We start from the raw sequence: 56,074 nt of genomic DNA, 5'->3' as shown, positions 1-56,074 counted from the left end.
GATTTCGATACTGTTGACACCGGTTCCGACCACCGGCGCCAGCGTAAGGCCTGCGCCAAGACCGACCGCCAAGGCGAGCCCCGCAGCCAGGGGAAGTTTCCAGACCGGCATTTGCTGTGAAGTCCGGGGCTTTTGCGGGAAGGGGATCACGTCATCGTCCGCACTCGACCCATCACGCTGCTGCGCGGCCAGGTCATGAACACGCTGAACGAGATGCTCTGGCACCGGCGTCTCTAAGTCGGACTCCAGGGCACCCCGCGCCAGTGCGCGGGTGTCGATAAAGAGAGCGAGGCGGTCAGCAAGTTTCCGGTCGTTGGACAAGGCGACATCCATCTCCGAGGCACGTTCTTCCGTCAACTCGCCATCGGCATAAGCCATCAGTTCTTCATCACTAAATTCAGGACTTTGCATCTCAGCGGTCTCCCTCGTTGTCAGAAGAACGTGGGGCTGTTTGATTTATTCCAAGTTTTTTCGCAATGGCCAGCCGCGCGCGGGCCAGTCGGCTCATGACCGTCCCGATTGGGGTGTCCAGCACCGTTGCAGCTTCTTTGTAACTCAATTCTTCCACGCAGATCAGCATAATCACGTCACGCTGGTTTTCCGGCAACGCGTCGATTGCCGCCTTTGCGGACTTGAGCATCAATGCGGTCTCTGCGACCTTTGTCCCATCCACGGTGCTTGCGTCCGGCGCGTCGTCGATATCGATCTGAGTTCCCCGCGTCTTGGATCGGCGGGTCATGTCGATCCATGCGTTCCGCAAGATCCTGAAGAGCCAGGCGTCCAGTCGCGTATCGGGGTCGAACTGGTGGCGTGCTGCAAACGCACGCTCGACCGTAATCTGGACCAAATCGTCGGCAGTGTCCGCCGATCGGCATAGCGATATCGCGAAACGCCTCAAATTGGGAAGGAGCGTAATGATGCCATCTGCGAAACTGTCCGACATCTTTTTGAGGTCTTTCCGATGAAAGCGTGGAATATTATGAACGACACGTCGTTACCTCTAGGGCAATCACAGACGGCGACGCAACATCCGACGATGTTTCAAATGCCGAACTTGCAGATTGCAGCTTAGATGGAGATCGGGAATGAAACGATATCTGCTTTATGTTCTCTTGGCGTCTGCATTGGTCTTCGCGCTTCCGGCGATTTGGCATGATAGCCCGGTTACTGCAGTCGCCTGGGCTGACGACGATGACGACAGCGACAGTGATAGTGACAGCGACAGTGATAGTGACAGCGATAGTGATGGCGGCGACAGCGATGACGACGACCGGGATGATCGTAGTGGCCGGATTGGGCACGGAGGCGAAGGGCGATACAATCGGCCCGGCGGTGGTCCGAATGCCGACGGGAACCTGTTCGACTGGCTCTTTGGTCGGACGCCACCGCCTCAAACAGCCCAGCGAAGCGCACCAGCGCCACGGCCGACTCGTGCTGCTGCAGAGATCGTGGTTCTCGATCTATCGGACGCCGATCTGGCGACCTTGACGGGGCAGGGCTACGAGGTCATCCGGACGGTCGAGATCGCGGCCTTGGGAGAGACGCTTCGGCGTTTGCGTGTGCCCTCTGGCACTGCACTTGACGCGGCTCTTGAACAAATCCGGGAATTGCCGTCCGGAGAGGCCGCAGATTTTAACCATTTTTATCGCACCAACGAAGGCCTGGAGGAGGTGTGCGAGGGGTTGCATTGCGGATCCTTCGATTTGGTCGGGTGGCGGTCGGGTTCCGGCGCTGCGGCCACCTGTGGCCGTGTCACCACCCGCATTGGTCTGATTGACACCGGCATCAACCCCGACCACGAAGCGTTCGATGGGGGAAGGTTGTCTCTTCTGAAACTCGATGGTCAGCAAGACCGCGGCTCTGGCGCACAGCACGGAACTGCCGTCGCTGCAATACTGATCGGGTCCCGGTCCGGTCGGGCCCATGGCCTTTTGCCGGACGCGGAACTGCTTGCCATCGACGCCTTCCAGAGAACCTCAGGAGACGAACGCAGCGATGTCTTCGCTCTGGTGCAAGCCATGGATCAACTGGCAGGCGCTGGAGTGGACCTCATCAACATGAGCCTTGCCGGCCCGCATAACATCTTGCTGGAAGAAATGGTCTTGAGGCTCAGCAGCGAAGAGGTTCTCATTGTGTCGGTCTCGGGCAACAACGGTCCGCGCGCGCAGCCTGTATTCCCGGGGGCCTACGCGCCTGTTCTGACTGCGACGGCTGTCGATGCCTCGGGCCGCATCTATCGCCGTGCCGGTAGAGGGCCGCATGTTGATCTGGCTGCCCCTGGCGTCGAGGTCTGGACCGCGGCATCGATCCGGGGCGTCAGATCGAAAACAGGAACCTCCTTTGCGGCGCCTTTTGCAACGGCTGCTGCTGCCGTTTTGATGTCCGCAAAACCGGACTTGACCATCTCTGAGGTGAAATCCTTCCTGCGCTCCACGGCACTGGATCTAGGTAACGAAGGGCCAGATGACACTTTCGGCGCAGGTCTTGTGCAGTTCGCGCCGATTTGCAGTGGACGGTCGCCTACGGAGCCCGCGCTCCTGGAGTAACTCCTCGGTCAAACAACCTTCCAGTCCGGAACACCTGAGCCGCCACAGCCCGGCAGCATTGCGTTTTTGGTCTTACGCGCCCTCGGCTCTCAAAGCATGCCATCTTTCGCAAATCAGAACCCTCTGGAGAGTGGCTTAATCGACTAGCACTGCGGTAAGAATAGCGGGGACAAATAGGGAGGGAGCACGCTGGTGCGCATTATGGACCGACACTCAAAAAGCCTGACCACGCATGATGCCGAAGAAGACCCGCGCAACAGAGCGCTTCAGATATTCGTTAACGGTGACATAGTTCCACGGGAGCAGGCTGTCGTTTCTGTTTACGATTCGGGTTTCATGCTCGGTGATGGCATGTGGGAGGGACTGCGTCTCTACGACGGTGTGTGGGCGTTTTTCGACGACCACATGGACCGACTTTTCGACTCCTGCAAGGCTGTGTCGATTGAGATAGGCATGAGCCGGGATGAGATTCATGCGGCCCTCAATGCGACCGCTGCGGCCAATCAGATCACGACCGATGCCCATTGTCGCCTGATGATAACGCGCGGCGTCAAAGCAAAACCTTTTCAACATCCAAAGCTGAGCCAATCTGGCCCGACGGTTGTGGCAATCGTGGAGCATTCCAAACCTTCGGAGAGCTTGCTTGAAAAGGGTATCCGTCTTGCAACTGTCCCACAGATCCGAGGGCTGCCAATGTCGCAGGATGCCAAGTATAACAGCCACTCAAAGCTGAACTGCGTCATCGCGTACCTCCAGGCAGAGCAGGCCGGCGCTGATGAGGGCCTCATGCTGGACCCGCATGGCTTTGTAAACACAACCAACGCCTGCAACTTCTTCATCGTACGCAGAGGCGAAGTTTGGACGTCTACCGGAGACTACTGCATGAATGGTGTCACGCGACAGAAGGTCATCGATTTATGCAGGGCAAACGACATCCCCGTTCGCGAGAAGAACTATTCGCTCTACGAGGCATATGGGGCCGAGGAGGCCTTTCTGACAGGGACTTTCGGAGCACAAACACCGGTCTCTGAAATCGACGGAAAGCCGGTGGGTGAACACGCGGCTGCAGGCCCCGTCACCCAGCGTATTCGTGCGCTGTATAAGGATTTGATCGCGCGCCACGTCACTCAGATGAAGGTGAGGCAGGACTGACACGTTCGGGTGGCTGCGTCGTTTGCCGCCCTATCTGCTGATCAATTGCTCATTCAGAATAGTGGAAAGGGTTTTGACTTCATCTGATGATCGTTTCGGGTCGCGGTAGAGGGACAGCGCGACGTCTGTCAGCGGTGGTAACCCAAGGTGCTCGCCAAGGTCTGACAAAGGCGGTGCGACCGCAGTCGCTGGCATGACGGTCATCGCGAGGCCAGCCAAGACGAATGCGCGAACGCCAATAGGGTGCGGGCTGAGATGCGCCAGATATCCAGACCGGTCGACGCGGTCCAAAGCTTCGAAAGCGTAGGCGCGCAGGTCGCGACCATCCGTCAAAAAGACCAGCGGCACATCCTGCGCACTATTGATTTCAAAGGCGTCCGTGCCGACCCATACCAAGGGTGTCGCTTCTACAAATTCTCTCCCTGCGCGGCGTCCTTGGTCCATCATGAAGGCAACGTCGATCTCACCAGCGTCGAGCAAAGCCAGCAAAGCATCGCTGCGCTCGCACTGGATGTGGATCTGCACGTCCGGTTCAACCTCTGCAAAGGCCCGCAGTGCCTTGGTGACGACAGACATCGCGAGCGTCACCGTCGTTCCCAACCGAACGCGTCGCAAGGTGCGCGCGCCGCGGACTGCTCTGATCGCTTCATCGGAGAGCCCGAGAATGCGCCTGGCATAGACTGCGAAAGCTTCGCCTTCCGCCGTAAGCGACATCGGCTTGCCACGGCCCCGTTCAAAGAGCGCGCACCCGATTTCGGCTTCGAGCTTGCGGATGTGAGTACTGATAGCGGACTGCACCGTATTCCGACGATCTGCGGCCACGGAAAAGTTCAACGTGTCGGCTGCAACGATAAAGCTTTCCAAGGCATTCAGGTCTTTCATAAATCCCTTATTGCAATTTTTTTGATCTTATAAAACCGTTTTTGAGATTTATTTGAGTTCGCTAAATGTGTGATGAACTGATTGGATTTCGTCATGGACCTGAGCGCAACTTTTTATTTCGTTGCAGCGACTGCGGTATTTATCACCGGTATCTCCAAGAGCGGCTTTGGCGGTGGTCTTGGTGTCATGTCAGTGCCCTTAATGAGCCTTTACGTCGCTCCACAGTTCGCGGTGGCCGTGCTTATGCCGATCCTCCTGGCGATGGATTTCATTATCGTCTGGAAGTACCGGTCCCATTGGAACCGGCGCGTCGTGTCCATGTTGCTTCCGGGCGCTGCAGTTGGCCTGGCCGTTGGAGGGATCACCTTTCAGTGGATGAGCGCCGACGTCATCCGCTTTGCCATAGGGGTTTTGGCGTTGCTCTTCGTGGCCCAGTTTGTGCTGGCTCAAAGGAGGGAACGCACACCGGCGACGTCATCCACTTTTGCGATTTTTGGTCTTGGTGCGCTCTCCGGGTTTGCAAGTTTCGTTGCCCATGCCGGTGGCCCGCCCGTCAAAGGAATACTCTTGCGCCAGAACATGGATAAGTCGGTCTTTGTGGGCACAAACACGATGTTCTTCTTTGCGATGAACGCGGTGAAAACACTGGCCTATGGGGCCATGGGGCAGTTCTCCCAAGAGAGCATTTCGGTCAGTTTTGTACTGGCTCCGATGCTGTTTGTGGGAATTGGGCTGGGCTTGTTGCTCCACCGTTTCTTAGCTCCCGCTGTTTTCATCCGCTTGGTCTATGGATTTCTCTTCTTGGCAGGCTCAAAGCTGCTGTTTGACAGCGCGGGCATTATTTGGACGGAATGGATTGCGATCGCACGGTATTGAAAGTTCTGCCACGATCCTAAACCGCGCAGTCAATGAACCGAATTCTGGTTCGACAAAACGACAGTTGATGCAGCCAGATTGCTGCGCCGCCATTCTGATTGCTGCACTGCAACAAGACGCTCGCTTGACGGGAATTGCATGGCTGTGTCACCATCAGTTCATTATTTTAAGTTTTTCAGGCGTTTTGAGATGTCCATTTTTCGTCCATATGCCGTCGTTGCGATGTGCATTTTTGCTATGGGATGTACCGTCCCCGGCTCAACTGCCTTTCAGGATTACAGACAGTCATACGATGCAGCGCGGGACGCTTCCGTGCAAGTCGTCGATGCCTACAACCAGTACGACAAGATGTCCCGAAAGAGGCGGACAGATCCAGCGACGTTCGACCCAGATTTTGCAGACGTTTATTCGCCGAATGCGCTATCGCCGATCAGCCTGACCATTACTGAAGGCTTCGCTGCTGCAACGACCTTCAACGAGGTGCTTGCACGGTATGCCGATAATAGCACCCTAAGCCTGCAACGGGACGAGATCGAGCGTCTGAATGCCGCCTCGGCCAATACAGCGACTTTGATCGCCGGGCAGGGCGCAGGTGCGCAGGTGCGTGCCGTCATTGGCGCAGTTCAGGTGCTCGCCAATCTCTCGCTGGCCCGCGCAGACCAGGATGAGTTCGTGCGCGGAATTCGTGAAAACGCAGCGGCCGTGGATACATTCCTCGGGATCATGCGCGACGATACTGCGGATATGTATCAGACGGCGCGTTTGGCCACCGCCTTGTCCGGTGGCAGTGCAGAGAAGTTGGAGACATTTCGAGGGATGTTGGCCACCTGGGTTCTGATGATTGATCAAACCCGGAAAGATCTGGAAATCCTGAGACTGCGCGCGGAAGCAGGCGGCACCGGACAGTCCGGCTTAAGTCTCTTGGCGGAATCCGCTGAAAACATTGATCGACATGTCACAGAGATTGAGGCCGCATATCGGGCGCTCGTGGGCGTTTTTTGAGAGAATTTCAATTCGATTTTTTGGGAGGCTGAGCCATGTCAGAAAATCCGTATCGATCTGAAATTACTCAGATCGCAACGGCGATTATCGACCTGCAAATGGAGTTGTCGGCAACATCCGGGGCGGACCGTGATCGGTTGCAGACTGAGTTGAACGCAAAGATCGCGATTGCGGATAAGCTTCAGGCCTTGTCCGACGCATGGCGTCTGGGACGGTTGACCCAGGCGGTGAGCGCGCTGCAAGCCCTTGCCGCTTCGGAGTTGGCGAAGCAGGCGCGGGTCGTTGCGCGGCTCAAACGCATGCTGGATGCGCAGGGCGTACCTTCTTCGCCTACGCCTGACATACCTGCCGTCGTTGACGTGGCGCCGGATATCGCACTGCATGTTCAGCAGCCCATCGCACCACAACCTGCGACTGGCGATCACCTGCGCGTCGAAATCACACCACAAGACTTCGACGCCTTGGCCCGTGTTGCGCAAAGCGAAGTAGGCCATTTCGGGAAGTACGGAGCCGATCAATTGATCGGCGGGCTTGAAGCGGTTGTCGAGACGATCCTCAACCGAGTTGTGCATCCCTCTTTTCCGTCCGGCATTCAGGCCGTTGTTGATCAGCCCTTCCAGTTTTCAGCCATCAATTCCGTTGGCAGCTGGTCGGGGCTCACTGCTGCAAAATCACAGATCGAGGGTATTGTTCGCGATTATCTGCAGGCCCGTGTCAACGGTCGGGCCGGGGTGCTCGGTGGCGCCACCCATTTTCTGAACCCGTTTTTGTCGTCGGTGACAGCGTTATCGCAATGGGGAAACCATGTGGTGGCCAATGCTGTTGCGATGTTTGGCGACGAGAGCCGTGAAGACGTTCACTATCACGGGTTTGCGCCGGGAACGCGATTGCCGAAAGCCCACGCAATTCACTTCGGCACGTGGTCCCCGGTATTCGATGGGCGCGGTGCAGGTCCGGGGGTGAGCGGCGTGGTCGGACTGCGCGCCGGTTTGCTTGCGACACTGAATGCCGAGTTGGAACGCTTTGCCAATGGTCGGCATAAAGAAGATGAAGAGCCCCACTTTGCGCGCGTGGGTGACTATTGGAAGGCGCTGGGTCTGCCCTATCATGGCCGGTCAGTCGTCACATTTGCCGATGGAAGCACCGGCAATCCGGCATGGTCCGCCGCATTTATCAGCTGGGCGATCTCCGAACAGGGCGTTGGAGAGACCCGCTTTAAATGTGCGCAGGCGCACTGGAAATACTTCGAGGATCTTGTCGAAGAGCGTCTCGCCTCCCCTCTTTTTGAAGTCATGGATCCTCAAGTGTATCCTCCACGCCCAGGAGATATTGTGCACTACGGTCGGTCCACTGCATCACGCTTTGATCTCGCGGCTGCCTTGGATCACCTGAAGATTGACGGTTACTACCCGTCCCACTCCGATTTCGTGACGGACGTAGATCAAAGCCAAGGCACGATCACGACAGTCGGCGGAAATGTGGAAAACTCAGTCAAGGCGAAGCGACCGACTATCGACGGAAGCGGACTTTTGCAGCCTCGAAGGCAGCGCGGCGAAGACTATCCCTGGATCGCGATATTGCGATTGCGCGATACTTGAAGTCGCCTTAGGCGCGCGAAAAGCGAACAGTTGATCTATGTCAATCCTGTCGGACTGCTATTGTGTAATTTTTGGTTTACACAATGGAGGCGGCTATGCGCATTCTATTCGTCCATCCAAACTATCGATCTGGCGGAGCCGAGATTGCAGGGACGTGGCCGCCCGCTTGGGTGGCATATCTTACGGGACACCTGCGGCAGGCCGGTTTCAGCGATATTCACTTCATTGACGCGATGACCGACAACTTGACCGATGCCGATCTGGCAAGGCGGATGGAGGATCTGAAGCCAGATGTGGTTGGCGTGACAGCGATCACACCATCGATCTATCGCGCAGAAGACGTTCTGAAGGTTGCCAGCGAGGTTGTGCCCGAGGCCGTGCGGGTTCTGGGCGGAGTGCACGCCACGTTCATGTTCAAACAGGTGCTCTCTGAAGCGCCATGGGTTGATGTGGTCGTTCGAGGTGAGGGCGAAGAGATATGCACCGATCTCATGAGGGCGATTCAGGAAGGGCGCTGGCCAGCGGATCGGCGGAAGATCAATGGCTTGGCGTTTCGCGATGGCACTGAGATCATTGCGACACCCGCCGCTTCGACCGTCAAAGATCTCTCTTCTATCAAACCCGACTGGAGCGTGCTCGACTGGGAGAAGTACATCTATATCCCCTTGGGCACGCGGGTAGCGATCCCCAACTTGGCGCGGGGCTGCCCATTCACGTGCTCATTCTGCAGTCAATGGAAGTTCTGGCGCGACTACCGGGTTCGGGACCCACGGGATGTGGTGGATGAGATTGAGGATTTGGTCGAAAACCACGGCGTGGGTTTCTTCATTCTCGCTGACGAAGAGCCCACCATCAACAAGAAGAAGTTCGTCGCCTTCTGTGAGGAACTGATTGACCGTGACCTGCCGAGACGGGTGAAATGGGGTATCAACACCCGCGTGACGGATATCTATCGCGACCGGGACTTGCTGAAGTTTTATCGCAAGGCAGGGCTGGTGCATGTGTCGCTCGGCACCGAAGCCGCAGCGCAGATGAAGCTCGACCAGTTCAACAAGGAGACAAAGGTCGAGGAGAACAAGACCGCCATCAGGTTGTTGCGCGAGGCCGACATTCTGGTCGAGGCTCAGTTCATCGTCGGATTGGATAACGAGACGCCTGAAACGCTCGAAGAGACCTTCCGTATGGCGTGGGACTGGCAGCCTGACCTTGCCAACTGGTCCATGTACACGCCGTGGCCGTTCACGCCGCTGTTTCAGGAGTTGAAGGATCAAGTCCAGATCTACGATTTCTCAAAGTATAATTTCGTCACACCCATTATGAAACCCGCTGCCATGGAACGGGGTGAGTTGTTAGACGGCGTAATGAACAACTATAGGCGGTTCTACTCCCGAAAGGCCTTGTTTCACTATCCATGGCGGGGCACCGGTTTTCGCAGACGGTACCTTTTGGGCTGCCTCTATGCCTTTCTGAAGGCCGGTTTCCAGCGGACATTCTATGATCTTGGCAAAGCCGGGTATTGGGGACCGCAGACGAAAAAGACAGTGGATTTCCATTTCGATGACACACGACAGTTGGCGGAGGCGCAACTGGATGATTGGGAAGCTTCCGCTGATCGCGCGGCCCGTGCCGCCGAGCGGCGCGAGGCTGTGCGCGCCCAGATGAAGGACCGTTCGGTCAATCGTAAGGAGGCATTTCAGATGCCAAACGGTGCCAAGGTCCGGGCGTGCGGCGGAAGCGACGCACAGATTGAGGATGCCTGACACCGCAACTGAGCACCGGGGGCTGATCGGCCCAAATGCGGTCCTACAATTGTTGCCGCATCTCGAAAGCCTCGGCGGGCGTCAGAATATGAAGGCGACGCTTGAGAGGGCGGGCATCCTGGAAATCCCCGACGGCAGACACATGATCCCCGAGGAAGATGCCGCGCGGTTGCACCAGCTTCTGCGTGCCGAGGAGCCGACCGTGGCAACCAGTCTGACGACAGCGGCAGGCCGGGACACGGCAGATTACATTTTGCGTCACCGCATTCCCAAACCGGCGCAATACGTACTGCGGGCGTTGCCCGCCCGACCTGCTGCACGGTTTCTCTCTCGCGCAATCGCAAAACATGCTTGGACATTCGCAGGGTCCGGTGCCTTCTCGGCGTCTGATCCTTGGACCTTCTACATCAAAGATAACCCTGTGATACGCGGCGAGGTTAGCCACACTCCGCTCTGCGCGTGGCACGCCGCTGTCTTTGAGCGCCTCTATCGTCGTTTGGTCCATCCCCACTGCCGTTGCACAGAGATCAGGTGCTGTGCGCAGCGGAACAGCGATTTATGCGAATTTCGTATGTCAATGGAGAGCACGATCAGCGATACTTGAAGACGGGCTCATCCATCCGGCTTCATATTTTTCGAGCGCCAACTGGATGGTTGGCTCAGAGGGACTTGACCCAGACTGGCCCATTGTGCCCCAGCCGCACCCCTAACTTTGCAAAATAGCCGAAACGCCTGTAGGCTGAACGAGCATTTTTTAGATTCGCTTTTGTAACAATTGGTACTTGGAGTGCGTGTTTATGTCAGCCGAGTTTGGGCAAAGCGGATCGGAGCATTCCGTAAAACAAGAAAATCAGCCGACATCCGCAGAGCGCGCGGCACTTCAGATTGACCTGGAGGAACGCTTGGCGACCGCTCGTATCGAACGCGCACGCGTTTTGGCCGAGAAGGGCGCGATAGAGAAGAAACCGCCTGTCACGGCTTTGGCTTTCCGAGATAGTGCAGCAAAGACATCAGACTTCGCCCCTAAGCTTGCGGCACCGAAAACATCTGCTGTATCGGTGCCTGCACAAGCAGGTCATCATTCGGCGTCGGGACTCTTGGCAACGGACCGGAATCCGGCAACCGCGTCTATCAATGCTGAAGCCCGCCAAGGGTGGCGTATCCCCCTGCCCGTGGTTGTTGCTTTCGCCGCATTCTTTGGTCTTGGCTTCGGCATGGTGTTGAGCCTTGGACTTGTTGTTGGTTTAGGCTGGGTGTCGCTGTCTGATCTGAAAAACGTTTCGTTCAAAAGTATTGCTTTGAACGGATCTACAGTACCGCTGATTGTTTTTGATGGCGACCGCGTTGCTCTTGCGGCCCTTGATGAGGCTCCGACCGTGTCGGGAGTATTATGGTCGGATTTAGTTTCAAGTGGGCCGTTCAAGGTCGCGCCGTCTTTGCCAGGTGTCGCGAGGGACCTGGGCCAACTTGGATCAATCGGGATGTCGCCGGCGCCTCAACCGAAGGTCGGCGGGCACATGGATGTTTCGTTCCCGCCACCAACGCAGCAATCGGACGTTTCTGTGACTGCATCCGAGATGCGGAAGCCGACGGTGTTCAGGCATCCGGCCTACGCCCGCACCCGCGCCCACGAGGATCTCTTGCCGATTTACTTCGATAGCAATCTCATCGAAGCCGCTGTTTTGTCGACTGTCATGTCGAGTTTAGAGATCGACGGCACCACCCCCACGCCAGCACAAAGTGCAAGGACCCATTCGAAGTACGGTGGTAAGCCGGTCTTGATGCGTCCTCAAAACGATTTGGCACCGATTGTGGCCGACCGCTCCCCGCCAAAACCGACTCTGACATCAATCGATGGTGCGACTTTTGGTCAAAGGACCACGGTTGAAGACGTTGGGCGTGTTGTTGGTATGGCGTTGGATGTCGCGCCGAATGCAATTCCCCCGGTGCATGTGTCGGATGATTGAACCCGCATTGAATTGCCACACGGGTGGTATCGCTCTCGTCGGAGATGCCACCCGAACGCTTGGCTATGTTCGGTTTGCAAAGGCCCCTTTGGGCAAATTCTGGTAAAGCGCTCACCACCGCCCAACCAAAAAGACGCAGACTTATGCCACCGCTGCTGACATCACACAAACCAAAGCAGATCGAGGCTGCGGGTTGGGGTTCCCCGCCGGGCCGGTGGGCTGGTCAGGTCGCGACCGGAGAAGGTTCGTGTGACGTCGCTTCTGGGCGCTCATTTGCCTTTGTATCACGACCTAGTTGGCCAACGCAGATCTGACAGTTGAGCCAGGTATCAGGCGGAACCCGATGTCGCGGCAGGCCGCGACCGGCTCATCTGAGAGCCGCGCCAGCATCATCTCGGCGGCGACCTGACCGAGCTTGAGATGTGGGACATGCATTGAGGTCAAGCGACGGCGCATAACGGCAGCGACGGGCAGGTCGCCCCAGCCCGCAATTCCCATGTCGTCTGGAATCCGCATGCCTTTGGCTTCACAAAACTGCAAGCCGCCGAAGGCCATCGCGTCGTTCTGGAAGTAGATGCATTCGATCCCGTGGGCGCCGCCAAGCAGTTGTTCCGTCCCATAGTATCCGGGATAGTACGTGGCGGTGTCATGAAGGCAAAGTTGACGCGCCACGGTTCCGCCACTGCCCTCAACAGCTTTGCAGAATCCATCCAGTCGAGCGGATGCGGCGTTTGCGGTGTCGTGCGAGGTGCCGACATATCCGATTGTTCGATAGCCTTGCCCAACGATGAACCGCCCCATTTCGAACCCGCTATCGAAGTGATTGATGCCGACGCTCATGTCCATTGGACTGGAGTTCAGATCCCAAATCTCGACAATTGGCACATTCGCATTCCGAAGCATGTCCAGGGCACGCTTGGAGTGATAGCGACCCGTCAGGATGAGACCCGCCGGCTGCCAAGACAAAACAGTCCGGATCCAGTTCTCTTCTTCAAGCTGGGTGTGCTGGGTCAGGCCAAGTACCGACTGATGTCCAAAGGCGCCAAGTTTGCGATCAATTCCTTCAAGAACCTGCGCGAACACTTCGTTCCCTAGGTCTGGGATGGAAACGCCTACGAAGGTCGATGTCTTGTCACCAGCAAAAACGGTCGCAAGCCGATTCGGCAGATACCCAAGCGCATCCACTTTTTCCATCACTTTGGCTCGGGTCTGCTCGGAATACCCGCCCTCACCCCGCAGAACCCGACTGGCCGTCATTTTTGAGACACCGGCCTCCCGCGCCACCTCAGACAGGCTTACCTTGCTGTTTTTGCTCTTTTTTTCGCTCATATTCACCAGCGTACGTTACGGGTAACTTCAGGCTTGACAGAGTCGACTGTTATGACAAGCATTAGCGTAACGTTACGGGTAACTCAACTGCCTGGGCGTGGGAGGAATTTGGGATGCAGAACCTGCAATCAGGTCTGTTCTTTGATGGCATCGAGAAACATTTCGGCGGGACCTATGCGCTGAAGGACGTGTCGTTGTCCGTTGGGCGCGGTGAGATTGTCGCGCTGCTTGGCGAGAACGGCGCCGGAAAGTCGACCTTGATCAAGGTGCTGGGCGGCATCCACATGCCAGATCGGGGGCGGGTCCTGATCGACGGAGAGCCCTACCAGCATCGACCGGCAGGTTTCGGCGAGCGTCAGAAAGTTGCCTTCATCCACCAGGATCTCGGCCTCATCGAATGGATGACCGTTGCCGAGAACATTGCTCTGGCACTGGGTTTTGCAAAACGCAGCGGAATGATCCGCTGGGGCGAGGTGGAGCGCTTTGCCACCGAGGCCCTGAAGAGAGTCGATTGCGAGTTCGAACCGACAACCCGCGTGGAGAATTTGAGTAGGACTGAAAAGTCATTGGTCGCGATTGCGCGTGCCCTGGCAGTGGACAGCGAATTTCTCGTTCTTGATGAGCCAACCGCCTCACTACCGGCCGATGAAGTGCATCGCTTGTTTGCGGCGATCCGGCCTCTGCGCGACCGTGGTGTGGGGATGATTTATGTCAGCCACCGGCTTGACGAAATCTTTGAGATTGCCGACCGCGTCGCTGTTCTGCGCGACGGAGAGATGGTCGGTGTTCGCAACATCGATCACACCACGCCGGAAGAACTGGTACAAAAGATAGTTGGACGCAAAACCCGCGAAACGGTGCGGGCGACAGAAGCCTTGGGGCGCGAGATATTGGCCCTGAACGGCTTTCAGGTTGGCGACGTAGGGCCGTTGGCGTTTTCTTTGTGTCAAAATGAAATTGTTGGTCTGGTTGGTTTGCGCGGCGCTGGGCACGAGGCGATCTCGAGAGCACTTTTTGGTCTTATGCCCTTCTCGGGTCAGGTGACGTTGAAGGGCGAGGCGCCGAAGCTCGCCTCCCCCCAGGACGCCATGGCGGCCGGCATCGGTCTTGTCGCGAAGGATCGCACCGAAGAGTCGGTGGCGATGAGCCTGTCGATCCGTGAAAATACTTTTCTCAACCCGGATGGGATTGGGCGCAGCCTGCTGAATATGCTGGCGCCGAGAGCGGAAGCTGAGCAGGCCGCGATCATAGGGGCAGAGTTGGGCTTGTCTCCCAATGATCCGGAACTCGCGATTGAGGCGCTGTCAGGTGGGAACCAGCAGAAGGTTGTGCTGGGCCGATGGCTTGCAACCAAACGGACGCTACTGCTCTGCGAAGACCCGACCGCAGGTGTCGATGTCGGCGCAAAATCCGAGATCTATACGTTGCTCAACTGTGCCTTGGCGGATGGAGTCGGCATCTTGATGATCTCCACTGATTTCGAAGAAATCGCCACAATCTGTCACCGTGCCGTGGTGTTCAGCCAAGGTGCGATTGTGGATGAACTGTCCGGAACGCGGCTCAGCACCGAGAATCTGATCCAGGCGGCCTCTGCTGGAAACATGTCAAAAACGAAGGACGGACCTCATGCAATCGCTTGACTCGAACGCGTTGGAGCCGACCAAGGCGGAGTTGCGTGGACTATCGTTCGGAAGGCGCCTGATGCGGTTTCTGCCCGTCTATGGTTTGGTGATCCTGACCGTGTTTTTGATCGGTCTGTTCTCGATCCTTCTCCCGAACACCTTTCCGACCATGTTGAACCTGCGCGCTATCGTGAGCGACAAGGCAATCATCGCGCTGCTGAGCCTCGGGGCCATGATTCCGATGGCAGCAGGGCGGATCGACCTGACGGTCGGGTACGGGATCGTCCTGTGGCATATTCTGGCGATCAGTCTTCAGACCCTTTTGGGGTTACCCTGGCCTATTGCGGTGGCGACCGTTCTTCTTTTGGGCGCCATTACAGGGTTCCTGAACGGCTTGCTGGTTGAAGTCGCCAAAATCGACAGTTTCATTGCGACGCTTGGGACCGGCACAGTGCTCTATGCGTTGGCGCTGTGGCACACGGGCGGACGGCAGATGGTGGGTATCTTACCCGATGGCTTCTACGCTCTGAACAACACCTTCGTTTTCGGTCTGCCGATCACAGGGTACTATCTGCTGGCCATCACGGTCGTGATGTGGCTGGTGCTCGAATACACACCGGTCGGCCGGTATCTCTATGCAATCGGCGCCAACCAGCGCGCGGCGCAGCTGAACGGTATCCCAACCCGGAAATACGTGATCGGCGCCTTTGTCGCCTCCGGCACGATGACCGCGCTCGCGGGTGTGCTCCTTGCCGCAAAGCTGCGGATCGGGCAGGCCAGTGTCGGGTTGGAGTTTCTGCTACCCGCCCTTGTCGGCGCGTTCTTGGGCTCCACCACCATCAAACCAGGTCGCGTCAATGTCTGGGGTACTGTCGTGGGGGTCGCGATCCTGGCGGTTGGGATCTCGGGGATCCAACAGTTTGGCGGATCGTTCTGGGTCGAGCCGCTTTTCAACGGCGTCACGCTTCTGATCGCCATTGGTATAGCGGGTTATGCGCAGCGTCGCAAAGGCGCTGAGAAGCGCTGAGCACAACAAAATTCAAAGGGAGGACAACATGAAGAAGAGAACATTTCTGACGGGGCTTTTGGCCACGACTGCGATGACAGGTACGGCGGTCTGGGCTGCCGAGTGGGACGGCCCCACCACAGGGCCGACAGCGGCCGAAGGCAAATCAATCGTTGTAGTTGCGGGAGATCTCAAGAATGGCGGTATTCTTGGGGTAACCGAAGGTGTCGAAGAGGCGGCCGCCAAGATCGGCTGGGATGTGCGCGTTCTCGACGGTGCAGGCTCGATCCAAGGGCGCACGGGCGCCATCGGACAAGCATTGGCGCTTCAGCCCGATGGGATCATCATCAACGGTTTTGATGCCGTCGAACAGCAAGCGGCCTTGGAAGGCGTGGTCGCGGCCAACATTCCGATGGTCGCCTGGCACTCCGGTCCCAAGATCGGCTGTGATGCGCCCGGCGGAATCTTTGCCAATGTTTCAACCGATGCGATGACCGTATCAGAGGTTGCGGCGGAATGGGCGCTGGAGGATGGCGGTCAGGATATTGGTGTGGTGATCTTCACCGACTCAACCTATCAGATCGCGATCGATAAAGCGGACCGCCTGAAGGAGACGGTCGAAGCGGCGGGAGGCACCGTACTTGAATACGTGGACACGCCCATCGCTGACACGTCCAGCCGTATGGGCCCGCTGACGACGAGCCTGCTGCAAAAGTACGGCGAAAGCTGGACCCACGCTCTGGCGATCAACGATCTCTATTTCGACTTCATGGGCCCATCCCTCGCCGCAGCGGGACTGTCCCCTGACAAAGGGCCGCAAGCCGGGTCCGCCGGCGATGGGTCGGAGGCCGCCTTTCAGCGGATTAGGTCAGGCGGCTATCAGTCGGTGACGGTTGCAGAACCGCTGAACCTGCAAGGCTGGCAGTTGGTCGACGAGCTCAACCGTGCCGTTCAAGGCGAGGCCTGCTCTGGTTATGTCACCTCGCCTGCTTTGGTGACAGCAGAAGGGCTGGAAAAGTTGGGGGATAGCAACTCCTTCGATCCGGATATCCCCTACCGGGAATCCTACGCCGAGATTTGGGGCAAGTAAGCTCCAACTCCTAAAGGTCCTCGCAGGGATGCGTGGGCCTACTCCCTCTAGCGGTCGGCCTGACTGCCCCGTGAAACAGCAACTCGGCGAAGGAGCTTCCCTTGTCTGACCCCCTTGTCAAAATGCGCGGCATTACAAAGCGCTTCGGCGGCGTGACGGCCCTGGCTAACGTCGATCTGGCTGCCTATGCCGGCGAGGTTCTGGCCATCGTCGGTGACAATGGTGCGGGCAAATCCACTCTAATCAAAGTGCTGACCGGAGTTTACCAGCCTACAGAAGGCGAAATTTTTCTCGATGGACAGAAGGTGGATTTCGCAAGCCACGCCGAGGCCATCGAGAGGGGTATCGATGCCGTGTATCAAACCTTGGCTCTGGCAGATCACCTCGATCCCGCGGCCAACATGTTTCTTGGCAATGAACTGACCAAAACAGTGTTCGGTGTGCCGATACTCGACAACAAGCGTATGCGCAGCGAGACCGAGCGCGTGCTAATGGACAGGCTTGGAGTGACACTGAAATCGCTTGATGCGCCGACCGAAAGCCTGTCCGGAGGACAGCGTCAGGCCGTCGCGATCGCACGCGCGGTTTACCATGAAGGTTTGCGGGTGCTGGTGATGGACGAGCCGACCGCGGCCCTCGGTCCACAAGAAACCGCGCGCACGCTGAAGCTGATCCAGACTTTGAAGGCGCAGGGACTGGCGGTCATCCTGATCAGCCATTCGCTGGACGATGTCTTTGAGGTCTCAGACCGCATCCATGTGCAGCGTCGCGGCCAATGCGTCGGCCGCGTTGTGACCGCCGAGAGCAACACACAAGAGGTCCTTGGCCTCATCGTCGGTGCAGAGGAGGCCGCCTGATGACATCCGCAACCGCCAAACCCCCGCTGACCGAACGGCTGGAGCCTTACATCGCGATCATCGGGCCGATGGTCATGATCCTGGCGATCCTGATCTTCATGGGGATCGCCGAGCCAGCGCGCTATTTCCGCGCCACCAATCTCAATCTTATTCTGTTGGACGCAGCCCTCTACATGCCGATGGCGATGGCCATGACCTTCGTAATCACCTTGCGGGGTATTGATCTGTCCATTGGTTCGATTGCGGCCCTCTCGGGCATCCTAATGGCTTTCCTCATCAAGCAATACGGCTTCTCGGTCTATGTCGCCGTTCCCATCGCCATCATGCTGGGCGCGCTCATGGGCTTGCTGAATGGCCTGATCATCACGCGTTTCAACGTGCCTGATTTGATCGGCACGCTGGCCATGGACCTCGTCTACCGCGGATTTGCCCTTGTGTTGGCGAAGGGGCTCGTGCTTGCACGCTTCCCCGATTTTCTCACTGACATGGGGCGCGGGCAGATACCCGGGTTTGTTCCCATCCCTGTCCTGATCGGCACCGCGACCATGATTGCAGGTTACATCCTTCTGACCCGCACCTATTTCGGGCGCTATACCATCGCCATCGGATCCAACCCGGAAGCGGCGGAACTCACCGGCATCGCTGTGAATCGCCACAAGGTCTACGCATACGTACTCTGTGGGGCCTGTGCGGCTCTTGGGGGTGTGATGCTGACGGGCAAGCTCAATGCGATCCAGGCGACCTCCGCACCTTATTTCAACCTGCATGTTATCGCCGCCGTCGTGGTCGGGGGCACCTCCCTCTTCGGTGGGCGCGCGTCCATGCTTGGGTCCTTTGCGGGTGTGCTCCTCCTGTCGATGATGATCAACGCTCTGGTGACGCTGAGGATCGAGTTCTTCTGGCAGTCTGTGGCGTCGGGGGTCGTGATTGTCAGCTCCGTCGCACTCTATGCCTGGATGCAGAAAAAGGACCGCGACGGAGCAGGAGGATGGTTGGCCGGCCTGGGCACGCCGGATGGACAAAAAATGCTGCGCTTTAGCGCGGCGCTTCTGGGCATCCTGATCGCCCTTTTGGCGATCGGAGCCATGTTTGCCGGCAGCCCAAATCCAAGCGGCTGACGGCACGACATGAGGGGCGGTTTGGCGCAGCGCGCTGATGGAAAGCCCCGGAATTTTCAAAGGGAGGAACGTAGATGAAACGACTTATAACCACAGGGCTCTTGGTAAGTATGACCCTGACGGGTGCAGCCCTTGCAGATGGGCATTTACCACTGAAAGAGCTGCCGGATGTCGGCGACCGCGACTATTGGGTGCCGGACGAGGTGAACGCCGAGGGCAAACTGGAGGCTTTGCAGGAGGTTGTAGGCTCCGCAGCGCAAACCTTCTCCGGCACGCAGGACGCTCCAATCCAGATTGCACTGATCTACCCGTCCGCGGATACGTCGGATTTCTGGGCCCGCAACTACCTGGCACTGACCAAGCGTCTGGATGAACTGGGGATCGAGTACGAAACCACGGAGTTCGCAAGCCGTCAGATCGAGCACTCGCTGCAATCGACGTATGCAAACCAGGTGGAGCAGGACGCGGATCTTTACGACTACGTCATTTTCGGCCCGTCGGAGCTGGCAATTCAAGCGGACAATATCGACAAGCTTTCCGCGAACGAAGGCTTCAGCACCTACGTGTGGGCGTTCCATACTCCGCTCAAGGATTTGGCGAACCAGCCGGATGCCTGGTTTGACTTTTCCTCTGCGGCAGGCGCGCTGACAATGTGCGACTATATGATCGGTCGTTTGGGCGAAGGTGTGACCATGGCGATGAACCGCGGGATTCCGGGCATCACCGACAACCAGCGCTCGGGTGACTTCAAATCCTGTGTGGAAGAAAAAGCGGGCTGGACCACAGTCTATGAGCACTATGGCGAGTATCAGCGTGAAGGCGGCTTTGAAGGCACCTCGCTGATCATGCAGGCCTATCCCGAGGCCACCACCATCCACAACGCCAATACCGCTATGGCGATGGGCTCGGTCGAGGCGCAGGTCGCCATGGGCAAGGAGAAGGATATCTTCTCGACAGGCTGGGGTGGCACGGGCCTTGAACTCGAAGCCATCCGTCGCGGCGAGTTGGATGCGACACCCATGCGGATGGGCGACGATGTGGGTGCGGCAACCGCTGAAGCGATCAAAGCCGACTTGGAAGGGCGCGCGGATGAGTTGCCGTTCGTCTTCCTGGGCCGGATCACCGTGGCGCATGACGAGATGAGTGTGGAAGAGATCGACGCTTTGGAGCAGGAAGCGTTCCGCTTCTCCGGCGTGGGCGCGCTCGAGCGTTAGACCTCACTGGGGGCATCAACACGATCGATGCCCCCAGCACCCCCCGATATTGTCAGCCGGTCGACGTCTGGGCCACCGAAATCGTCTTCAAATCCTGATAAACGGTTGCCCGGCTGACGCCCAAAGCCCGTGCCACTGACTGCGCTGCGCGTTTCCGCTCGAAGGTGCCTTGCCGTGCAAGTTCAGACAGAAGCGCTTGCCGGTCGCCCGGTTGCAAATCCTTCAAGAGAATTCCGCGCGTGGTACACCAGCTTGCGACATGTCCATGCATGTCCTCCACCCAGTCGTTGGCGAGCGGATGCTCTGCCTCTGACGCAGGGACCGACGTGAGCGCGGCAAGCACGGCCTTCGCGGTTTCGAATTGAGACATATCGACGTTGATACACAGCAAGCCGTCTGCAGCACCTCCGGCGTCTCTCAACACCACGCTGATCGATTTGACGGCCCGTCCATCCGGCATGGTCTTGCGATAGGGCCCGTGCACATCTTCGGTCCAATCCTCGACCCCCAATTCTTCGAGGTAGGACGGGTCGCCTGTCTCGCGGCCGGACTGCAAGCCATCAACGTAAGCGACTGTCCCTGATGTTAAATCATGCAGGACGACCTCGCAGAAGGGGGAGAACAACTGGACAACGGCGCGCGCGAATGCCTGGCGCTCAGCGCTTTTTGGGTTTGGTCTCATACCGGACCGCCGATCACGGGCAGGATCGTCTCCCTGTCGAAGTTCGCGCCGCAAAGAACCACGACACTGGTCAGACCTGCGTAGCGCTCACGGTTCGCCCGCCAGGGTGCGAGGGCCAACCCGGCCGACCCCTCGACCAGCATTTTCTCTTCCCAGGCGATTGAGCGTACACCGTCCGCGATGTCGTTCTCAGAGCACGTCAGAAGCTCATCAACGACTTCGGTGGCCAGTCCGAGCGTGACTGCTCCGTCATCTATGCTGCCTGCACAACCGTCCGCCAGCGTCTCGCTGTGTGTCACCTCCACAACTTCGCCCGCCCGGATACTGGCATCCAGCGCTGCGGAATGTGCGGTGCTCACGCCGATGATCCGGGTCTGCGGCGAAAAAGCTTTCAGGACCGAGCCAATACCAGAGATCAAACCACCGCCGCCCATGGCGACAAATACCATGTCAAGGTGCGGGACCTGTTGCATCAGTTCCAGCCCAATCGTGCCCTGACCGGCGATGACGGTCTCGTCATTGTAGGGCGAGACATAAACCTTACCCTCTGTTTCTGCCAGAGCACGCGCATGTTGTTCAGCCAGCCCAGAGTCGTCCGAGTGCAGGATGGTCTCGACGCCAAGCGCTTCGATCTTGTTGAGTTTTTCTTTGGCAACCGTTTCCGGCAGCACAACACTCAGCTTATGTCCAGTGATCGTTGCGGCGGTGCTGAGCGCCAGCCCGTGGTTGCCGGACGAGGCAGTTATGATCGGGACATCGGTATTGAGGGTGGTCAGCTTAGACAACGCGCCTCGAAACTTGAATGACCCGGTGCGCTGAAAATTCTCGGCCTTGAACAGCAACTGCGTCCCGTCGGTGAAAGCCCGACGGGATGGCAGACATGGCGTCTTATGTAAATAAGGCGCGATGCGTCGGTGGGCTGCGACTGAAAGGGCTGCTTGGTTCAAGACGGCAGGTGATGCGCGCATAATGTCTTCGGGCCTGACTATCCGGTTGCAAGATCAAAGTTGGTTACTAGGTACATCTAACTTTTTGTCTAATTTTGGAATAAATGTAAAGATGTGGATTCATCTTGGTCCAACCATCAAGAGGACCCCGCAGTCCGGTGGCTGCATAGCAAAAGCTTAGCTATTGCGATTTGTTGTCAGCAGGCTATGTCCTTTCACGACGATTTGGGGAGGACTATCGTGCCGGAAACTCTTAATGATCTCATCTCTGATCATCCGCCGACCGCGCTTGCGCTGGGAGCTCCTGGCCGGGATTGGCTGACTTATGGTGATCTGCGATCTCTGTCTGACACAGTTGGCCAAGCCCTTGGAGATGTCGGCATAGGCGTGGGAGACAGGGTCGCGATCGTCTTGCCGAACGGCCCCGAAATGGCGTCGGCATTCTTCACCATCGCACAAACAGCCGTCACGGCGCCACTGAACCCCGCCTATCGGGAAGATGAGTTCGCGTTCTATCTCGAGGATCTGCAGGCCAAAGCTCTGGTTCTGCTTGCAGGCGATGAAGGTCCGGCCTTTGCCGCAGCGAGCAAGCTCGGCATTGCGATCTTGCGCCTCGGATGGGACGAGGCAACCCCCGCAGGAAGCTTCGTGCTCCGCGCCGAAGAGACCGTTGAAGCAGGCGCGCAATCCAAGCCGTCGGTCTCAGATGTTGCTTTGATCCTGCACACATCGGGCACGACCTCGCGCCCCAAAATCGTGCCACTGCTGCAATCTAACATTGCGGCCTCTGCGCGGAACATTGCGACGTCGCTGAACCTGACGCCTGATGACAGATGCCTCAACGTCATGCCGCTCTTTCACATCCACGGGCTCGTCGCGGCCGTGTCGGCGACATTTGCCGCGGGCGGACAGGTCTGGTGCGCGCCGGGTTTCGATGCATTGAAGTTCTTCGGATGGGTCCGTGATGCCGATCCAACGTGGTACACAGCGGTTCCCACCATGCATCAGGCAATCCTTTCCCGCGCGGGTCGCAACGCCGAGGTGATCGAAAACGCACGCCTGCGCTTCTTGCGGTCGTCTTCGGCATCCCTGCCGGGACCGGTGATGACACAGCTTGCAGAGACTTTCGGCGCGCCGGTGATCGAGGGGTATGGCATGACCGAAGCTGCGCACCAGATGTGCTCCAACCCGTTGCCGCCGGGCGTCCAGAAGCCCGGTGCTGTCGGGCTGCCGGCGGGTCCTGAAGTGCGCATCGCCCATGAGAGCAATCCGGAGCTGCTCGATGCTGACGCAGTCGGTGAGGTTGTGATTTCCGGTCCGAATGTCACTCCCGGCTATGAAAGTAACCCGTCTGCCAACGCGAGCGCGTTTTTTGAAGCCGAGGGAAAGCGTTGGTTCCGCACGGGCGATCAAGGCGCTTTCGACGCCGATGGCTATCTTGCTCTCACCGGTCGGTTGAAAGAGATCATCAACCGTGGCGGTGAGAAGGTCAGCCCGTTGGAAGTCGACGATGTGCTTTCCGCGCACCCCGGCGTGGCTCAAGCGCTGACATTTGCCGTGCCGCACGCGAAGCTCGGAGAGGAAGTCGCAGCAGCGATTGTGCTCCGGGAAGGCATGGAGATTGGGGAACGCGACATCCGCGATTTTGCTTCTGAACGTCTGGCCGACTTCAAGGTGCCGCGCAAGGTGATCATTCTCGACGAAATCCCGAAGGGAGCGACCGGCAAGCTCCAGCGTATCGGGCTCGCTGAAAAACTCGGTTTGGTCGAAGAAGCGGCGTCATGAAGATCTGCATCTTTGGAGCCGGCGCCATCGGCGGTTACATGGGCGCCAAACTTGCACAGGCAGGGGCCGATGTCAGCCTCGTGGCCCGGGGCCCTCACCTCGCAGCTATGCAGGCCAATGGCCTCACGCTGATAGAGGAAAACGTACAAAGCACTATGCCCGTAACCGTATCGGAAGACCCGAACGACCTTGGCCCTCAGGACTATGTGATTGTCACCCTAAAAGCGCACTCCGTGCCGCCTGTCGTCGACAAAATGAAACCCCTGATCGGCCCGGATACGACGATTGTGTCTGGCGTGAACGGTGTGCCCTGGTGGTATTTCCACAAGATCGGTGGTGACCTGGAGGGGACGCGTCTGGCGACCGTTGATCCGGGTGATGTGCAATGGAATGGCTTCGGTCCGGACCGCGTACTGGGCTGCGTGGTCTACCCGGCGGCCGAGGTGAGTGAACCCGGCGTGGTCAAGCACATCGAAGGCAATCGCTTTTCATTGGGCGAGCCCGATGGAACCAAATCCGACCGTGCGCTGGCCCTCTCCAAAGCGCTGAGTGCAGCGGGCCTCAAAGCCCCCGTACGTCCCAAGCTGCGGGATGAGATCTGGGTCAAGCTCTGGGGCAACCTGTCGTTTAATCCCATTTCGGCTCTCACCCATGCGACACTGGACGTGCTCTGCACAGATCCTGGAACCAGAGGTGTTGCGCGCAACATGATGGTCGAAGCGCAACAGATCGCCGAGAAGCTTGGCGTGAAATTTCCCATCGACGTGGACCGCCGCATTCAGGGCGGTGCGGATGTGGGCGCGCATCGGACGTCGATGCTGCAGGATCTGGATGCCGGGCGACCGATGGAGATCGACGCGCTGGTGGGATCCGTTCAGGAGTTGGGCCGCGTGACGGACACACCGACGCCAACCATCGACACAGTGCTGTCGCTGATTCAACTCCGCGGGCGTGTCGCGGGCCTCTACAACTGAGCGCGCTGTTTCAGGCTGGTTGCCGCTTTCGGCGGAGCATTTTGAACGCTGGCATAAAGATCAAGATCAGGGCGATCACGGTGATCGGTCCGGCGATGGGTCGGGTGAAGAAAATTGAGGGATCTCCCGACGACAACAAAAGCGACTGGCGTAGTGTCGGCTCCGCGATCGGTCCCAGTACGATCGCCAGCACCGCGGGGGCAAGCGGGTAGTCGAACTTCCGCAGGAAGAACGCGCCCAAGCCGAAGATCACCATCAGCCAGATGTCGAACATATCGCGCGTTGCCGCATATCCCCCGACGATGGACAGCACGAAGATCATGGGCGCCAGCACTGTAAACGGCATGCGCAACATCCAGATGAAGAGTGGGATAAAGGCCAGGTTGATCAGAACTGCCGCCGCATTGGACACGTAAAACGAGCCGATCAGACCCCAGACGAATTCAGTCTCGTCGACAAACAGCCGTGGTCCGGGAACAAGCCCCCAAATCACCATGCCACCTAGCAGGATCGCCGTGGTCGGCGAGCCCGGGATGCCCAAGGTAAGCATCGGCAACATCGAGCCGGTGGAGGCGGAGTTGTTGGCCGCCTCGGGCGCGGCAACGCCGTCCGGGTTGCCCTGTCCAAATGTCTCTGGTTTGCGGGAGATCATCTTGGCCACGCCGTAGGACATCAGCGAGCCGGGCGTGGCCCCTGCGGCAGGCAAAACGCCAACGAAGAAGCCGAGAAAGGATCCGACGAATGTTCCCTTCCATCCCTTCTTGGTTGCTTCTTTTGCGTCTGAGGCCATGCCTTTCAAGGTCATTTTGGGTGTGGTCTTGCTGACCTCGCCGCGTGATTGCTCAATGGTCCAAAGCATCTCACCGATGCCATACACGCCGATCGCCAGGACGAGGAATCCGATCCCCTGCAGAAAACCATTCATCTCGAACAGAATTAGCCGTGGTGCGCCAGATATCTGGTCGAAGCCAACCGAGCCGAGCACCAGCCCAAAGCAAATCGAAAAGATGGTCTTGGGAATGTCATCGCCTCCCAAGCCCACAAACGTGGCAAAAGCCAGGAGCATCAGCGCAAAAACTTCGGGTGGCCCGAAAGACAGTGCCACGGATGCCAGCGCGGGTGCGAAAAGCGTGAACAGCATGTTCGCAATCGTTCCACCGACGAAGGACGCCAAGGCAGCTGTCACCAAGGCCAGACTTGCACGCCCTTGGCGCGCCAAGGGCCGTCCGTCGAAGGTCGTGGCAACCGCCGTCGAAGCGCCAGGTATGCCTAACGTGACAGATGAAATCGCCCCGCCGTACATCGCACCATAGTAGATTGCCGCAAGAAAGATGATCGCCGAGCCGGGGGGGACCAGAAACGTGACGGGAAGCAGGATCGCCACACCGTTGACCGATCCCAACCCAGGCATGGCGCCGATCAGCAGGCCGACACTGACCCCGATCACAATCATGGTCAGGTTGAGCGGCTGCAATGCGAGCAGCATGCCATCAGCAAGAAGAGCTAGGATCTCCATAGTCAGAAAGGCTCCTTAACCGCAGGGCGCAGCGGTGATCAGTAGATGATCTCGTAGAGAACGTTAAAGACGGGGTCCGTGAAGGGCATGCCCGTTGGCATTGTGATCCGCATGGCACCTTCGAAGAAAAAGAAAAAAACCAGGGGCGTGATCAGCGCCAAAGAAAGACTGAGACCCCAGCCATGCCGTCCGAGATACTTGACGTAGTACAACAGGAAAACGGCGATCGCTCCGTACATCGAAATGATGTTGACCAACGCAACAAAGCCGACGATGCCGCCGCCGACCATGATCAGCATCTTCCACCCGTAGGCGTCCAAGACAGGCTCTGAGGATTGCGACGGTGGGCTGGTCCCGCGCCACCAATTGAACGCGATCATTCCGCAGCACAGCAGCATGATAGCGGACAACCAGAACGGCCAAGCACCACCTCCCGGACCCTGCCCGGCGATGTAGCCGACCGGCAGTTCGGTGCTCTTCCACATCAGGTACAGGGAAAAAAGGGCCAGAACGCCCGCGGTTACGATCTCACCGTTGCGCATCTGGCCCTCATCTTCCGTTCAGCTCTCAAGGACGGCGTCTTTACTCGCCGAGGGCAGCAAGCAACTTCTTGTGGTTCTCCACTTGCAGCCCCCAGTATTCCTGTTGCTGCGCTGCATCCATCCACAGCGGTGACAGGCTTTCGGAGGTCAGGTATCCCTGCCAATCTTCACTTTCAAAGATTTGGGTGAAGACGTCCTGATAATAGGCGGCGGCCTCATCAGACATACCTGGCGCTCCGACAACCGCCCGCTGGTTGTAGTAGGAGAAATCATGACCTTTTTCCTTGATGGTCGGGACGTCCGGATAGGCCGGCATACGCTCGTCCGAGAAGGCCAGGAGCGGCACGAAATCTCCCGCCTCATAAAATCCTTTCGCCTCGGCCGGGTTGTTTACGGTCGCCATAATCTGCTTGCCTGCAAGATCCTTAGCCACCGCCCCACCGCCGCTATAGGGGATATATTTGATGTCCAGATCATAAGCATCCGACATATAGGCGATCACGATGGAATCTTCCTGTCCCTGACCGGTCCCGCCCATCACGAACTCGCCGTTCATGGATCGGACCTGCTCGACGTACTCCTCAAACGTCGTCATGCCCGAATCCTTGTGCACCCAAAGCACAAAGGGGTCGACGCCCATCATGGCAATCGGCGTGAAGGTCTGAATGTCGATGCCGAGGTTAGCCTGCCGCAAGGGGGTCGTGAAGAATGAATTCAGTGTGACCAAAATCGTATGATCGGGGTCATTGGTCCCGCTCACATGGATCAAAGCTTCAGCACCTGAACCGCCGCCCTTGTTATTGGGTACGAGAGGTCTGTTGGTCAGATCCTTTTTCTCGGCGACAGACTGAATGAAACGCGCAATCTGATCGGCTCCGCCACCGGGCCCAGCCATGATCGTGAAGTCAATCGGCTTTCTCGGTTGCCACCCATCGGCAAATGCAATCCCGGGTGTGGCCACCAACAAACTGGCTGCAATGGTCCCCAGTAGATGACGTTTTGTAAGCTTCATATCAGTCCCTCCAATACTGAAAGTAGGCCATGCCAAATCAGCCATGAGCCCGTCCGCGCCACTGTTGAACCGGTAACTATCTTGCGTAAACCCGATTTCAACTATTATTTTATTTCGACACTGAAATCAGTGTGCCAGCACAACGGGAATGTCCGCAGCATCCACAACCGCTTGTGTATTTCCACCCAAGAGCGTTTCGCGTTCATGGCTTGTACTATAGGCACCCATCACCAGCAGTCCGGCCTTTGTTTCATGGGCTTTTCTGAGCAATGCCGCACCGGGGCTCTCGGCCTCGAACCTGTGAATCTCGGCGGAGATCCCACGCAGTTTGTAGTAGTCCACCAGTTCTTCCGCCGTCGCCCCGTGTGGCTCGCCCTTGCCCCCCGCAAGGATCACGACGGAGCCGGCTGCCCCCACAAGATCAAGTGTCAGCGCAACGGTACGGGACGCCTCCAATGAGCCATTCCAGGCCACAGCGATCCGCTCCCCAAATGCGTCTGGGACATGTTTTCCGGTTGGGCACATCAAAACCGGCCTCCCGGTCTGGAACAAGCCGGATTTGAGCGAGTTCGTCCCGACGTTTCTGTCGCGGTCCGGCTTGGCCACGACGATCAGATCCGCGAGCCGACCATTGTGCTTGATGACATCCGCCATGCGTCCGCTCTCTTCCACAAACTCGACTGTCGTCTTGTTTTCCGGGGAGGCGGGTGTTTCGTTCAGCTGCAGTTTCTCAGCCAGAGAATGTAACTCTTCCCTGAGTTCTCTCTCCTGTTGGTCCGCCAGTTCCTGCGCCTGTGTCAACATGGTTTTGCGGGCAAAGGCCGGCAACGGCACGCCATAGGGCATCAGGTCTTCAGCGCGTGTGCGGCAGTGGGCGACGACGACATGGGCATGGTGTCGCCGCGCAAGTGCCGCTGCATGCCCAAGGACCGTTTCCACCAAACCATCGCCCCTCACGGGAACGAGTATCTTGCTCAACATCGGCGCTGCCCTCCACTGCGGTCACTATCCCTGCGGCGGTCAAGAGAAAAGCCTGACACGAGCATACGCAAGCGTACGCAGTCAGACCTCTGGTGACCTTTGCGGCGCACAACATAGACCAGAAATCAGAAAATACACTGGCGCCGACAGTTTATTGCGCAAAAGGCTCAGTGAGTGGTAACAAAAGGCAAAGGGGTAGAACTATTGGAACCCATTGGCCTGACTTTGGAAATGTCGGTAGTACTCGGACTGCTGGCCTTCACCGTTTTCCTTTTCGTCTCAGAAATCGTCCGAATTGATCTTGCTGCGATCATGGTCATGGTTCTGTTGGGCTTGCTCAGTCAGATCCCAGCTTTGAGCTCTTTGGCAGACGTGAGTCAGCTTTTTGACGGCCTCGCGTCGAATGCTGTGGTGTCCATTATTGCAGTGATGATCATTGGCGCTGGCCTCGACAAGACCGGGCTGATGAGCAAAGTTGCCTCCATTATTCTCAAACATGGCGGAAAGACCGAAACCCGGATGATTCCTATCATCTCGGGCACTGTCGGGGTGATCTCGTCTTTCATGCAGAACGTGGGTGCAGCGGCGCTTTTCCTTCCGGTGGTCAGCCGGATATCGGTGCGCACCGAACTGCCGCTCAGCCGCCTGCTCATGCCGATGGGATTTTGTGCGATCTTGGGCGGCACCATGACGATGGTGGGCTCCTCGCCGCTGATTTTGCTCAATGACTTGCTGTTGAGTGCGAATGAAACACTTCCCGAGGCTCAGCAGATGGCGCCTTTCGGTCTGTTCTCGGTGACGCCCGTTGGGCTTTCGCTTGTGGTCACAGGGATCCTCTACTTCGTTGTCTTCGGGCGTTGGGTGCTGCCCGCGGGTCGCAAGGAGGGCGAGGCAACGAGCGGCACATCCTTGAAAGATTATCTGAAGAGCATTTATGGGCTGAAGACCGATATTTTTGAGATATCGGTGCCCGAGGGACATCCCTGCGTTGGCGAGACGTTCGATGACGTGATGCAGCGCTACCACGTTTACATTATCGGCAGCGCCTATCGGGGCAAGCGCTGGTTCGCCCCCGTCATTCAGACCCAGATCACCGCGCCCTGCAGGCTGGCGATCCTTGGTCGCAGGAAGGTCATCGATCAGATGGTTGCGGAGGGCGGATTTGTTCTGCACCCGCAACTTGATGTTTTTGCCGAGGACTATGCGCCGACCAAATCCGGCGTGGCGGAAATGGTTGTGCCGCCCGGCTCTTCGGTCATCGGCAAGTGTGCGCATGATCTGGTGTTTCGCAAAACCTATGGGGCCAGCCTGCTGGCCATCCACCGTGACGAAGAGACCATGAGCTATGTCGAGACGGAAGAGCACGCGCCCACGGCGGTGGGCGAGGTGCCCTTTCACGCGGGCGACACGCTGGTCATTCACAGCACCTGGGAAGCACTGACCCGGCTGACACGTGACCGCGATTTTGTGGTGGTGACCACGGATTTCCCGCAAGAAGAATTGCGCCCGACCAAGGTGGGTTGGGCGCTGGTGTTCTTTGTCATTTCCATCTCGCTGATCCTCTTCACGGACCTGCGCTTGTCGCTCTGCCTGCTGACGGGGGCCGTGGGCATGATCCTGACGGGCGTTCTGGATATTGATGATGCCTATGCGGCAGTCAGCTGGAGCACGGTGTTCCTGTTGGCCAGTCTCATCCCGCTGGGTCAGGCGGTGCAGACCACTGGCACAGCAGAGTGGATTGCCCAGCAGATCCTGGCCCTGCTCGACGGCTGGCCGCTGTGGTCGTTGCAGGCCGGTGTGGCGGTGCTCGCCACGGCGTTCACGCTGATCATGTCGAATGTGGGGGCGACCGTGCTTTTGGTGCCGCTGGCGGTGTCGATTGCCATTGCGGCGGGCGGCGATCCGGCGATATTTGCGCTGACCGTCGCGATCTCCACGTCGAATTCCTTCCTGATCCCCACCCATCAGGTGAACGCCCTGATCATGGGGCCCGCAGGCTACAAGGTGACCGATTTCATGAAGAGCGGTGGCGTGATGACGGTCCTGTTTCTGATCGTCTCGCTGCTCATGATGAACGTGGTGTTCTGAGCGCTTGGGCGCCAACCCCCGGTGACAGGGGCTGGCGCAGGGTGTGATCAGCGCGTGCGCCGCTGTCTGAACGCCACGAGCCCGGCCAATGCAATCACGGCCAGCCCGGTCATCAAAGCTGTGGGCGAGGTCGCGGCGATCTCGGCTTCGTGGTGCGCCAAGGCCGGGGTGGCGGCCAGCAGGGCGGGCAGGGGTGTGAAATACTTCATATGGCGTCCTTTCCAGAAGCGGGGTGGGTTTGCAAAAACGTGCGCAGGTCCGTGACCTGTTTGGCGTCAATCGAGACGTAGATGAGGCCCATGTTGGTGCGCTCGGTCACCATCTCGCCGGGATAGGGCAGGTAGCTGAGCTCGCGCGAGCCAAAAGACGGCGAGGCTGTGCCCACCTGCCATTCGGTGCTGAGCTTCACATCGACCAGTTTCATCGACGGCCCGCCGCCGGGCGCGTCGATTTCCAAGGGCACACCTGCGATGCGCAGGTATGACATCTTGTCCTTGGCGGCGATGAAGCCGTCGATGAATTGCTCGGTCAGGACCTGTAATTCCGCCGCGCCATCGGCCTCGTGCATGTGGCTGTGCAGGTGATCGGGGTGGTCGTGGTTGTGGCCGATGTGGCCGTTTACAATGTCATGTGGCATTGGACCACCGCTTTCCCGTGAACGCGCCATGGGGGATCTTGACCGGCTTGTCGATGTGCCGCTTGTGCGCGCCCATCTTGCCCGCCGCCACCAGCGAGCCCAGCACATCGACGATCACCCGCGTGCCCATGAGGGCCGTGATTTCCGACTGGTCGTACGGGGGTGCGACCTCGACCAGCTCCATCCCGCAGATGCCTTCGGCAGCCACCTTGGAGGCCAGCGCCAGCGCTTCGCGCGGCAGGAACCCGCCCGGTTCGGGCCAGCCGGTGCCGGGGACAAAGCCGCAGTCGATGCTGTCGATGTCGAAGGACATATAGACCATGTCGACCCCGTCCCAGGCCATCTCCAGCGCCATCTCGGCGGTCTTGTCGACGCCCATCTTCTCCATGTCGCCCATGGTGATGATGTTGGTCTCGCGCTCGCGGGCGACTTTCACCGCCTCGCGCGGGACCTGCCAGCCGCCGATGCCCACCTGGACGAGGTTCTTCGCGGGCACGTTGGGCAGCAGCGTGGAATGGAACCACGGTGTCGTATGCATCCGCTCGTCGAGGTCTTTCTCCTGGATGTCGGCGTGGCGGTCGAAATGCACGATCCCGATCTTTTTCGACGTACACTCCGCGATGCCGCGCACGCAGGGAAAGCCGATGGAATGATCCCCGCCGATCATGATCGGCAGCGAGCCGGAGGAGGCCACATGGCTCACCGCCCGGCTGATCTGGTCGAATGTCTTTTCGATATTGGCGGGGATCGTGAACACATCCCCCGCATCGCAGAGCGTCATCTGCTCGCGCAGATCGATCCCCATCTCGTAGTTGTAAGGCGTGTAGAGGGCCGAGATCTTGCGCACCCCCTGCGGGCCGAATCGCGTGCCCGCCCGGTAGGTGGTGCCGCCGTCGAAGGGGATGCCGAGCACGGTCGCGTCATAATCCTTCACCTCGGTCACATCCTCGGCGTAGGGCGCTTTGAGGAAGGTGTTGATCCCAGCGTAATGCGGCAGCTCGCCGCGCGCAAAGGTCGGGATCGACTTGTCCTCAATGCTGTCGGCCCCCGTGAGCCCCATGCGCAGCGCCCATTTCTTCTCCTGCTCCCAGCCGGTTTCGGGCAGATCGCCTTCGGCCTGCATCGCCTTCCAGCCGCGCAGTTTGGTCAGGTCAGGGTGGTGGGCGCGTCGGTCTGCGTGGCGCTGATCGCGCGGGTGGTGCGACCGGCTCCTATCCGTTGGCCTGCAAAACATGGGTGTCCTCCTTGAGTGTTTGAAAGGGGATGCCGCCATCGCGGGCATCGAAATCGTAAGTGATGGTGGCCCCGTAGCGGTTGGGGTCGTGCGGGTCCCAGCGCGGTTTGTCGAAGACCAGCACCCGGTCGCCCAGCTTGAAGGCTTCTTCCAGATCATGGGTGACCATGAAGACGGTCATGCCGGTCTCGGCGCGCAGGTCTTGCAGGAAATCATGCATCGACAGCCGCGTGCCGGGGTCCAGCGCGCCGAAGGGCTCGTCGAGTAGCAGTACGCGGGGCTTGGCCACCAGCGCCTGCCCGATGGCGAGCCGCTGCTGCATGCCGCCCGACAGCGTCGCGGGATACTGATCGGCCACGTGATCCAGACCGATGCGCGCCAATGTGTCATCGGCGCGGGCCAGGGCCGCCTTGCGGTCCGCCCCGAAAAACCGGCCCCACGGGCGGCGAAAGCTTTCACCGGCCACGATGTTCTCGCGCACGGTCATATGCGGAAAGACCGAATAGCGCTGGAAGACGATGCCGCGGTCGAGACCCGGCTCGCGGGCGGGGTCGGCTCCGGCAACCCGGATGTCGCCCCGCGTCGGCTGCTCCTGCGCCAGCAGCAACCGTAGAAAGGTGGATTTGCCGCAGCCCGAGGCGCCGACGATCGAGACGAACGCGCCTTCTTCGGCCTCGAAATTCACCCGTTCGATGATCGGTCTCGGCCCGTAGCTCTGAAAGACGTTGCGGACGGTGACGAAGCTCACAGGCTGTCCTCCGCCCAGGGGAAGACCCGGCGCGAGACCCAGCGGAACGACCAGTCGATCAGAAAGGCAAGGATCGTGATCCAGATCACGTAAGTGAGGATCACATCCATCGCCAGATAGCGGCGCACGAGAAAGATGCGATAGCCGAGGCCAAGATCCGAGGCGATGGCCTCTGCCGCGATCAGGAACAGCCAGGCCGGCCCGATCTGCAAGCGCACCGCCTGGATGAGCCGTGGCATCAGCTGCGGCAGGGCGACCCGCAGCGCCAGCACCCAGCTCGACGCGCCCAGCGTCTGCGCCTTCACGCGCAGCTCCTGGGGCAGCTCCACAACCCGCTGGCCGAGATCGCGGATCAGACAGGGCAGGGTGCCCACGACGATCAGCACCACCTTTGAGGTCTCTCCCAGACCGAAGACGATGAAGAGGATGGGCAACAGCGCCAGCGGCGGGATCATAGACAGGACCGCGACGAACTGCGCCAGAAAGCTGCGCGCCAGCGGCAAGAGCCCGATCAGCAGGGCAAACACCAGCGCCGTGAGCGCGGAAATGGTTATGCCGAGGCCCAGACGCATCAGGCTTGCGCCGGTGTCATGCCAGAAGAGGATTCGCCCGCTGCGCCGGTCTGCTTCCGTGATCAAACGCCATGCGGTATCCCAGATCGTGCCGGGGGCGGGCAGCAGCTTGTCAGACGGGTTCTCGGCCAAGCGGATCTCGGACCCGATGGCATAGGCCACAAAGACCGCTACGAAGGGCAGGAGCATCAGAAACACCGCAAGCGGCCGGCCCGGTTTGATATTGATGATCCGCATGGGGGGGCAGCCCGGCCCCGAAGGCCCGGGCCCTGTCCTTCAGAGCGCGCCGTCGGCGGCCATTTGCATGTAGGTCGTATCAAACCGGAACATCACGTTGTTCTCGTCGCCCGTGGTGCTTCCATCGGGATAGGCCACGCCCACGAAATCCGCCGAGGGCGCGCCTTCGCCCAGGATGCCCTTGTCAAAGAGGAACTCGGCCACGCTGACCATCGTCTTTGGCAGCTCTGCGCTGGAGGTGAAGGCCACTGCCTCGGCGGGGTCATAGAACATCTCGGTCGAGGCGAGCTGGGCTTTGTAGCCTGCGAGATCGGTGCCCGAGGCCTCGGCCATCGCGGTCAGCACCTCTTCGTCACCGGCGGCCATGAGCCCCATGACCTCATACCACGCGCCCACCATCGCCTTGCCGAAGTCGGGATTCGCCGCCAGCGTTTCGGTGTTCACCACCATCAGGTCGATGATCTCGCCGGGGATGTCCGAGCTGTCAAAGAGCTTGTTGGCGGACGGGTCTTCGAGGATCGAGGAGACCAGCGGGTTCCAGGTCACCACTGCCTGCACGTCATCGGTGGCGAAGGCCGCGATCATATCCGCGTCCGAGGTGTTGATCACGCCGCCCAAATCTGCCTCGGAAAGCCCCGCGCTGTCGAGCCCGCGGGCGAGCAAGTAGTGCGAGACCGAAAGCTCCACCAGATTGACGGGCTTGTCCACGAGGCTGGCCAGATCGCCTTCGCCCTTGATGATCACCGCGTCATTGCCGTTGGAATAGTCGCCCACGATCAGCGCGGTGGTGTCCACACCGCCGCCCGACGGGATCGACAGGGTGTCCATATTGGTGGCGGACACGCCGTCAAACTGGCCAGCCGTGTATTGGTTGATCGACTCGATGTAGTCGTTGATCTGCACGATCTCGACGTCGATGCCGTATTTGTCGGCCCATTTGTCCATGATGCCGCTCTCTTCGAGATAGCCCCACGGCATCCAGCCCACGTAGATCGACCAGGCGACCTTGAAATCGGTCTTTTCCTGCGCCATCCCGGAGGTGGCCAGGCACAGCGCGGCTGCGGTGAGTGATACAAGTTTCTTCATCTTCGGTCCCCATTGTTTGTGTCGAATGGATTGACCGCGTGGAGGGCATGAGCGGAGCGCGGGTCAAACCAGCGCAGTAGCCTCCCGGGATTTTGCCCCGCCGTGTACTGCCCGGTCTTTCGCCGGACAGCGATATCTCTCGGACCAAGCCTTCATAGTGAAGCGGAACCCTAGATATCCTGCACGACTATCAAAGTCGGCCTTTCCGGCCAGTGCCAACAAAAACAGTGGTTCGGCGACCAATGTTCTAAGTAACTGCCTAAAGATCGTGCAGTATGCCCGGTGGCGTGCAAAGCTTTGCCACCTTTTCAAGGTTCGCGCGGCAGTTTTGCTCGCTGTCCAACCGCTCAGTATTTGTGCAGCCCGTCGAAATCCGCCTTGCCCAAAGCAAGCCCGTTGAGCCGAAGCGCAGCATAGGCCATCGACATATGGAAAATCATATTCGGCAAAGCAAAGCGGATCACATAATCGTCCGGCTCCTGAGAGAGCGTGGCCTCACCGGCCGTATGTGACACAACATAGCGCAATTGGTCCGGTGCGATCCGGCCAATCAGAACCGCAACATCCTGCTGGTATTGCAGCAGGCGGGGTACATTCGTCTCCTTCGGGATCTCTGGCACGCCCATACCCGCGGGTGGTCCCGCCGCACGGGCCGCGAACTGGATCGCGATGGCCAGATGGGTGCCCGTGTCAAAGCTGTCGGCGGCAAGTTGCGTGCTCAGCAAGTTTGCAGGGTTCGGCGCGCGTCCGATGCAGTGCAGCAGATGCGCGCAGCGGTCCAGGTAATGCTGAAGCGTGCGCAACGCAGGCGCGGCGAAACTCGTTTGCATCTCAGGTCTTTTGTCCAGCCATCGGGCAGAGACACCTTTCTCTCACGGCCCGCTCTCCCGGACAACTGGTCGAAACGGATGTCGCGTCACGCAATTGATGCACCCGACGCCCGTTCCAGCTCGATTAAAGTGAGATGCGGAACCGTGCGAAGCCATCTGGCCCGTCGCCAGCGGCCTCAATCTGCGCATTCACCTGGTTCAGATAGGCCTTCGCGGCGGGTCCGGTGTCGAACAATACGGTGGTGTCCTCCATCGATGTGAAGGACCAGTTGCCATCCGCCCTTGGGCTGATGGTGCCCTTCTCGACGATGTAGCGCACGATTACATCGCGGTTGGTGTCCGGCCCTTCGAAGATGACCGTCTCGGGCGTCGCTCCGGGGAAGTTCCCGCCTCCTCCCGCGCGATAGTTGTTGGTGGCAACGATGAACTCCGCTTTCATGTCCAGCGGCTGGCCATTGTAGGTCAGGTTCACGATACGATTGGCGGACGCATCCAACACTTCGCCTTTGGTATCGTATTTCGAAGGTTGCGACAGGTCGATCTGGTAAGACACTCCGTCGATTATGTCGAAATTGTAGCTCGGGAAAGATGTGTTGATCAGCGGCGCGTCCTGTGCGCCCGGCTCAACTCGGTTGAAAATACCGGCGGATCGTTCCAGCCAGTCTTTCACCTGCTGCCCCGTGACCCGGACGGCCCGCGCGGTATTGGGATAGAGATAAAGATCCGCGACATTCTTGATCGCCACGTCCCCCGCGGGCACATCCGTGAAATACTCTGGCCCGCCGCGGCCACCGGCCTTGAAGGGAGCCGCCGCCGAGAGGAGGGGCAGGCCTTCGTGCTTGGTCCCCTTCAGCATCTGTTCGATATACCACATCTGTGCGATGGAGACGATCTGCACGGACGGATCGTCTGCCACCAGCGCGAAATAGCTGTGCAACGGCGCATCCGTTTTGCCCACCGCGCGGCGCACATAGGCCAGGGTCGCGTCATGCTCGGTCTGGACGGAGGCGAGCACCTTCGGGTCGCTGTCGACCAGCGCGGTCACGCTGCGGTCTTCGTTGCGCTTCGAGATCGGCCGTGCCTCGGAGGCGGCTGAGACCACGCGCCATTCGCCACCCTCCTTTTCGATGAGCAGGTCGATCAGCCCCATATGGCTACCCCAGAAGCCGCCCATGGTAGCAGGGGTACCCATGACGGTCCCGGCCCCCACATCCACGCCCGAAAAACCATCATATTCTGACGACGGGAAGACGAGGTGACTGTGCCCGGTCAGAATGGCGTCGACACCGTCGAGCCCGGCCAGCGGTACCGCAGCGTTTTCCATGCCCTCTGTCGCGTTGGGTGACCCGATCCCGGAATGCGAAAGCGCAACGATGATATCCGCCCCCTCTTCCTTCATCTGCGGCAGGTAGGCCTGCGCGGTCTCCAGAATGTCGCGCGCCTGCACTTTGCCTTCCAGATGGCGGCGATCCCACGTCATGATCTGTGGCGGTACGAAACCGATCAGGCCGACCTTGATAGGGTGCTCCGCCCCGGCACCATCCGTGACGGCGTGATCCAAGATCACATAGGGCGGTATGAGCGTTTTGTCCTTGGTCGGATCGCTGCCAAGCTCCAGCGCCACATTCGCGCTGACCACCGGGAAATCTGCGCGTGCCAGTGCCTTCATCAGGAAGTCCAGCCCATAGTTGAACTCGTGATTGCCCAGCGTTGACGCATCGAAGCCCAGAGAGTTCATCGCCTGGATGACGGGGTGCATGTCGCCTTCCTTCATCCCGCGCTCATAGGCGATGTAGTCGCCCATCGGATTGCCTTGCAGGAAGTCGCCATTGTCGATCAACAGCGCGTTCGAGGCCTCATCGCGAATGCTCTGGATGAGCGACGCCGTCCGCGCCAGCCCAACCGTGTCGACCGGCTTGTCACTATAGTAGTCGTAGGGAAACACATGCACATGCAGGTCGGTCGTTTCCATGATACGCAGATGCGCCTGATTGGTGGTGGCGTTGGCCGAGAACGGGTGCAGCGCAATGAAGCCTGCGGTGCTTGCAAGAAAACCGCGGCGGTTGAGAGACATCGACATGGCGGGTCCTTTGGTTCATGGGTCGGAGCTGACTCGCCGGTGAGTGTACCCGGCCTGCAAGGCCACGCCAGCCTCCCGTTTTGCGAGCATGGCCTGGCATCGGCGGTGCTTTGCCTGTCCCATCCTTTTTAAGGACGCGGATGCGCTGTAGAAGTGACGCAGGTTCTGTGGACTACATCAGCCAGCCTCTGTAATCGCTCACCAGCAGATGTGTCGGGGCGACATCCTCTTCTATCTCTGCAAAGCGCCCGATGGGCTCGCGGAAGATGTTGTCGGTCTCATCATCGTTCACGGTCGAGACCTCGCCGATCAGCACATCGCCGCCTTCGCCCCAGAAGGCATGCCAGTCGCCGGGCATCAGCGTGACACTCTCGCCCGGCGCCAGTTTCAGCTTCTCACCCGGCGCAAAATCGCGCCGCAACCCGTCACACCAAACGGTGCCACCGCGATCTTCGGCAAACTGTCCGTCGTCATCGGAGCCATAGAGCTCGATGACCAGTGTCGCCCCGCCTCGGTTGATGATGTCCTCGGCCTTGATCACATGGGTGTGCATAGGGCTGAGTTGATCCTGTTTCGAGATCAGTAGTTTTTCCGCATAACACATGCCGCCGCCGCGCTGCAGGTCGGCCAGCCGCCCGTTACGGAGAGTGAAAAGAAAGAGCCCCATCTCATCATATCGCCCGGCACCATAGTCAGTGATATCCCAGCCACAACGCGCGTCGATCACCGCAGCAGCCTTGTCGCGACGCCCTTTAAACTCATCAGGCGTCCAGTAGGCAAACGGCGGCAGCACAAAGCCGAAGGAGCGGATCATCTCATCCGCCTCGGCCATGATGCCATTGATGCGCGAGCGTTTCATGCGGGGGTAAGTTCCTGACTGAGCAATTCGATCACGATGGCTGCTGTCCAGGTGAACTGGTCGCCACCGCAGGGTTCCGCCGTGTGCGGGTCGTAATACTCGGCAAAGCCGCTGCGTTCAATCAGGCGCAAGCTGTCGTTGATGATCCGCTGAGCGATCGCCGCCTCACCGCTGCGCATCAGCCCATCCGCAATCATGTAATTCACGATCAGCCAGACCGGCCCCCGCCAGTAACGCAAGCTATCGAATTCCCGCGCGCCGGGATCGTGGCTGGGCACAAGGTGATCCACCTGTCCCCCCAGCGTCGTGAGACGTTCAGCAATCGCTTTGGCACGTGGCGCGGGTATCGGTGCAAAACCCGCCAGAAGACCAGCAATCGAAGGGCTCTTGATCAAGGTTCCCGTTGTCCGGTCCTGACAGAGGTATTGCCCAATCCCGTCGCTCCACAGCGTCTCCATCGCAGCAACGCCACGCGCGGCATGGCCGCGCGACTGTGCAGCGATCTCCGGCACATCAAGCTGCTCCGCCAGATCTGCCAGATCGCTGGACGACCGGATCAGAATGGCATTGAAACCGGGGTCGACGACCTGGAAGGGCGAGGCATCGTGCAGCTTGGTGTTGTCCCAGCCCAGGCTTCGGAAACGCTGCACCAGCCAGATGTAACGCTCATATTGCGCTTGTGTCGGACGATGAGAGGGATTGGCATGCTGCGTATCGCGGCGGTTGAAAGGCTCGACGCCGTCGGTCGGCACGCGGTCGAAGACATCATCCCAATCAACGGAGTTGTCGCGGCCCGACTCCCATGGGTGGATGATCGCCACCAGCCCGGTGCCCTGCGGGTCGCGGCAGCGATAAAACCACTCATGCCAGGCGTGGATCCGCGGCAGCAGGGCCCGCGCCCGCGTAGCCGCCAACTCGCGGTCGCGCGCCCGATCCACCAGGCGACGCACCGCGAACCCGGCCACGGCCGGCTGCGTGATGCCTGAAGTGGGCACGGGCCGCCCGGTGCGCCAGACATCCGGCCCCGGAAAGTAGCCGTCATCCTCCTCGTGGAAAACGATGTGCGGGACCATCCCGTCGGGCCATTGATTGGCGAAAAGCGTGTCAATCTCCGTCCACGCCCGCTCTTCGTCGAAATGCGAGAACCCCAGCGCACTCAGGCAACTGTCCCAGTTCCATTGAAACGGGTAGAGCCCGTGGGTCGGTACGGTATAGCTCCCCCTGTCGTTGCGCCGCAGGATCGCTTTGGCCTGCTTGATCAGGTCCTCTGTCATGATGTCTCCTTACGCAACGGCCAGTGTGGTCTGCGGGTCGAACCAGCGGACCCGGTCGGGTTGCGGTGTCAGGCTCAGGATTTCGCCCGGCTTGACCTTGAAGTCACTGTCGAGCACCGCGCGGAAAAGCTGGCCATCGACCTCACAGGTCACCAAAAGATGTGCGCCCAAGGGCTCGACCACTTTGGCCACCGCCTTGAAGCCATCATCGGCAACGCGCAGATCCTCGGGCCGGATCGCGAATTTCAAAGATGCAGAGCCGCCGCCGGGGCCGTCCATCATCTGACCCGCGACAGTCCACTTGCCGCTGTCGGCAGGCTTGGCGGGCAGGAAATTCATGGGCGGGTTGCCGATGAAGCCTGCGACGAATTCGGCAGAGGGGTTGCGATAGACCTCGATGGGCGAGGCCGCCTGCACAATTTTGCCCTCGTGCATGACGCTGATCCGGTCGGCCATGCTCATGGCCTCCACCTGGTCATGGGTCACATAGATCGCAGTGGTTTTGCTCTCTGCCAACACGCCTTTCAATTCCGCCCGCATCTCCATCCGCAGAAGGGCGTCCAGGTTCGAGAGCGGCTCATCCATCAGGATCACGTCCGGCTCCATCGCCAGCGCCCGCGCCACAGCGACCCGCTGGCGTTGCCCACCCGAAAGCTCTCCGGAATAACGCTTGAGCAGTTGCTCAATGTGCATCAGCTCCGCGGTCCGTTCCACCCGGCGGGTGACCTCGTCATTTGGCAGCTTCTGCATCCGCAGCCCAAAGCCGATGTTCTCGAACACGGTCAAATGCGGGAAGACAGCGTAGTTCTGGAACACCATGGAAATGCCCCTATCCTTGGGCGACAGATTGTCGATCCGCCGCCCGCCGATCCAGACCTCGCCGGTTGTGGCGGTCTCCAGCCCTGCGATGATACGCAGTAAGGTGGATTTCCCACAGCCCGAGGCGCCCAGCAGTACCATGAACTCCTGATCCTCGATGGTCAGGTTGATGTCATGTAGCGCCTGATACGCGCCAAAGGTCTTTGCGACGTTCTTGATTTCGATTTGAGCCATATCTCTGGTTCCTTTTCTGGTCGCCGTCCGCCCTTAGCGGTTGGCGATGCCCCACATGGCAAAGAGGTACTTGCGCACCGCGAAGATGAAGATCAGCGCGGGCACAACGAGGATGAAGCCACCGGCGAATTTCAGATGCAGCGGCGAGGTGTCGAGGTTCTGCAGCAGGAACGCGGTCAGTGTCCGGTTCTCGATGGTCAGCACGGCCGCCGCGAAAACCTCGTTCCACGAGATCACGAAGGCAAAGATGGCTGACGCGGTGATCCCGGGCAGGATGAGGGGCAGCACCACCTTGGTGAAGGCTGTGAGCCGCGTGCATCCCAACGTCCAAGCCGCCTCTTCCAGCTCAAGGGGAATCCCTGAGAAGAGCGAGAAGGTGATGAGCACCGCGAAGGGAATGGCCAGCGTGGTATGCACCAGCGCCAGGCCAAAGGCCGTGTCATCGAGCCCCGTCTGGATGAACATCACCGCGAGCGGCAGCGCCAGAAGCGGCAGCGGGAAGGCCCGTGTCAGCAGGATCAGCAGGCGAAACAACCCCTTGCCCGGAAACTCGAAGCGCGAGAGCGCATAGCCTGCCGGGGCTCCTATGACGATGGACATCACCATCGTCATCGCCGCCACGATCACCGAGTTCTTCAGCGCCGTCAGCATCCCCGCAAAGCCCGCAAAGAAGGTCAGGCTGCCAAGGTCGAACTCCGGCCAGAACGGCTTGGGGAAGCTGTTGACCGTCTCGGGCGACGACAGCGTGTTGATCAACAAAAAGTAGATCGGCACGATCACCCAGGCGCAGAGGAGGGCGATGGAGGCGATATAGAGATATCGCCCGGTCGCCCGGGTGTCCGGGGCCACGGCGTCAGCTGTTGCATCGGTCATATCGTGGCTCCTTTCGGGACGCGCAGCACGCGCAGGATGACAAGTGTGAAGGCGATGGAGATGCCCAGGATGATCAGCGCCATCGCTGCCGCCGCCCCACTGTCGAGCAGGTCGAACTGATAAGCATAGGTTTCACCCATGAGGACGGGGAAGAGCGTGCCGCCAAGGGCGGCCACCACCGCAAAGATCTCGAAGGCGAGGATCACGCGCAGGACCAGCGCCGTTTGCAACGAGGGCCGCAGCATGGGCAGGGTAATGCGGGTGAAGCGCTTCCACGGGGAGGCGCCAAAGACCTCCGCCGCCTCGTAATACTCCTTGGGAATGAGCCCGATACCCGCCACGAGGATCACCAGCATGATCGCTGTCGCGCGCCAGATTTCGGCCAGTGCAATGGCGAGGAAGACGATACCGGGGTGCTGGTACGACAGGAAGTTCACCGGTTGATCGACAACCCCCAGCCCGTTCATCATTGAATTGAGGAACCCGGACTGTTCGAAGATCGCAAGCCATATAATGCCCGCGGCGAGATCCGAAATGCCCAGCGGGATCGTCCAGATGTAGAGCACGATGTCCCGGCCCTTCTGCATCTTGTTGACCATCGTGGCCATCAGAAGCGCCAAGGCCAGCTGGACGGGCACGACGGCTGCGGCGAGCAGCAGGGTGTTTTGCATCGAGATCGGAAACTTCCAGTAAGATACGACCTCACGGAAGTTATCGAGAGTGAAGCCTGCGCCGGTGCTGAAAGCCTGTTTCGATACCAAGACGAAGGGATAGAGGAAAAACAGGCATAAAAAGAGCGTGACCGGCAAAATCAGGACGTACGGAAGGATCCGAGCGTTCATCACGGCACTCCTGACTGGCGCATCGGCGCCGCAAAATGTGGATTGGGTCGGGGGAACGTGTCCGGGCCTGGGAGGGCAGGCCCGAACGGGGGCCTTGAGCGGTTACTCGACCGGGCAAGCGCCGTCCGAAGGCGCATCTGGCGCCCAGCAGGGCGCTCCGGTCTCTTCCATGATCGCCGCGAGGCGCTTCTTCTGGTCGTCCAGCACCGCCTCAATGGGTTGGCGCGCCAGAATGATCCGCTCGAAAGTATCGACATAGATACGGTTGAAATCACCGCCCTTGTCCCCGAGCCCTGCAGGCAGCAGCCCCGGGTTTGCATCCGGCGCGCCGCTCATCTTTGCGACAGCTGCACCGGCCGCCTGCACGGAGGGTGGCAGATCATCCGGCAGGTCAACGTCGACCACCGGGAAGAAGCTGGTGGCGCGCAGCGTGGCAATCTGCGTCTCGGGCGACAGCATGTATTTCACCAGATCCTTCGCCGCATCCATGTCGGGCGCGGTTTTCGGGATCGCGATGCCCGCGATCACCGGCATGAAGCCGCGGCCCGCCGGACCTGCCGGGGCCGGGAAGGCGACGAAGTCATCCGGACGCTCGTTGAATGCCTGTGCCAGACGCGAGGTGTGGTCGAAGACGATCCACGCATCACCCGACAAGAGTTGCTCCTGCAGGAAAGAGAAGTTGGTTGAGGCCGGATTCGTATGCTCCCACAACTCCGCAAATTTCTCCCAGGCGGTCACCGCCTCAGGCGAGGCAAAAGTGCGCACAACGCCGTTGGTGTATGAGGGATAGAGATAGCCTTGGAAGAACCGATGCTTCAGCCCCTTCGGGCCCGCCGGGAAGCCAAACTTGGGAGAGCCGGTGCCCTCATGCACGTTTGCGGCCCACTCGATAAGCTGGTCATAGGTCAGCGCGTCGATATCCGCGCCCTCGGGCAGGTAGGGCAACGCTTCCTTGTTCGCAGCCATGATATAGCTGGCCTGCATCCAAGGGATGTACTGCGGCTTGTCGGTGCCAAGCTGCGCCAGGCTGTTGAACGTGTCGCTTGCGGCACTCACACCAAGCGCGTCCAGATCGACGAGGTTCTCCGGGTCCATCGCCGAGAAATCTCCATGCAGGGCCCCCAACACGCCAATCGCGCCAGACCCCGCCTGCAGTTCCGCGTTCAGGCGGGTCAGCCAAGGGCCACCATCGTTGGGCTGATAATCAATCTCGTCGCCAGCGCCCGCCAGAACCTGCTCGCGCATCGCCTGCGCTTCTTCCACTGGCTTGGCCTGTGTCGACCAGAACAGCACATCGGCCTGCGCCCCGGTGACGCCCACCAGAACGGCGAGGCCGGACACGGCACACGCAATCTTCATTCGAAGGGTCATTTTTCCTCCCCCTTTTGTTGTCTCTCCCTGCTCCGCGATCCGACGCGGGGCGCATACGCGGGACGCATGGGCGCACGCCGGCGTCATCCTCCCGCAATCTCCGGCGGCGTGCCCGAAGCACCGCACCGCCATCTGATGGCCAATGGTGATATAACGTTATATCATCTGTCAACGATTTTCTGCTCGTATGCCGAGCATGGGCAGAAGTCTCTTTCAAAAAATAGCTGAAAACCGTTGATGTATCGCTCTTTTGATGGGAGAGTTTCGATATATCGTTTAATCATCTGAGCGTAGGATGGCAGGCAAACCGAAACTCGAAACCGTTGCGCGGGAGGCCGGTGTGTCCATTGCGACGGCCAGCCAGGTGATGCGCGGCGCGGGGCGAATCTCGGACAAAACGCGCACCAAGGTCCTCAAGGCCGCACAGAAGCTGCACTATGTGCCGGATAACCGCGCGGCCTCAATGCGCTCGGGCCAGAACCGCGAAATCGGCTTTGTGATCAACAAGATCTCAAATCCTTTCAATGCCGAGGTGATCAGCGGCGTGAGTGACCTGCTGGAGGCGGATGGCTATCTGGTCTCCGTGCTCGACGCGCGTGACGATCCTGAACGCCAGGGCCGCCATATCGACGCCTTCATTCGCAACGGACGCGGCGGTCTGCTCTGGGTGCCAGCGGAACAGACGCCGCAAAAGACGTTTGAGCTTCTCGCGGCCCATCGCATTCCGACGGTCACATTTCTGCGCCGTCCCCAGGCGAGCGGATTTGACCACGTGGGCATCCGCAATGCCGAAGCAACCGCGCAAGCGACGAATCATCTGGCTGATCTGGGGCACCGGCACATTGCCTATCTCGGTGGTGAAGAGCTCACCGCCGTGCGGCGCGAGCGGATCGCAGGCTACCAGACCGTCATGGCGGAACGCACGCTTGGCACCCCCGTGATCTGGGATTCAAACGACATCAAGCTGGCGGGCATGCAGGCGATGATGGCGCTGCGTGCGGCTCACCCCGAAACCACGGCGGTCGTCTGCAATGGTGATATCGTTGCCCTCGGCGCTTGCCACGGTATCCGCCGGATGGGGCTACAGCCGGGCAAGGAGATCTCTGTGGTCGGGTTTGATGATATCCCCGATGCTGCGGTGGCGACCCCGCCGCTGACGACGATGGCGGTCTCGCCTTATCAGCTGGGTCGGCGCCTTGCACGAGTGATGCTGGAACGGCTGTCGGAACCCACCGGGCCTGCCTCGGTGTCCGAGGTCTCGGCGGAACTGGTCCTGCGTGCAACCACCGGCCCGATCTGACGCGGCCCACTGGTTGCTAGCGCAATCGCTGTTGAAGAAACCCGTCGATTTCACGCCGCAGGGCCACAGGATTGTCCCAATGCAGCATGTGTCCGCCTGGCAACATAACGGCGGTCGCATTCGGTACCTGCTCTGCGATCAGAGCGGCACCACGGTGGGTGGCGCGGTTGTCGCGACCGGTTATGACCAAGGTCGGTACGGTGATGCGGGCAAGTCGGGTGCGGTCATCATAGTGCAGTGCCGCATCGAGAGCAGCAGAGAGGCTCACTCTTGAATGACGCATCAGCTGGGCCCGCACTTCCTCGCGGGTCGCGGCTGGTTGACCGATCCCCGACAGCCAAGCCACCGCCTTCAGCGGCAGGTTGGAGAGCATCCACGCAGCAACCGATGCGGACCATCTTTTCAACAGGCTGTCGCGCACCGTCGGTACCGCCTCGACAAGGATCAACGCCGCGATGCGGCTCGGCGCCCGGGTCGCCATTTCCAGAGCCACCATCCCGCCCAGCGAATGGCCGATCAGAATGCAGCCCCGTGGCGTCTCGCGCAACAGAGCTTCGGCAAATGCCTCCACCCGCGGCGGGCTGAGCGGGGCGGCAGCACCGTGTCCGGGCAAATCGGGGGTCTGCGCGTTCGGCAGATCGCGGGTCATCTCCCGCCAAGTGCTGCCTGACAGTCCCGCGCCGTGGATCCACAGGCTTGGGTGGTGCTGTAACACCGCCAGGCGTTCGGGGTCCCCATGCTCTTCGGAGTGCGTCATGCCGTCCAATCTCCCATCGCCGGTCAATCTGCCCAACCCGGGCGCAAAGCGAAAGCCTTCGAGCTATGGCAACGGGGAGTAGGTGGCACAGCAGCCAGAATGAAAGGGCAAAAAGAAAACGGGCGCCCGATACGGGCGCCCGCCTCCTGACTTTGTTTGACCGTCTCAAAGCGCTTGGGCCGACAGCTCCCGCGCCAGATGGTCCGCTTGCCGGATCGCCAGCGCCACGATGGTCAGCGTTGGGTTCTCCGCCGCGCCGGTGGTGAACTGCGAGCCATCCGAGATGAACAGGTTCTTGATGTCATGGGTCTGACCCCATTTGTTCACCACCCCGTCGCGCGCATTCTCGGACATCCGGTTGGTCCCAAGGTTGTGCGTCGACGGGTAAGGCGGCGTCGGGAAGGTGCGCGTGGCGCCAACCGCATCATAGACCGCCTGCCCCTTCTCGAAGGCATGATCCCGCATTGCCCGATCATTTGGATGGTCGCTGTAATGCACATTGGCCACCGGCATGCCGTACTGGTCTGTCACATCGTGGTTGAGCGTGACGCGGTTGGTCTCCTGCGGCATGTCCTCGCCCACGATCCACATGCCCGCCATGTTCTCGTACTGATCGAGCGCCGAGGTGAATTCGCGTCCCCAGGCGCCGGGATCGAGGAAGGCGGCCATGAAGGGCAGCCCCAAGCTGAGCGTCTCCAGCTCGTACCCGCCGACAAACCCGCGTGAGGGGTCATGCCGGGACTCGTCCTGGATGATCCCCGCCATGGTCGTGCCGCGCCACATCTTCACCGGCTTGTCGAAGACCGCATAGACCGAGCCGGTGAGGTGGCGCATGTAGTTGCGCCCCACCTGACCGGAGCTGTTGGCCAGCCCATCAGGATACATCGAGGTGGCCGAGTTGAGCAGCAGCCGAGGGCTTTCGAAGGAGTTCCCCGCCACGCAGACCACCCGTGCCATTTGCGTCTGCTCATTGCCATCCGCATCTGCATAGACGACGCCGTTCACGAGGCCATCGTCGCCATGCTCGATGCGCAGCACATGGGCGCGCTCGCGCACCTCCAGATTGCCGGTCGCCTCGCCCTGCGGGATGTCCGTATAGGCTGCCGACCATTTGGCGCCCCACTTGCAACCCTGAAAGCAAAATCCCGTCTGTTGGCAGGCCTGCCGATCCCCGTCAGCGCTGTTGATCGCCATGCGGCCGGTGTGCACCTGCTCGTAGCCCAAGGCCTTTGCCCCCGCCTCGAACACTTTGTAGTTGTTGTTGCCGGGCAGGCCCGCGTTGCCGTTTGTCCGTGTGACGTTCAGCTTCTTCTCCGCAAGATCATACCACGGGTCCATCTCCTCGGCGTCAATTGGCCAGTCGAGCAGGCTCGCGCCCTGCACGTCGCCATAGTTTGTCTTGGCCTTCCACTCATGCGGCTGAAAGCGCAGCGAGGCGCCCGCCCAGTGGGTGGTGGTGCCGCCCACCGCCTTGACGATCCACGCAGGCAGGCCTGAGAAGTCTTTCGCCACGCGCCAGTCTCCGGATGTGGTGCGCGCGTCCAGCCAGGACAGTTGACCAAAGGCCTCCCACTCATCGTTCACATAGTCTTCGGGCAAATAACGCCCGCCCGCTTCCAGCGCGACGACGCTCACGCCCTTCTGGGCCAGTTCATTTGCCAGCACGCCGCCGCCCGCGCCCGTGCCGATCACCACGACGACTGTATCGTCACTCAATTCAAAAGGTGCAGCCATAATCTCTCTCCTCCAAGGCTATGGCTCAAAGCCAGGTGATGTCGTCAAACCCACGGTCCAGATAACCGCCGTGGCTGAAGGACTCGCCCTCGTAGCCAAAGATCGGCCAGACCGCTTTCTGGTTGTAGAGGCCGGTCACCAGCCCGCCGCGCACCTTCTGAAAGAAGGGGCTGGCTTCGATCTGGCGCAGCAGATCAACACGGTCACGCTCCCAACCTATGTCGAGATAGCTGCCGTAGCCTTTGCCCTGTGCCACGCCGTCCAGCATGGCAATGCCGACCTCGACCTCCTCCGCCGTCTCGGGCGTGTCATAGCCTTTCACGGCCACAACGTAATATTCATCGCTTACCTTGTCGTGCGGATAGATGTCCCGTGCCATCTGCACCAGCGTGGCCATGGTGCGCGGCTCCAGCGCGCTGGTTTCCGTGGCCCATGCGGCATCGGCACCGGCGAGATAGCCCGCGCCCACCACAAAGGTGCTGCCCGCCGCCGCGCTGTTTTTCAGCAGCTGGCGCCGGGTCATGCCCTTTGGCTTGCTTGATCTGTTCATTGAGTCTCCTCCCTCAAATCCTGAACATATGCGAGCGCCCTAGGCGCTCAGAGAAACCGACCGCTGCGCTCCAGAACCTCGATCTGGTAGCCGTCCGGGTCGGCGACGAAAAAGAACTTGCCCACCAGTTTTCCATCAGGGGCAAATTCGACAATCTTGCGGGGGGCGAGGCCCGCGGCCTCAAAGCGGGCATGTTCGGCCTCAAGGTTCTCGACCGAGACCGCCAGATGCCCGTAGCCATCCCCCAGATCATACGGCTCCGTACGGCCCTTGTTCACCGTCAGTTCCACCTCGAACGGGATCTCGCTGTTCGACAGATACACAAGCGTGAAATCGGTGAAATCGAGCCGGTCCGCGATCTCCAGCCCAAAGGCCTCGCGGTAAAAGGCGACCGACTTTTCCTCGTCGATCACACGGATCATGGTATGGATGGCTTTGGCCAAGGCGACCTCCCTGATGTTCTGCTGTATGTCTCAGCAAAGCACCGGGTGCGGCGCGCGGGTAGTAGCGGGCTACTACGTCGCCTTATTTCGAGCGCGACTATTCGGCGGCGAGGTGGGTCACGTCCCGATCTGCCTTGCGGTCCAGAAAGACCAGGCAAGCGCAGCGCAGCAGTGAGGAGAAGTTCTTGGGCTCGCCATGCTCTTCCAGCACCTCGCTGTGCAGGGTCGAGATAAACGCGGGCGTCGACATCTCGTTCATCTCGGCGATCTCGTCGAGAATGCTCCAGAAGCTGTTTTCAAGCCGAATGCTGGTGCTTTGCCCGTTGATCCGCAACCGTCGGGTTTCCAACTGGTACCGGCTCGGGTCTTGGCTGGCAAAAATCTTGCACATCGTGGTGTCCTCCCGCGCGACGCGTGTGGGGCACATTTGCTGAAAAGGGCGACCCCACCCGTGTGTCTTTCTTATCCTGTTGCCAAGTATATGAGGCGCCCTGCATTATGTTGAGTCCTCAATTGGTCGCGCTCTCTATATCGCGATATGCACCTTCCACCACTTCGGGCGGGGTGTGACATAGGAATGTGATCCCGGCGCAAATTCCTTGTAGTGTGCCTTGTCGAAGGCTCCCAGCAGCAGCGCCACTACCGGGTCATCGTCAATTGCACCAAGGCTGCTGCCGCAGGCCGGACAAAATACGCGAGATGAAACCTTGGACGACCGATAGGAGGCGGGTTCTCCGCCGCTGCCCGTCCAGCGCACGCGGTCAGCGGGCAGCTCGACCCAGATAGCAGTCAGCGCCCCGCTGTGCCTCTGACACATACGGCAGGAACAGCTGTGCGGCTTGGGGATGGGACCCGTCGCCTCAAATCGGATCGCGCCGCAGAGGCAGCCGCCTTCATAGACGCGGGGTTTTGCCATTGCTGCGCTCCTCCTACACCGGTTTTATCTGATGACAGACGTCCACAAAATACCGCCTGCGCCCGATCCGCAAAGTCGAAAATCTGGGCAATGCATCTCCCCTTGGTGAGTAATCCGCGCCCGGCTCCGGAGCCGGGCAGGCCTCAAGCCGGGGCCAGACCCATTGAGATTTTATGGCAACGCCATCCAATCTTCTTAGACCCCAAGCGATTTCAGCGGTATTCTAACGGATATATGTTGGTACGATTGCCCGAAGAAAGAGTTTCGATATGAAGACATTTGGCAGACGCGCCGTGCTCTTGGGCAGCGGCGCAATGATGGGCGTGCTCGCCACCCGGATGATCGACAATAACTTGCCCCGCATTGCGCCGCGCATCCTCTCCGAGACCCCCACCGGCGAGACCACCCTGAACGATGCCAGTGAGTTGAGCGCCACGCCGGTGCACAAGCATATTGTCATCAAAGAGGATCCGACAGCCGCTTTGGTCGACCGGTTGCGCGCGGAGATGGCCGAGGCACGGGCTGAGCGGCGCCCGGTAAACATCGGAGCCGCGCGTCATTCGATGGGCGGGCAGGCAATCCCGCGCGACGGTCATGCCATCACCTTCGACAACGGCTTGGTCGAGATCGACAGCGCCGCACAAACCTACCGCACCCATGCGGGGGCCCGATGGTCCCAGGTGATCACAGCGCTCGATCCAGCGGGCCTCTCGCCGCAGGTGATGCAGTCGAACCACGACTTCGGCGTCGCCGCCACCTTCTGCGTGAACGCCCATGGCTGGGCCGTGCCTTTTGGCCCGATGGGTGCGACTGTCCGCGCCATCGAGCTTCTGTTACCGGATGGTGAGCTGGTCCGCTGCAGCCGCACCGAAAACACCGAGCTCTTTGCGATGAGCATGGGCGGCTACGGGCTCACTGGCGCGATCATCGCCATGGAGGTCGCCGCCGAACCGAACCTGCGGCTGGATCCATCCTTCGAGACCATGGCCGCCGAGGATTTCGGCGCGGCCTTCGCCAAGGCAGTCTATGATCCGGCCGTCAACATGGCTTATGGGCGGCTCAACGTCGATCATGACACCTTCTTCGAAGAAGCGTTCCTCGTCACTTACCGCCCCAGTGTCGACCAATCCGACCTGCCCCCTGCGTCCGGTTCCGGCTGGGTGTCGAAACTCGCCAGCCGAGTATACCGGACCCAGCTGGGGAGCGAGGCAGGCCGCAAGCTGCGCTGGACTTTCGAGACCGACCTCGGCCCGATGGTCGGGGGCGGCGCCAGCACGCGGAATTCTCTGATCAATGAACCGGTGGTGACACTGGACGACCGGACCCCCCAGCGGGTGGACATTCTGCACGAATATTTCGTCTCGCCCGCGCGCTTCCCGGAGTTCCTGCAGATCTGCCGTGACATCATCCCGGCCTCCTACCAGGAGTTCCTGAACGTCACGCTGCGCTACATCGACACCGACGTCGAAAGCTGGCTGAGCTACGCGACCGAGCCGCGCATCGCCGCTGTGATGTCGTTCAGCCAAGAGAAAACCACTCGGGGTGAGGCGGATATGCAGCGGATGACCCGCGCGCTCGTGGGTGCGATCACCGAGATCGGCGGCAGCTACTACCTGCCCTACCGTCCGCATCCGACGGTCGCGCAGCTGCGCGCCGCCTATCCGCGCGCGCGCGAGTTTGCTCAGGCCAAGCGCAGGCTGGACCCCGGCCTGCTTTTCCGTAGTAATCTCTGGGAGACCTATCTGGAGCGCCTGTGAGCCACCTGCAAAAGATCTGCCTGGGCTATTTCGTGGTTCTGATGGCTGCGGCGTCACTGAACTACATCCCCGGTCTCACCGATGAGGCGGGGCTGGCCTTCGGCATCTTCGCGCTCGACATCTTCGACGACGCGCTGCATGTGGCGTCCGCGCTCTGGGCGCTCTACGCCGGGCTGCGCTCGCACGCGACCGCACGGTTTTTCCTGGTCGTCTTCGGCGCGCTCTACCTCGGCGATGGTGTCTTCGGGTTCTTCACCGGTTACGGCTACCTCGATCTTGGTATCTTCACCAACGGCTCTGCGGGTCTGTCGTTCACGTTTCTTCGGCTGGCTGCCAACCTGCCGCATCTTGCGCTGGGGGCCTTCGCGCTCTGGGCGGGCCTGAGGCGCGCGTGATCCGGACGTTCGGGCGCTGGCTCGGGCGCATCCTCCTCGTGCTTCTCCTCTGCATCGCCGGTCTGCTGGCGCCCGTCGCCTACACAGAGTTGGCCTGCCAAGGCGAAGTTATGGCGGACCCCTATGACGCCATCCTCCCGCCCGAACATCACCGTGCGGAAAGCCGGACGTACCTAACGTATCCCGAATGGCACATCGTGCACGCCTACGACGACTACGCGCAGGTCATCGCAACGGAAGATCCGCACGCCTTCGGGTTTCTGCGCAGCATCGCCGGTTTCTGGTCGACCCTCTGCGACGTCACGCGCGTCGCTGGCGCTCATGGTGGCGTACCGGGAGAGACGAAACAGATGGTCTATGTGATCGGCGTCAGCTTCACGGCCGAACTGCTGATGAAGGCGGCCTATGAAGAAACACTGGGTCGCCTGGTGGCCGTATTGCGTGGACCCGACCGCACACCGCTGGATGATCTCTCCGCCACGCAGGCGCGCCAATACGCCACGTTCCTGCAGCAAGTGCCTTGGTATCAGTGGGATTTTGGCGCTGACGCGGATGCGCTCGACACCGCTGCAACCGATAGGCTGCGTGATCAGGAGCGGCGTCTCGCCCTTGGGCTGGAGTACCGCGCCAAGGCAGCCTATGCGCAGGTTATCGCCGCGGCGGTCGAGAGTGTCGGGGCGGATGCGCTGACCCTGCGGATGATTGTCACCGGCTATGCGGAGCAAGGCGAGGACGGGCTCAAAATCGTCGCACCCCGCGAGGCTGGCCTGGAGCTCGAGACGGTCCGCTACCGCGCGCTCACACACCTGCTGCAGGACCTCGCCGCACGCGGCGTCGAATTTGTCGAAATTGCCGGGAATGATGATATCATGCTCACCGTGATCAGCGATGACCCCATATTCGACGGCGCGCGCAGCTCGATGCGCCGGCAAGGGTATGACGACTACCGCCACCTCGTCGGTCTCAAGGTTCGTGATCTTGGCGCGCGGTTGCGCGATTATCGCAGCGACGGAACCCGTGTGGAGCATATCCATGATTACTAGGACACTCCTGGGTCTTGGTTGCCTCTTCGGAGCCTGGATCGCTTTGCTCGCCGCCGTGATGCTTGTGCCGCAATCGGCTCCGGCCGCACTCGTGCCCTTGGCCTTGCCGGGGTTCGCCGAGGCGCTGCCAGCCCAAATCTCTATCGTGGAACAGACGGCGCTCGGCACCGTACTGGCAGGAGAGGGTGCGGACCTCGTCGGCCAGCTCTATCGCGCGGGCGCCCTTGTCGTCTTGCCTGCAGGGCTTGCGGGCTGCGCGCCGCTCACCTGAGCAGGTTGTGCACCGAGCTCGGTCTCCTCACGGGCAATTGACCATTCGATGAGCTGGCGCCAGAGCCGCTCGGCCAGCTCCGGGTCGAGGCTTGCAGCCTCCGCATGTGCTCGGACATTTCCAACGACCTCTTCCACCCGATCCGCGATGCGGGCGGGTAGGCCCGCGTGCTTCTTGATCTTGGCTGCGCGATCGATGTAGCCGCTGCGCTCAGCCAGCAAATCGATCAGGGCGGCATCGATCTCATCGATCTGGAGGCGCAGCATCGCCATATCGGCGCACAGATGGGGTGGGATTCGGCTCATTTCGCCATGTCCTTTGCGCATCGGCCAGTCACGGATCGGTGTGTAACTGCAGGTTGAGGCGGCCACAAGGTGGTAGCCTGTCACGCCTCGCACGCAGGCTATTCGTGCTTGGCAAAGTGCTGCGCAATTGGATAACCTAAGTCCAGCCGTAAGGGGCGGCACCCAGATCCGCGGACAGCCGTGACCGGCACCCCTTTCACAGATGAAGACCGACACTTTGGTGTTTCTCATGCCCGACCAAGCGGATCAGAGGGCCAGATATGAGGAAACCATGATGACATCTCTCGATCAGCTGCGCCGTGATGCCAAGGCGCTCCGCAAGGCCTATGAGGCCGGTGAGACCTATGCCCGCCAGCGCGTGGCCAACCACCCGCCGCGCCCTGATGGTGTGCCGCTCAAACACGGCGATTTTCTGCATGTGATCGCGCGCGAGGCGCGTTTCGAAAGCTGGCCCGCTCTGAAACTGGCCGCCGAGCTTCAGGGGCTCGACCGCGCAGCCCGGCAGCAGCGGCTGAAGATCGCCGTCTTCCAGGGGCAGTTTCACGTGATCGACCGGCTGCTGTCGGATACGCCAGACCTTGCGGACGGGCTGCTCGGCCTGCAGATCGCGCTTTATGATCAGGCGGCGGTCGAAGCGGCGCTGGCGCGGGACGCGGATGCAGCCACGGCGCGCTTGGGGCCACGCACGCCGATGTGCCATTTGGCCTTTTCCCGCTACATCCACCACCGCCCCGACCTTGCCCCGCAGATGATCGCGATCGCCGACTTGCTGCTGGCCCATGGCGCCGGAGTGAACGAGTCGATGCCCGTGGCGCCGGACAATGATCACCAGCTTTCCGTGCTCTACGGCGCGATTGGCCATGCGAACAATATGCAGCTGGGGCGCTGGCTGCTGGAGCACGGCGCGGATCCGAACGATGGCGAGTCGCTTTACCATGCGACGGAGTTGGGGCATCACGAGGGGCTGCGCATGCTGCTGGAGCACGGGGCCGACCCGGCGGGCACCAATGCCCTTTTGCGCGCGATGGATTTCGATGATGTCACCGGGGTCAGGATGCTGATTGCGGCGGGCGCAAAGCCGAGCGAGTTCGACGGCACTCATGTGGGCGGTGAGCGGCCTTGGGTGATCCCGGCGCTGCACCAGGCGGCGCGGCGCATGTGCGGCCGCGAGATGATCGAGGTTCTGCTGGAGAGTGGCGCCGACCCTTCAGAGGTCTTCGAGGGCAGTTCCGCCTATGCCTATGCGCAGATCTTCGGCAATGAGGCGCTGACGCGGGCCATCGAGGCCCGGACAGCGCCGCCCGCGCTCAGCCGGGTGGAAGAGCTGCTGGCCGAAGCCGCCGCGGGCCGTAGCACGGGGGACGCCCGGATTGCGCCCGACGAGATCCCCGAGGCGTATCGCAACATCATCCGCATGATCCTGCATCTGCCCGGCAAGCTGGATCACATTCGGCGGCTGGTCGCACTCGGCATTCCCTTCGATCAGCCGGATGCCGAGGGGCTCACGCCCTTGCAAGTCGCAGGCTGGGAAGGGTTGCCGGACGTCATGGGCTATTTCATGGAGTTGGGGGCGGATCTGGAGCACCAAAACGGCTATGGCGGCACCTTGCTCTCGACCATCCTTCATGGCTCTGAGAACTGCCCGCAGCGGGCTGAGCGCGATCACGCGGCTTGCCTGCGCCGGGCTCTGGAGGCGGGAGTGCCGCTGCCACGCCGCGCGGCGGAGCTGGCCGGGAGAGCCGAGCTGAGCGATCTGCTGGCCGATTGGGCCGAGCGACATCCGGAACAAGTGGTCGACGGCGGCCCGATCTAGGCTGTGTCGCCCGCTGCATCAGACCTGGCCGACGCAATGCGCCGCCCGGAACAGGCTGGCGGCGCATTGCGTTTCGACATGAAACCGAACGCGTCAGAATGACCGTCCATCGAACTGCGTCACCGTCACGCCTGCGGCTTCCAGCGCCCCCCTGACCGAGCCGGCGATCTGGACGGCTGTCGGTGTGTCTCCATGCAGGCAGATGGTGTCGATATCCGTCTTGATGCGTTTGCCCGAGGCGGTGATGATCGCGCCCGCCTGTACCATCTCGACCATACGTGTCCCCGCAACGTCCGGGTCATGGATCACCGCACCCTCGAGGCTGCGATCGACCAGCGTGGCGTCGTTGTTATAGGCACGGTCGGCAAAGATCTCGCCGGCATAAGCGCATCCCAGCGCGCGGACGGCCTGTTCCTGCGCGGTGGCGCAGAGCACCATGACGATCAGGTCGGGATCGACCGACAGCGCCGCCTCATAGCAGTCGCGCGCGAGCGTTTCATCCTCGGACGTCATGTTCCCCAGCGCGCCGTGCAGCTTGACGTGCCGCG

Annotated in this window: 55 protein-coding genes and 1 riboswitch (2 of these 56 only partly in view); of the genes, 23 read left to right on the top strand and 32 right to left on the bottom strand. The window is 60.1% G+C overall.

The window, feature by feature from the left end:
- Positions 1-411, bottom strand: the 5' portion of a protein-coding gene (locus Q1A71_RS14755; protein WP_299677672.1) for a hypothetical protein. 354 nt of this gene lie to the left of the window's left edge; only the first 411 of its 765 coding nucleotides appear in the window; it begins with the start codon at positions 409-411; the stop codon falls past the left edge of the window.
- A gap of 1 nt (position 412) precedes the next feature.
- Positions 413-943, bottom strand: a complete 531-nt coding sequence (locus tag Q1A71_RS14750) for an RNA polymerase sigma factor (RefSeq protein WP_299677668.1) — start codon at positions 941-943, stop codon at positions 413-415.
- A gap of 142 nt (positions 944-1,085) precedes the next feature.
- Between Q1A71_RS14750 and Q1A71_RS14745 the strand changes: the two genes are divergently transcribed.
- Positions 1,086-2,546 carry a S8 family serine peptidase gene (locus tag Q1A71_RS14745; RefSeq protein ID WP_299677665.1) on the top strand — a complete coding sequence of 487 codons (1,461 nt, stop codon included), beginning with the start codon at positions 1,086-1,088 and terminating at the stop codon, positions 2,544-2,546.
- A 201-nt stretch (positions 2,547-2,747) separates the two neighbouring features.
- On the top strand, positions 2,748-3,698 hold the full coding sequence (locus Q1A71_RS14740; RefSeq protein WP_299678102.1) for an aminotransferase class IV: 951 nt from the start codon (positions 2,748-2,750) through the stop codon (positions 3,696-3,698).
- 30 nt (positions 3,699-3,728) lie between these two features.
- Here the strand turns inward: Q1A71_RS14740 and Q1A71_RS14735 are convergent, their stop codons facing one another.
- Positions 3,729-4,580, bottom strand: coding sequence for a LysR family transcriptional regulator (locus tag Q1A71_RS14735; protein WP_299677662.1), 852 nt, complete (start codon positions 4,578-4,580; stop codon positions 3,729-3,731).
- Between the two features lie 93 nt (positions 4,581-4,673).
- Here Q1A71_RS14735 and Q1A71_RS14730 point away from each other — a divergent pair, with 93 nt between their 5' ends.
- The 6 genes from Q1A71_RS14730 to Q1A71_RS14705 all read left to right on the top strand — a co-directional run bounded on the left by Q1A71_RS14730 (position 4,674) and on the right by Q1A71_RS14705 (position 11,783).
- Complete coding sequence (locus tag Q1A71_RS14730; protein ID WP_299677660.1) at positions 4,674-5,456, top strand: sulfite exporter TauE/SafE family protein; 783 nt, start codon at positions 4,674-4,676, stop codon at positions 5,454-5,456.
- A gap of 138 nt (positions 5,457-5,594) precedes the next feature.
- Complete coding sequence (locus Q1A71_RS14725) at positions 5,595-6,458, top strand: hypothetical protein (RefSeq protein WP_299677658.1); 864 nt, start codon at positions 5,595-5,597, stop codon at positions 6,456-6,458.
- A 215-nt stretch (positions 6,459-6,673) separates the two neighbouring features.
- Positions 6,674-8,056 (top strand): DUF2272 domain-containing protein, encoded by a 1,383-nt coding sequence (locus Q1A71_RS14720; protein ID WP_299677655.1) that lies wholly within the window; start codon positions 6,674-6,676, stop codon positions 8,054-8,056.
- Between the two features lie 95 nt (positions 8,057-8,151).
- A complete protein-coding gene (gene bchE, locus Q1A71_RS14715) occupies positions 8,152-9,816 on the top strand; it encodes a magnesium-protoporphyrin IX monomethyl ester anaerobic oxidative cyclase (RefSeq protein ID WP_299677652.1) in 1,665 nt (554 codons plus the stop codon).
- Positions 9,809-10,420 (top strand): bacteriochlorophyll 4-vinyl reductase, encoded by a 612-nt coding sequence (gene bchJ / locus Q1A71_RS14710; protein ID WP_299677649.1) that lies wholly within the window; start codon positions 9,809-9,811, stop codon positions 10,418-10,420. Before bchE ends, bchJ begins: the two co-directional genes overlap by 8 nt.
- 193 nt (positions 10,421-10,613) lie before the next feature.
- Positions 10,614-11,783 (top strand): hypothetical protein, encoded by a 1,170-nt coding sequence (locus Q1A71_RS14705; protein WP_299677646.1) that lies wholly within the window; start codon positions 10,614-10,616, stop codon positions 11,781-11,783.
- 291 nt (positions 11,784-12,074) lie between these two features.
- Here Q1A71_RS14705 and Q1A71_RS14700 read toward each other — a convergent pair whose 3' ends face one another.
- Entirely contained in the window at positions 12,075-13,112 is a 1,038-nt protein-coding gene (locus Q1A71_RS14700; protein WP_299677643.1) for a LacI family DNA-binding transcriptional regulator, read from the bottom strand.
- A 113-nt stretch (positions 13,113-13,225) separates the two neighbouring features.
- On the opposite strand from Q1A71_RS14700, the gene Q1A71_RS14695 reads away from it, so the two are divergent.
- From Q1A71_RS14695 to Q1A71_RS14670, 6 genes are all read left to right on the top strand, one after another.
- A complete protein-coding gene (locus Q1A71_RS14695; protein WP_299677640.1) occupies positions 13,226-14,752 on the top strand; it encodes a sugar ABC transporter ATP-binding protein in 1,527 nt (508 codons plus the stop codon).
- A complete protein-coding gene (locus Q1A71_RS14690) occupies positions 14,739-15,761 on the top strand; it encodes an ABC transporter permease (protein ID WP_299677637.1) in 1,023 nt (340 codons plus the stop codon). Before Q1A71_RS14695 ends, Q1A71_RS14690 begins: the two co-directional genes overlap by 14 nt.
- Before the next feature lie 28 nt (positions 15,762-15,789).
- On the top strand, positions 15,790-16,830 hold the full coding sequence (locus Q1A71_RS14685) for a substrate-binding domain-containing protein (protein WP_299677633.1): 1,041 nt from the start codon (positions 15,790-15,792) through the stop codon (positions 16,828-16,830).
- Between the two features lie 101 nt (positions 16,831-16,931).
- Positions 16,932-17,687 (top strand): ATP-binding cassette domain-containing protein, encoded by a 756-nt coding sequence (locus Q1A71_RS14680; RefSeq protein WP_299677630.1) that lies wholly within the window; start codon positions 16,932-16,934, stop codon positions 17,685-17,687.
- Positions 17,687-18,805: an ABC transporter permease gene (locus tag Q1A71_RS14675; protein ID WP_299677627.1), complete on the top strand. Its 1,119-nt coding sequence runs from the start codon at positions 17,687-17,689 to the stop codon at positions 18,803-18,805. Before Q1A71_RS14680 ends, Q1A71_RS14675 begins: the two co-directional genes overlap by 1 nt.
- A gap of 74 nt (positions 18,806-18,879) precedes the next feature.
- A complete protein-coding gene (locus Q1A71_RS14670) occupies positions 18,880-20,019 on the top strand; it encodes a substrate-binding domain-containing protein (protein ID WP_299677624.1) in 1,140 nt (379 codons plus the stop codon).
- A gap of 52 nt (positions 20,020-20,071) precedes the next feature.
- Here the strand turns inward: Q1A71_RS14670 and Q1A71_RS14665 are convergent, their stop codons facing one another.
- Together Q1A71_RS14665 and Q1A71_RS14660 are read right to left on the bottom strand one after the other, a co-directional pair.
- On the bottom strand, positions 20,072-20,701 hold the full coding sequence (locus Q1A71_RS14665; protein WP_299677621.1) for a PAS domain-containing protein: 630 nt from the start codon (positions 20,699-20,701) through the stop codon (positions 20,072-20,074).
- Positions 20,698-21,669: a pyridoxal-phosphate dependent enzyme gene (locus Q1A71_RS14660; protein WP_299677618.1), complete on the bottom strand. Its 972-nt coding sequence runs from the start codon at positions 21,667-21,669 to the stop codon at positions 20,698-20,700. Before Q1A71_RS14660 ends, Q1A71_RS14665 begins: the two co-directional genes overlap by 4 nt.
- A gap of 219 nt (positions 21,670-21,888) precedes the next feature.
- Between Q1A71_RS14660 and Q1A71_RS14655 the strand changes: the two genes are divergently transcribed.
- Positions 21,889-23,433, top strand: coding sequence for an acyl--CoA ligase (locus Q1A71_RS14655; protein WP_366140266.1), 1,545 nt, complete (start codon positions 21,889-21,891; stop codon positions 23,431-23,433).
- The gene (locus Q1A71_RS14650) at positions 23,430-24,407 is read left to right on the top strand and encodes a 2-dehydropantoate 2-reductase (protein WP_299677612.1); all 978 of its coding nucleotides are present in this window, start codon (positions 23,430-23,432) and stop codon (positions 24,405-24,407) included. The genes Q1A71_RS14655 and Q1A71_RS14650 overlap by 4 nt, the downstream gene beginning before the upstream one ends.
- 10 nt (positions 24,408-24,417) lie before the next feature.
- Here the strand turns inward: Q1A71_RS14650 and Q1A71_RS14645 are convergent, their stop codons facing one another.
- From Q1A71_RS14645 to Q1A71_RS14630, 4 genes are all read right to left on the bottom strand, one after another.
- Positions 24,418-25,923 (bottom strand): tripartite tricarboxylate transporter permease, encoded by a 1,506-nt coding sequence (locus Q1A71_RS14645; protein ID WP_299677610.1) that lies wholly within the window; start codon positions 25,921-25,923, stop codon positions 24,418-24,420.
- Between the two features lie 38 nt (positions 25,924-25,961).
- On the bottom strand, positions 25,962-26,465 hold the full coding sequence (locus Q1A71_RS14640; RefSeq protein WP_299677607.1) for a tripartite tricarboxylate transporter TctB family protein: 504 nt from the start codon (positions 26,463-26,465) through the stop codon (positions 25,962-25,964).
- Between the two features lie 40 nt (positions 26,466-26,505).
- Complete coding sequence (locus tag Q1A71_RS14635; RefSeq protein ID WP_299677604.1) at positions 26,506-27,522, bottom strand: tripartite tricarboxylate transporter substrate binding protein; 1,017 nt, start codon at positions 27,520-27,522, stop codon at positions 26,506-26,508.
- An 81-nt stretch (positions 27,523-27,603) separates the two neighbouring features.
- Positions 27,604-28,458: a universal stress protein gene (locus Q1A71_RS14630; protein WP_299677601.1), complete on the bottom strand. Its 855-nt coding sequence runs from the start codon at positions 28,456-28,458 to the stop codon at positions 27,604-27,606.
- A gap of 231 nt (positions 28,459-28,689) precedes the next feature.
- Between Q1A71_RS14630 and Q1A71_RS14625 the strand changes: the two genes are divergently transcribed.
- Positions 28,690-30,546 carry an SLC13 family permease gene (locus tag Q1A71_RS14625; RefSeq protein ID WP_299677598.1) on the top strand — a complete coding sequence of 619 codons (1,857 nt, stop codon included), beginning with the start codon at positions 28,690-28,692 and terminating at the stop codon, positions 30,544-30,546.
- Positions 30,547-30,593: 47 nt separating this feature from the next.
- On the opposite strand, the gene Q1A71_RS14620 is transcribed toward Q1A71_RS14625, so the two are convergent.
- The 14 genes from Q1A71_RS14620 to Q1A71_RS14555 form a co-directional block, all read right to left on the bottom strand.
- The gene (locus Q1A71_RS14620; RefSeq protein ID WP_299677595.1) at positions 30,594-30,755 is read right to left on the bottom strand and encodes a hypothetical protein; all 162 of its coding nucleotides are present in this window, start codon (positions 30,753-30,755) and stop codon (positions 30,594-30,596) included.
- Complete coding sequence (locus tag Q1A71_RS14615) at positions 30,752-31,183, bottom strand: hypothetical protein (protein WP_299677592.1); 432 nt, start codon at positions 31,181-31,183, stop codon at positions 30,752-30,754. The genes Q1A71_RS14620 and Q1A71_RS14615 overlap by 4 nt, the downstream gene beginning before the upstream one ends.
- Positions 31,173-32,417, bottom strand: a complete 1,245-nt coding sequence (locus Q1A71_RS14610) for an agmatinase family protein (protein WP_299677589.1) — start codon at positions 32,415-32,417, stop codon at positions 31,173-31,175. The genes Q1A71_RS14615 and Q1A71_RS14610 overlap by 11 nt, the downstream gene beginning before the upstream one ends.
- Positions 32,395-33,165 (bottom strand): ABC transporter ATP-binding protein, encoded by a 771-nt coding sequence (locus Q1A71_RS14605; RefSeq protein ID WP_299677586.1) that lies wholly within the window; start codon positions 33,163-33,165, stop codon positions 32,395-32,397. The genes Q1A71_RS14610 and Q1A71_RS14605 overlap by 23 nt, the downstream gene beginning before the upstream one ends.
- Positions 33,162-33,974 (bottom strand): ABC transporter permease, encoded by an 813-nt coding sequence (locus Q1A71_RS14600; RefSeq protein ID WP_299677583.1) that lies wholly within the window; start codon positions 33,972-33,974, stop codon positions 33,162-33,164. Before Q1A71_RS14600 ends, Q1A71_RS14605 begins: the two co-directional genes overlap by 4 nt.
- A gap of 39 nt (positions 33,975-34,013) precedes the next feature.
- Positions 34,014-35,060 carry a putative urea ABC transporter substrate-binding protein gene (locus tag Q1A71_RS14595; RefSeq protein WP_299677580.1) on the bottom strand — a complete coding sequence of 349 codons (1,047 nt, stop codon included), beginning with the start codon at positions 35,058-35,060 and terminating at the stop codon, positions 34,014-34,016.
- A gap of 79 nt (positions 35,061-35,139) precedes the next feature.
- A riboswitch (guanidine-I (ykkC/yxkD leader) is annotated at positions 35,140-35,245 on the bottom strand.
- A 162-nt stretch (positions 35,246-35,407) separates the two neighbouring features.
- Positions 35,408-35,890 (bottom strand): DUF1993 family protein, encoded by a 483-nt coding sequence (locus Q1A71_RS14590; protein ID WP_299677577.1) that lies wholly within the window; start codon positions 35,888-35,890, stop codon positions 35,408-35,410.
- Between the two features lie 124 nt (positions 35,891-36,014).
- On the bottom strand, positions 36,015-37,970 hold the full coding sequence (locus Q1A71_RS14585; protein WP_299677574.1) for a bifunctional 2',3'-cyclic-nucleotide 2'-phosphodiesterase/3'-nucleotidase: 1,956 nt from the start codon (positions 37,968-37,970) through the stop codon (positions 36,015-36,017).
- Between the two features lie 172 nt (positions 37,971-38,142).
- Entirely contained in the window at positions 38,143-38,829 is a 687-nt protein-coding gene (locus Q1A71_RS14580) for a D-lyxose/D-mannose family sugar isomerase (RefSeq protein WP_299677571.1), read from the bottom strand.
- Entirely contained in the window at positions 38,826-40,103 is a 1,278-nt protein-coding gene (locus Q1A71_RS14575; protein ID WP_299677568.1) for a hypothetical protein, read from the bottom strand. Before Q1A71_RS14575 ends, Q1A71_RS14580 begins: the two co-directional genes overlap by 4 nt.
- Positions 40,104-40,112: 9 nt before the next feature.
- On the bottom strand, positions 40,113-41,156 hold the full coding sequence (locus Q1A71_RS14570) for an ABC transporter ATP-binding protein (protein ID WP_299677565.1): 1,044 nt from the start codon (positions 41,154-41,156) through the stop codon (positions 40,113-40,115).
- Positions 41,157-41,189: 33 nt separating this feature from the next.
- Positions 41,190-42,029, bottom strand: a complete 840-nt coding sequence (locus Q1A71_RS14565; RefSeq protein WP_299677562.1) for a carbohydrate ABC transporter permease — start codon at positions 42,027-42,029, stop codon at positions 41,190-41,192.
- On the bottom strand, positions 42,026-42,871 hold the full coding sequence (locus Q1A71_RS14560; protein ID WP_299677559.1) for a sugar ABC transporter permease: 846 nt from the start codon (positions 42,869-42,871) through the stop codon (positions 42,026-42,028). The genes Q1A71_RS14565 and Q1A71_RS14560 overlap by 4 nt, the downstream gene beginning before the upstream one ends.
- Positions 42,872-42,973: 102 nt before the next feature.
- Positions 42,974-44,242 (bottom strand): ABC transporter substrate-binding protein, encoded by a 1,269-nt coding sequence (locus tag Q1A71_RS14555; protein ID WP_299677556.1) that lies wholly within the window; start codon positions 44,240-44,242, stop codon positions 42,974-42,976.
- Positions 44,243-44,537: 295 nt separating this feature from the next.
- On the opposite strand from Q1A71_RS14555, the gene Q1A71_RS14550 reads away from it, so the two are divergent.
- A complete protein-coding gene (locus tag Q1A71_RS14550) occupies positions 44,538-45,542 on the top strand; it encodes a LacI family DNA-binding transcriptional regulator (protein ID WP_299677553.1) in 1,005 nt (334 codons plus the stop codon).
- A 16-nt stretch (positions 45,543-45,558) separates the two neighbouring features.
- Here the strand turns inward: Q1A71_RS14550 and Q1A71_RS14545 are convergent, their stop codons facing one another.
- The 6 genes from Q1A71_RS14545 to Q1A71_RS14520 all read right to left on the bottom strand — a co-directional run bounded on the left by Q1A71_RS14545 (position 45,559) and on the right by Q1A71_RS14520 (position 49,942).
- The gene (locus Q1A71_RS14545) at positions 45,559-46,299 is read right to left on the bottom strand and encodes an alpha/beta fold hydrolase (RefSeq protein WP_299677550.1); all 741 of its coding nucleotides are present in this window, start codon (positions 46,297-46,299) and stop codon (positions 45,559-45,561) included.
- A 165-nt stretch (positions 46,300-46,464) separates the two neighbouring features.
- Positions 46,465-48,033 carry a GMC family oxidoreductase gene (locus Q1A71_RS14540; protein WP_299677547.1) on the bottom strand — a complete coding sequence of 523 codons (1,569 nt, stop codon included), beginning with the start codon at positions 48,031-48,033 and terminating at the stop codon, positions 46,465-46,467.
- 25 nt (positions 48,034-48,058) lie between these two features.
- On the bottom strand, positions 48,059-48,583 hold the full coding sequence (locus Q1A71_RS14535) for a twin-arginine translocation signal domain-containing protein (protein ID WP_299677543.1): 525 nt from the start codon (positions 48,581-48,583) through the stop codon (positions 48,059-48,061).
- 47 nt (positions 48,584-48,630) lie between these two features.
- Positions 48,631-49,026 (bottom strand): VOC family protein, encoded by a 396-nt coding sequence (locus Q1A71_RS14530; RefSeq protein ID WP_299677540.1) that lies wholly within the window; start codon positions 49,024-49,026, stop codon positions 48,631-48,633.
- A 97-nt stretch (positions 49,027-49,123) separates the two neighbouring features.
- On the bottom strand, positions 49,124-49,417 hold the full coding sequence (locus Q1A71_RS14525) for a ribbon-helix-helix domain-containing protein (RefSeq protein WP_299677537.1): 294 nt from the start codon (positions 49,415-49,417) through the stop codon (positions 49,124-49,126).
- A 135-nt stretch (positions 49,418-49,552) separates the two neighbouring features.
- Positions 49,553-49,942: a GFA family protein gene (locus Q1A71_RS14520; RefSeq protein ID WP_299677534.1), complete on the bottom strand. Its 390-nt coding sequence runs from the start codon at positions 49,940-49,942 to the stop codon at positions 49,553-49,555.
- Positions 49,943-50,211: 269 nt separating this feature from the next.
- Here Q1A71_RS14520 and Q1A71_RS14515 point away from each other — a divergent pair, with 269 nt between their 5' ends.
- The 4 genes from Q1A71_RS14515 to Q1A71_RS14500 are packed head-to-tail and all read left to right on the top strand — an operon-like array spanning position 50,212 to position 53,408.
- Complete coding sequence (locus tag Q1A71_RS14515) at positions 50,212-51,699, top strand: FAD-binding oxidoreductase (RefSeq protein WP_299677531.1); 1,488 nt, start codon at positions 50,212-50,214, stop codon at positions 51,697-51,699.
- A complete protein-coding gene (locus Q1A71_RS14510; RefSeq protein ID WP_299677528.1) occupies positions 51,696-52,094 on the top strand; it encodes a hypothetical protein in 399 nt (132 codons plus the stop codon). The genes Q1A71_RS14515 and Q1A71_RS14510 overlap by 4 nt, the downstream gene beginning before the upstream one ends.
- Complete coding sequence (locus tag Q1A71_RS14505; RefSeq protein ID WP_366140265.1) at positions 52,091-53,137, top strand: hypothetical protein; 1,047 nt, start codon at positions 52,091-52,093, stop codon at positions 53,135-53,137. Before Q1A71_RS14510 ends, Q1A71_RS14505 begins: the two co-directional genes overlap by 4 nt.
- Positions 53,127-53,408, top strand: a complete 282-nt coding sequence (locus Q1A71_RS14500) for a hypothetical protein (RefSeq protein WP_299677525.1) — start codon at positions 53,127-53,129, stop codon at positions 53,406-53,408. Before Q1A71_RS14505 ends, Q1A71_RS14500 begins: the two co-directional genes overlap by 11 nt.
- On the opposite strand, the gene Q1A71_RS14495 is transcribed toward Q1A71_RS14500, so the two are convergent.
- Positions 53,345-53,680: a chorismate mutase gene (locus Q1A71_RS14495; protein WP_299678096.1), complete on the bottom strand. Its 336-nt coding sequence runs from the start codon at positions 53,678-53,680 to the stop codon at positions 53,345-53,347. The genes Q1A71_RS14500 and Q1A71_RS14495 overlap by 64 nt on opposite strands.
- 307 nt (positions 53,681-53,987) lie before the next feature.
- Here Q1A71_RS14495 and Q1A71_RS14490 point away from each other — a divergent pair, with 307 nt between their 5' ends.
- Positions 53,988-55,526 (top strand): ankyrin repeat domain-containing protein, encoded by a 1,539-nt coding sequence (locus tag Q1A71_RS14490; RefSeq protein WP_299677522.1) that lies wholly within the window; start codon positions 53,988-53,990, stop codon positions 55,524-55,526.
- Positions 55,527-55,619: 93 nt separating this feature from the next.
- Here Q1A71_RS14490 and Q1A71_RS14485 read toward each other — a convergent pair whose 3' ends face one another.
- On the bottom strand, positions 55,620-56,074 hold the 3' portion of the coding sequence (locus Q1A71_RS14485; RefSeq protein ID WP_299677519.1) for a 5-oxoprolinase subunit PxpA. 316 nt of this gene lie beyond the right edge of the window; the window shows 455 of its 771 coding nt (coding positions 317-771); the start codon falls outside the window, past its right edge; its stop codon occupies positions 55,620-55,622.

It is taken from the genome of uncultured Roseobacter sp., from assembly GCF_947493125.1.
Lineage (GTDB): Bacteria > Pseudomonadota > Alphaproteobacteria > Rhodobacterales > Rhodobacteraceae > Roseobacter.
This window is presented reverse-complemented; position numbering and strand designations above follow the sequence as displayed.

What these genes read in the sequence shown, in the direction of transcription:
- Q1A71_RS14750 (WP_299677668.1), bottom strand. Translation starts at nt 943, where the DNA reads ATGTCGGACAGTTTCGCAGATGGCATCATTACGCTCCTTCCCAATTTG.
- Q1A71_RS14745 (WP_299677665.1), top strand. Translation starts at nt 1,086, where the DNA reads ATGAAACGATATCTGCTTTATGTTCTCTTGGCGTCTGCATTGGTCTTC.
- Q1A71_RS14740 (WP_299678102.1), top strand. Translation starts at nt 2,748, where the DNA reads ATGGACCGACACTCAAAAAGCCTGACCACGCATGATGCCGAAGAAGAC.
- Q1A71_RS14735 (WP_299677662.1), bottom strand. Translation starts at nt 4,580, where the DNA reads ATGAAAGACCTGAATGCCTTGGAAAGCTTTATCGTTGCAGCCGACACG.
- Q1A71_RS14730 (WP_299677660.1), top strand. Translation starts at nt 4,674, where the DNA reads ATGGACCTGAGCGCAACTTTTTATTTCGTTGCAGCGACTGCGGTATTT.
- Q1A71_RS14725 (WP_299677658.1), top strand. Translation starts at nt 5,595, where the DNA reads ATGGCTGTGTCACCATCAGTTCATTATTTTAAGTTTTTCAGGCGTTTT.
- bchE (WP_299677652.1), top strand. Translation starts at nt 8,152, where the DNA reads ATGCGCATTCTATTCGTCCATCCAAACTATCGATCTGGCGGAGCCGAG.
- bchJ (WP_299677649.1), top strand. Translation starts at nt 9,809, where the DNA reads ATGCCTGACACCGCAACTGAGCACCGGGGGCTGATCGGCCCAAATGCG.
- Q1A71_RS14705 (WP_299677646.1), top strand. Translation starts at nt 10,614, where the DNA reads ATGTCAGCCGAGTTTGGGCAAAGCGGATCGGAGCATTCCGTAAAACAA.
- Q1A71_RS14700 (WP_299677643.1), bottom strand. Translation starts at nt 13,112, where the DNA reads ATGAGCGAAAAAAAGAGCAAAAACAGCAAGGTAAGCCTGTCTGAGGTG.
- Q1A71_RS14695 (WP_299677640.1), top strand. Translation starts at nt 13,226, where the DNA reads ATGCAGAACCTGCAATCAGGTCTGTTCTTTGATGGCATCGAGAAACAT.
- Q1A71_RS14690 (WP_299677637.1), top strand. Translation starts at nt 14,739, where the DNA reads ATGCAATCGCTTGACTCGAACGCGTTGGAGCCGACCAAGGCGGAGTTG.
- Q1A71_RS14685 (WP_299677633.1), top strand. Translation starts at nt 15,790, where the DNA reads ATGAAGAAGAGAACATTTCTGACGGGGCTTTTGGCCACGACTGCGATG.
- Q1A71_RS14675 (WP_299677627.1), top strand. Translation starts at nt 17,687, where the DNA reads ATGACATCCGCAACCGCCAAACCCCCGCTGACCGAACGGCTGGAGCCT.
- Q1A71_RS14670 (WP_299677624.1), top strand. Translation starts at nt 18,880, where the DNA reads ATGAAACGACTTATAACCACAGGGCTCTTGGTAAGTATGACCCTGACG.
- Q1A71_RS14665 (WP_299677621.1), bottom strand. Translation starts at nt 20,701, where the DNA reads ATGAGACCAAACCCAAAAAGCGCTGAGCGCCAGGCATTCGCGCGCGCC.
- Q1A71_RS14660 (WP_299677618.1), bottom strand. Translation starts at nt 21,669, where the DNA reads ATGCGCGCATCACCTGCCGTCTTGAACCAAGCAGCCCTTTCAGTCGCA.
- Q1A71_RS14650 (WP_299677612.1), top strand. Translation starts at nt 23,430, where the DNA reads ATGAAGATCTGCATCTTTGGAGCCGGCGCCATCGGCGGTTACATGGGC.
- Q1A71_RS14645 (WP_299677610.1), bottom strand. Translation starts at nt 25,923, where the DNA reads ATGGAGATCCTAGCTCTTCTTGCTGATGGCATGCTGCTCGCATTGCAG.
- Q1A71_RS14640 (WP_299677607.1), bottom strand. Translation starts at nt 26,465, where the DNA reads ATGCGCAACGGTGAGATCGTAACCGCGGGCGTTCTGGCCCTTTTTTCC.
- Q1A71_RS14635 (WP_299677604.1), bottom strand. Translation starts at nt 27,522, where the DNA reads ATGGCTGATTTGGCATGGCCTACTTTCAGTATTGGAGGGACTGATATG.
- Q1A71_RS14630 (WP_299677601.1), bottom strand. Translation starts at nt 28,458, where the DNA reads ATGTTGAGCAAGATACTCGTTCCCGTGAGGGGCGATGGTTTGGTGGAA.
- Q1A71_RS14625 (WP_299677598.1), top strand. Translation starts at nt 28,690, where the DNA reads ATGTCGGTAGTACTCGGACTGCTGGCCTTCACCGTTTTCCTTTTCGTC.
- Q1A71_RS14620 (WP_299677595.1), bottom strand. Translation starts at nt 30,755, where the DNA reads ATGAAGTATTTCACACCCCTGCCCGCCCTGCTGGCCGCCACCCCGGCC.
- Q1A71_RS14615 (WP_299677592.1), bottom strand. Translation starts at nt 31,183, where the DNA reads ATGCCACATGACATTGTAAACGGCCACATCGGCCACAACCACGACCAC.
- Q1A71_RS14610 (WP_299677589.1), bottom strand. Translation starts at nt 32,417, where the DNA reads ATGTTTTGCAGGCCAACGGATAGGAGCCGGTCGCACCACCCGCGCGAT.
- Q1A71_RS14600 (WP_299677583.1), bottom strand. Translation starts at nt 33,974, where the DNA reads ATGCGGATCATCAATATCAAACCGGGCCGGCCGCTTGCGGTGTTTCTG.
- Q1A71_RS14595 (WP_299677580.1), bottom strand. Translation starts at nt 35,060, where the DNA reads ATGAAGAAACTTGTATCACTCACCGCAGCCGCGCTGTGCCTGGCCACC.
- Q1A71_RS14590 (WP_299677577.1), bottom strand. Translation starts at nt 35,890, where the DNA reads ATGCAAACGAGTTTCGCCGCGCCTGCGTTGCGCACGCTTCAGCATTAC.
- Q1A71_RS14585 (WP_299677574.1), bottom strand. Translation starts at nt 37,970, where the DNA reads ATGTCGATGTCTCTCAACCGCCGCGGTTTTCTTGCAAGCACCGCAGGC.
- Q1A71_RS14580 (WP_299677571.1), bottom strand. Translation starts at nt 38,829, where the DNA reads ATGAAACGCTCGCGCATCAATGGCATCATGGCCGAGGCGGATGAGATG.
- Q1A71_RS14575 (WP_299677568.1), bottom strand. Translation starts at nt 40,103, where the DNA reads ATGACAGAGGACCTGATCAAGCAGGCCAAAGCGATCCTGCGGCGCAAC.
- Q1A71_RS14570 (WP_299677565.1), bottom strand. Translation starts at nt 41,156, where the DNA reads ATGGCTCAAATCGAAATCAAGAACGTCGCAAAGACCTTTGGCGCGTAT.
- Q1A71_RS14565 (WP_299677562.1), bottom strand. Translation starts at nt 42,029, where the DNA reads ATGACCGATGCAACAGCTGACGCCGTGGCCCCGGACACCCGGGCGACC.
- Q1A71_RS14560 (WP_299677559.1), bottom strand. Translation starts at nt 42,871, where the DNA reads ATGAACGCTCGGATCCTTCCGTACGTCCTGATTTTGCCGGTCACGCTC.
- Q1A71_RS14555 (WP_299677556.1), bottom strand. Translation starts at nt 44,242, where the DNA reads ATGACCCTTCGAATGAAGATTGCGTGTGCCGTGTCCGGCCTCGCCGTT.
- Q1A71_RS14550 (WP_299677553.1), top strand. Translation starts at nt 44,538, where the DNA reads ATGGCAGGCAAACCGAAACTCGAAACCGTTGCGCGGGAGGCCGGTGTG.
- Q1A71_RS14545 (WP_299677550.1), bottom strand. Translation starts at nt 46,299, where the DNA reads ATGACGCACTCCGAAGAGCATGGGGACCCCGAACGCCTGGCGGTGTTA.
- Q1A71_RS14540 (WP_299677547.1), bottom strand. Translation starts at nt 48,033, where the DNA reads ATGGCTGCACCTTTTGAATTGAGTGACGATACAGTCGTCGTGGTGATC.
- Q1A71_RS14535 (WP_299677543.1), bottom strand. Translation starts at nt 48,583, where the DNA reads ATGAACAGATCAAGCAAGCCAAAGGGCATGACCCGGCGCCAGCTGCTG.
- Q1A71_RS14525 (WP_299677537.1), bottom strand. Translation starts at nt 49,417, where the DNA reads ATGTGCAAGATTTTTGCCAGCCAAGACCCGAGCCGGTACCAGTTGGAA.
- Q1A71_RS14520 (WP_299677534.1), bottom strand. Translation starts at nt 49,942, where the DNA reads ATGGCAAAACCCCGCGTCTATGAAGGCGGCTGCCTCTGCGGCGCGATC.
- Q1A71_RS14515 (WP_299677531.1), top strand. Translation starts at nt 50,212, where the DNA reads ATGAAGACATTTGGCAGACGCGCCGTGCTCTTGGGCAGCGGCGCAATG.
- Q1A71_RS14500 (WP_299677525.1), top strand. Translation starts at nt 53,127, where the DNA reads ATGATTACTAGGACACTCCTGGGTCTTGGTTGCCTCTTCGGAGCCTGG.
- Q1A71_RS14495 (WP_299678096.1), bottom strand. Translation starts at nt 53,680, where the DNA reads ATGGCGATGCTGCGCCTCCAGATCGATGAGATCGATGCCGCCCTGATC.
- Q1A71_RS14490 (WP_299677522.1), top strand. Translation starts at nt 53,988, where the DNA reads ATGACATCTCTCGATCAGCTGCGCCGTGATGCCAAGGCGCTCCGCAAG.